The sequence below is a fragment of the Streptomyces sp. NPDC048484 genome (genome assembly GCF_040651415.1).
In the GTDB taxonomy this organism is placed as follows: Bacteria; Actinomycetota; Actinomycetes; order Streptomycetales; family Streptomycetaceae; genus Streptomyces.
The window spans coordinates 55,208-112,148 of sequence record NZ_JBEZJY010000028.1 but is presented as its reverse complement, the minus strand read 5'-3'; the positions used below and the strand labels follow the sequence as shown (position 1 = coordinate 112,148).

Here is a 56,941-nt window from a genome sequence, read left to right as displayed (position 1 = left end):
GAGTCGGACTCGAACTCCCAGGCGGCTTGAAATCCGGCCAATACGTCACCCATGCGGGCCATCGTATGCGGCATGCGCTTCCTAGTCCCCTCCCTCGGCGGACCGCACTTTCTTCGTTCTCTACGCGCGTCCGGCTTCAGCCGTGCCGGACAAACCCTTCCGGCACACGTCATCCTTGTGCGCGCAGCGAACCGCGCGGTACGCGCCAATCCCGATCTCGGCGAAGTTCCGCAGGCTGTCGGTGCCCGGCTCGAAATATCCGGTGTGTCCCTTCGCCCCGCGCGCCGACAGTACCCGCGCGCCGAACTCCGAGGACATCGGATCGGCGCCGTGTCCGAGTCCGCCGACCTCCAGATGCGGTATGTCCTCGATCCAGTCGTCCGCGTCCCGCACGGCCCAGACCCGGGCCGAGGTGCGCAGCTGCGCCGCCCGCTCGACCCGCATGCCCGGACTGCCCGCGACCGCTATGTCGGAGACCCGGGCCGGCAGTGCTCGCGCGGCGACGCCGCAGACCACGGATCCGTAGCTGTGGCAGTACAGCGCGACGCCCGACCGGCCGGGCAGGGCCCGTACGAGCGCGCTGAGCCGGACCGCGCCCTCCTCGGCGCGAATTCCGGTGGCGGCGTCCATGCCGAGGCCGCTCGGTGTCGTGTAGTCGGCCCACGCGATGACGGCCGTACGGGTCCTGGGGTTCGCCTCGTGTTCGGCGCGGTACAGGGCCTTGGCCATGCCGACGGGCGCCGTGTATCTGCGCTCGGTGCGCTGGAAGGTCAGCAGGTCGGTGTCGACACCGGGCACCACGACCGAGACCCGCTCGGCCCTGCCGAGGTTTCCGAAGACCTCCGCGACCCGGCCCGAACCCATCGGGTCGAAGGCGAGGATGCGGCGCTCTTTCGTCATCAGCGACTCGTACCGGTGCATCCGGCGGCTCGCGTCGTGCTGACCGACCGCGGAGAGCCGGTTGTCGCGCATGCGTTTGAGTTCGACCCTGCGCGCCTGGTCGATGGCGATGCGGTTGGCGCGGTACCGGAGACTGACCGGCGCCCCGTTCATGTTGCCGACCGCCAGCGGATAGCGGGCGGCGAGCCGGGCGCGCTGGTGCGCGTCGAGCGAGGCGAAGAACCGGCCGAGCCGGGTCGGCGACGTTTCGTCCGGGTCCGGCAGCCGGTGCCCGCCGATGTGACCGCGTTCCCAGGCGGACAGGGAGGCCGCAAGCGGCGTGGACGCCCCTCTGTGGCTGCGCACCGCGGTCCAGCCGGTGGTCCCGAGCATCACGAACACCACGGCCAGCGCGAGCAGCATGCGCCAGACATTGAGTTGGGGGGTGGAGTCGAAGGAAGTCACTGAAAGGACACACTAGGAGAACGAGAGGGTCTCGCGTTAACCGAGTGAGGCGGATCACGTTTCCCTTGGGGTAATTGAGGCATAGCGGATTAGCTTCCTGTCGGGCCATCACACTGTGTACGCACATGGGTCGATCCGTGCACATTCGAGCGCAGCTCTGTGTGAGGCGGAAGTTACTCTGCGTCCGCGTCCGTGTCCGTGTCCGTGCTCGTGTTCGTGCCCGTGTCTGCGTCCGGCCCTGTGCCTGTGTTCGCGTCCGGCCCCGTGCCCGTGGTCGCGTCCGCGCCACCGCGCTCGTCGCGCGTGTGCCAGTTCTCCGCCAGTGCGGGCTTCATCTGGTCGAGGTACGAGGCGGTCAGTTCGCGCATCGCGGCCACGCTGAAGTCCTCGCCCGCGCCCCACGAGCGTGCCGTCAACCGCATCACGCCGCCGAACAGAGCGACCGCCACCCGCGGGCGCGGATCGGCGTCCATGTCGACGCCCTCACGCTCCGCGATCACCCGGGCGAGTTCCTCCTCCAGTCCCTCCTGGCGGCACAGATGGACGGCGAGCAGCGCGGGTGTCGACTCGATCAACCGGAAGGTGCGCATGTGCAGTTCGATCGGGACGACGGTCTCGATGGCCTCCTCGATGGTGTCCCAGTTCGCGATGACGGCCTGGCGCAGCGCGTCCAGCGGGGGTTCGTGGGGCGGCCGTCGGCGCACCGCGTCGAGGAAGTGCGACTCCGCCAGTTCCTGGACGGCGAAGGCGGCTTCCTCCTTGCCGGCGAAGTACCGGAAGAAGGTGCGCTGGGAGACGTCGACGGCCTCGACGATCTCGTCGACGGTCGTTTCCTCGTAGCCGTTGGCCGTGAACAGCTCCAGTGCGGCCCGCACCAGTGCGTCCCGGGTGCGCTGCTTCTTGCGCTCGCGCAGCCCCGGACGTGGCGCCGTGTCCATGCGTCCTCTCCTCATTCATCTCATTCGCCGAATTGTGAATCGGTTTGTCAATTGTCAGCGGCTGTCATTAATCTCGAACGCATGACTAGCCAGACCACCGTCGACAAGACGGGCCCGGCCGACGAGGCCCCGGCCGCCGCCTCCGGTCCGACCCAGGCCAAGGGACTGCGCGGCCACCCGTGGTACACCCTGATCACCGTGGCCGTCGGCGTCATGATGGTGGCCCTGGACGGCACCATCGTGGCCATCGCGAACCCGGCCATCCAGAAGGACCTGGGTGCCACCTTCGCCGACGTCCAGTGGATCACGAACGGCTACTTCCTCGCCCTCGCCGTCACGCTGATCACGGCGGGCAAGCTCGGTGACCGGTTCGGCCATCGCCAGACCTTCCTCATAGGTGTGGTCGGCTTCGCGGCGGCCTCGGGGGCCATCGGACTCTCCGACAGCATCGCCTCCGTCGTCGTCTTCCGGGTGCTCCAGGGACTGTTCGGCGCGCTGCTGATGCCGGCCGCGCTCGGTCTGCTGCGGGCCACCTTCCCGGCCGAGAAGCTGAACATGGCGATCGGTATCTGGGGCATGGTCATCGGCGCCTCCACCGCGGGCGGCCCGATCCTCGGCGGAGTGCTCGTCGAGCATGTCAGCTGGCAGTCCGTCTTCTTCATCAACGTGCCGGTCGGCATTCTCGCGGTCCTCCTCGGTGCGGTGATCCTGACCGACCACCGTGCCAAGAACGCGCCGCGCTCCTTCGACCTGCTCGGCATCGGTCTGCTGTCCGGCGCCATGTTCTGTTTGGTCTGGGCGCTCATCAAGGCTCCGGAGTGGGGCTGGGGTGCCGCGCTGACCTGGACGTTCCTCGGTGTCGCCGTACTCGGCTTCGCCCTGTTCGCGTTCTGGGAGAACCGGGTGCGCGAGCCGCTCATCCCGCTCGCCCTCTTCCGTTCCGTGCCGCTGTCGGCCGGTGTGGTCCTCATGGTGCTCATGGCGATCGCCTTCATGGGCGGCCTGTTCTTCGTCACCTTCTACCTGCAGAACGTGCACGGGATGAGCCCGATCGACGCGGGCCTGCACCTGCTGCCGCTCACCGGCATGATGATCATCGGCTCGCCGCTGGCCGGCGCGATGATCAGCAAGACGGGGCCGCGCGTCCCGCTCGCGGGCGGTATGGCGCTCACGGCCATCGCCATGTTCGGCGTGTCGACGCTGGAGACGGACACGGGCAGCGGGCTCATGTCGATCTGGTTCGCGCTGCTGGGCCTCGGTCTCGCGCCCGTCATGGTCGGCGCCACCGAGGTCATCGTGGGCAACGCGCCGATGGAGCTCTCCGGTGTCGCGGGAGGTCTCCAGCAGGCCGCCATGCAGATCGGCGGCAGCCTCGGCACGGCGGTCCTGGGCGCCGTGATGGCCTCCAAGGTCGACAACGACCTCGCGGGCAACTGGGCCGACGCGGGGCTCCCGAAGCTCGCCCCGGACCAGCTCGACCAGGCCGCGGAGGCGGTCCAGGTCGGTGCTCCGCCGGTGGCGCCGGGCACTCCGCCCGAGGTCGCCGCGAAGATCACGGAGGTCGCCCACGACACGTTCATCTCCGGCATGAGCCTGGCGAGCCTCGTCGCGGCCGGCGTCGCCGTCGTGGCCGTCTTCGTCGCCTTCCTCACCAAGCGGGGCGCCAACGCGGAGGCGGGCGCGGGGGTCGGCCACATCTAGTGCCGCGGCACCAGCGTCTGTCCGGGGAGGCCCGACCTGTCACCTCCCTTACACACCTCCCTTACACCCCGCCGAGTTCATTCGGCGGGGCTTTCGCCTATCCGGGTGATGCTTTCCCGTACGACTTTCGTATCGCCCGTGCCGCAGGCCAGAGTGGTCTCAACTGATCTGTACGGAACGGGCAGTTCGGTTGAGGAAGCGGCGCGCTGCCGGAGGGGGGCAGCGCGCCGCGCAACCGGCGGAAAGAAGTACGCGTCTGAATTGACATGACCGGGGTACCCGACTTCCGAGCCCGAACCGACCGGCATTCGGTCGGCTCAGAGGTGCAGGGAGTTGATGATGGCGGGCTTCGGTCACACCACGCGCAAACACCCTCGCTCACGTGGCCGTACGTGGTCACGGAGCGGGCCGGACAGCGCGACGCTCGGAATCATCGGAGTCATCTGCGCGGTCGCCGGATTCTTCGTGCTGGGGATCGTCCTCGGCCCGGTGGCGATCGTCTGCGGATGGCTGGCCATGGGCCGCCGCTGGAACGGCGCCCGACCGGTGCCGGCACTGATCGCCCTGGTACTGGGAGTGATTGACACCATTCTGGCCATCGTATGGATAGTCGGAATGGCAGCCCCCGGCGGCATGATGTTCTGACCGGGCCGAACAAGACAGACAAGACAACGGTTCCCCGCGCCCCTCAGGGGCGCGGGGAACCGCGCTGTTCAGTCCGCGGGCAGCCGCGCTACGCGTCTCCACCCGCGGCCCCGGGATCCGCTGCCGCCACATCCAGCAGCTGATACCGGTCGATCGCCTGCTTCAGCACGGACCGGTCGACCTTGCCCTCCCGGGCCAGCTCGGTGAGCACCCCCACCACGATCGACTGCGCGTCGATGTGGAAGAACCGCCGTGCCGCGCCACGCGTGTCGGCGAAGCCGAACCCGTCCGCCCCCAGCGACTGGTAAGTCCCCGGCACCCACCGCGAGATCTGGTCCGGAACCGACCGCATCCAGTCGGAGACAGCCACGAACGGCCCCTCGGCCCCGGAGAGTTTGCGCGTCACATAGGGGACCCGCTGCTCCTCCTCGGGGTGCAGCAGATTGTGCCGCTCCACCTCGACGGCCTCGCGCCGCAGCTCGTTCCAGGAGGTCGCCGACCAGACGTCGGCCCGTACGTTCCAGTCCTCGGCGAGGATCCGCTGTGCCTCGACGGCCCACGGCACCGCGACACCGGACGCCATGATCTGCGCCGGGATGGTGCCCGAAGTCCCCGCCGCGAAGCGGTGGATGCCCGCGAGGATGCCCTCGACGTCGACGTCCGCCGGCTCGGCCGGGTGCTGGATCGGCTCGTTGTAGAGGGTGAGGTAGTAGAAGACGTCCTCGCCGTGCGGGTGCTCGTCGGACGAGCCGTACATCCGCCGGAGCCCGTCCTTCACGATGTGCGCGATCTCGAACCCGTACGCCGGGTCGTACGCGACACACGCCGGGTTCGTCGAGGCGAGCAACTGCGAGTGCCCGTCGGCGTGCTGCAGACCCTCACCGGTCAGAGTCGTGCGCCCCGCGGTCGCTCCCAGTACGAAACCGCGCGCCAACTGGTCGGCCATCTGCCAGAACTGGTCGCCGGTGCGCTGGAAACCGAACATCGAGTAGAAGACGTACACCGGGATGAGCGGCTCACCATGCGTGGCGTACGCCGAGCCGGCCGCGATCAGGGAGGCCGTACAGCCCGCCTCGGAGATGCCGTCGTGCAGCATCTGCCCCGTCGGCGACTCCTTGTACGCGAGGAGCAGCTCCCGGTCCACGGCCTCGTACTGCTGCCCGAGCGGGTTGTAGATCTTCGCGCTCGGGAAGAACGAGTCCATACCGAAGGTGCGGTACTCGTCGGGCGCGATCAGCACGAACCGCTTGCCGATCTCCTTGTCCCGCATGAGGTCCTTGAGCAACCGTACGAACGCCATGGTCGTGGCGATCGACTGCTGACCGGAGCCCTTCTTCACACTCGCGTACGTCTTGTCCTCGGGCAGCACGAGCGGCTTCGACCGCACGACACGCGACGGGACGTATCCGCCGCAGCCCTCGCGGCGGTCGTGCATGTACTGGATCTCTTCCGAGTTCCGGCCCGGGTGGTAGTACGGCGGCACGCCGGACTCCAGCTCCTTGTCGGAGATCGGCAGGTGCAGCCGGTCGCGGAAGCCCTTGAGGTCGGCGACCGTCAACTTCTTCATCTGGTGCGTGGCGTTGCGGCCCTCGAAGTTCGGGCCCAGCGTCCAGCCCTTGACCGTCTGGGCGAGGATCACGGTCGGCTGGCCGGTGTGCGCCTTGGCCGCCGCGTACGCCGCGTAGACCTTCTTGTGGTCGTGACCGCCGCGGCCCAGGTGCAGGATCTGGTCGTCGGTCATGTTCTCGACCATGCCGCGCAGCCGGTGGTCACCACCGAAGAAGTGCTCGCGGATGTACGAGCCGGTCTCGGTGGCGTACGTCTGGAACTGGCCGTCGGGCGTGGTGTTCAGCTTATTGACGAGCACGCCGTCGCGGTCCTGCGCGAGCAGCGGGTCCCAACTGCGGTCCCAGACCAGTTTGATGACGTTCCAGCCGGCGCCGCGGAACTGCGACTCCAGCTCCTGGATGATCTTTCCGTTGCCGCGCACCGGACCGTCGAGCCGCTGGAGGTTGCAGTTGACGACGAAGGTCAGGTTGTCCAGACCCTCGCGCGCGGCGATGGACAGCTGGCCGAGCGACTCCGGTTCGTCCATCTCGCCGTCGCCGAGAAACGCCCAGACGTGGGATTTGGAGGTGTCCGTGATGTCGCGCGCCTGCATGTAGCGATTCATCCGCGCCTGGAAGATCGCGCCGAGCGGACCCAGGCCCATGGAGACGGTCGGGAACTCCCAGAAGTCGGGCATCGACCGCGGGTGCGGGTACGAGGACAGCGCGTTCGGAGCCTTCGACTTCTCCTGCCGGAAGGCGTCCAGCTGCCGCTCGTCGAGGCGGTCCAGGAGGAAGGCGCGGGCGTAGATACCGGGGGAGGCGTGCCCCTGGAAGAAGATCTGGTCGCCGCCGTCACCCCCGTCCTTGCCGCGGAAGAAGTGGTTGAAGCCCACGTCGTAGAGCGAGGCGGAGGACGCGAAGGTGGCGATGTGGCCGCCGACGCCGATCCCGGGGCGCTGGGCCCTGGACACCATCACGGCCGCGTTCCAGCGGGTCGCGTTGAGGATCTTGCGCTCGATCTCCTCGTTGCCGGGGAAGAACGGCTCGTCCTTGGTGGCGATGGTGTTGACGTAGTCGGTGCTGCGCATCTCGGGCACGGCCACGCGCTTCTCGCGGGCCCGCTCGATCAGCCGCAGCATGAGGTAGCGGGCCCGCTCGCGGCCGCGCTGGTCGACCGCGGCGTCGAGGGAGTCCAGCCACTCCTGGGTTTCTTCGGGATCGAAGTCAGGAACCTGACTCGGAAGGCCGCCAATGATGATCGGGTTGCGATCGGGTCCGGAAGCCACGCTGTTCCTTCGCTCTCGGGGGGCCGCTTGTTCTCAGTTCTTCTCGGTTTTTTCTTTGGTTTTTCTCTGGTTTCCTGGGCGTCTGCACCGTTCCCCATCGTGTACCTCGGGAGCGGAAACGTCATCTCTACCGAGAGGTAACCGAAAGGTTCGTCCCGTTCTCCCCAGGGCGGTCCGGCGCATCGCAACGATACGCCCGACCCGTAACCCGTACCGCAAAGCCATTCGAGTCTCGTACCCTCGTAGGGTTCCGAAATTCACAAACCGGGCAGATTCCTGTGGTGTGCGTCACCTATGGCTGTGATTCCCTGACTGGAGTTGCGGCGACACCGCCTGGATCGTCACCGTTTCGGCGGTCCCGACGGCCGGGTACTTGCGCGATCCGTCCCGCCCGTGTGGACTACGGCCAATGCTGCGCGCACGCGCGTGGCCAGAAACTTCCCCGAGGGCTCGGCTCCGACCGAGCAGGGGAGGACCCCATTACCGAACATGATCAGGAGGCAACCCGTGAGCGCGACCGCGGACCACGCGGAGGAGCGGACGAGCCTGGCCGCCAGGCTGGGATTCCAGCCCGAGCAGGTGGTCCAGGAGATCGGCTTCGACGACGACGTCGACCAGGAGCTCCGCTCGGCCATTGAAGAAGCAATCGGCAGCGAGCTCATGGACGAGGAGTACGACGACGTCGCAGACGCCGTTGTGCTCTGGTTCCGAGACGACGACGGCGACCTGACGGATGCGCTGGTGGACGCCACCACGTACGTCGAAGAGGGCGGCGCCGTCCTGCTGCTGACGCCCAAGACCGGCCGAGACGGTTATGTGGAGCCCAGCGACATCGCCGAAGCTGTGACGACCGCGGGTCTGTCCCAGACCAAGGGCATCAGCGTGGGGAAGGACTGGAGCGGCACAAAGCTGGCGACGCCGAAGACGGCGGCCAAGAAGCGCTGAGGCGCAGCCGAGGCCAGGAGGCCCCCGCCGACAACTGCCGGACGCACCAACAGCGTCCGACGCCCGTCGGCGGGGGCCTCGTCCGTGGGCGGGGCCGGTCCGCGGACGGAGGCTCCTCCGGGGTGACGTTCGTCCGCCGGTGGGGCTCCTCCGTGGTCGGGCGGGGGCGCTGCGTAGGGTGGACGTCACCCGAACAGCCCGACCGACGGAAGGGATGCAGGACCATGGCGATCGAGGCGATCGAGGTCGGCGACAAGGCCCCGGACTTCGAGCTCAAGGACAACCACGGCGCCACCGTGAAGCTCTCCGACTTCCGCGGCGCGAAGAACGTGGTGCTGCTCTTCTACCCCTTCGCCTTCACCGGCGTGTGCACCGGCGAACTGTGCGAGCTGCGCGACAACCTGCCGCGGTTCGCCGACCGCGACACGCAGCTCCTGGCCGTCTCGAACGACTCGATCCACACCCTGCGCGTCTTCGCCGAGCAGGAAGGTCTTGAGTACCCGCTCCTTTCGGACTTCTGGCCGCACGGCGAGGTCTCGCGCGCGTACGGCGTATTCGCCGAGGACAAGGGCTGTGCGGTGCGCGGCACCTTCGTCATCGACAAGGAGGGTGTCGTCCGCTGGACCGTCGTCAACGCCCTGCCCGACGCGCGTGACCTGGACGCGTACGTACGGGCGCTCGACGCCCTGTGATCCCGGTGGGACCCCGACGCGGCCCCGGCGCCCTGGCGGCCCGACGCACGCCGGATACCGACACTTCGGGATTCTTCGCGCCCCAGGGACTGCGGTGGCGGGGAACCTCTCACTAGGATCGACACGTTGATCCGATACCAACGCATCCGATACCGACGCACTACGGGGCTTCCCGCCCCCGGACACCAATGGGAGGACTCGTGGGAGTCAGCCTCAGCAAGGGCGGCAACGTATCGCTGTCGAAGGAGGCCCCGGGCCTGACCGCGGTCATCATCGGTCTGGGGTGGGACATCCGCACCACCACCGGTACCGACTTCGACCTCGACGCGAGCGCGATCCTGACGAACGCGGAGGGCAAGGTCAGCAGTGACGCCAACTTCGTGTTCTTCAACAACCTGAAGAGCCCCGACGGTTCCGTCGAGCACACCGGGGACAACACCACCGGTGAGGGCGAGGGCGACGACGAGCAGATCAAGGTCAACCTCGCCGGGGTCCCGGCCGACATCGAGAAGATCGTCTTCCCGGTCTCGATCTACGATGCCGAGAACCGCCAGCAGTCGTTCGGCCAGGTGCGCAACGCGTTCATCCGCGTCGTGAACCAGGCCGGCGAGGCGGAGATCGCCCGGTACGACCTCTCCGAGGACGCCTCGACGGAGACCGCGATGGTCTTCGGTGAGCTGTACCGTCACGGCGCGGAGTGGAAGTTCCGCGCCATCGGCCAGGGGTACGCCTCGGGCCTGCGCGGCATCGCGCAGGACTTCGGCGTCAACGTCTGAGCCGTTCTTCGGGGTCACATCCGAACATCCGAACATCCGAACACCCGAACACCCGACCCCGAACAGCTCCATCACTTCCCGTCCGGCGCCGCACACACCCAGTGCGGCGCCGGACGTGCTAGCGGTCGGCCAAACGGGCAGCTAGTGGGCAGCACAATCCAACGGCTTCACCGGAGAGGACCAGGAACATGGGCGTCACGCTCGCCAAGGGGGGCAATGTCTCCCTCTCCAAGGCCGCACCGAACCTCACGCAGGTGATGATCGGGCTCGGCTGGGACGCGCGCTCCACCACCGGAGCCCCCTTCGACCTGGATGCCAGCGCGCTGCTGTGCAACTCGGGTCGGGTGCTCGGCGACGAGTGGTTCGTCTTCTACAACCAGCTCAAGAGCCCGGACGGCTCGGTCGAGCACACCGGGGACAACCTCACGGGTGAGGGCGACGGCGACGACGAGTCCATCCTCATCGACCTCCCCAAGGTGCCTGTCAACGTGGAGAAGATCGTCTTCCCGGTCTCGATCCACGACGCCGACAACCGCGGCCAGACCTTCGGTCAGGTGAGCAACGCCTTCATCCGGGTCGTCAACCAGGCCGACGGCCAGGAACTCGCCCGCTACGACCTCTCCGAGGACGCCTCCACGGAAACCGCGATGATTTTCGGCGAGGTCTACCGCTACGGCGGCGAGTGGAAGTTCCGCGCGGTGGGCCAGGGTTACGCGTCCGGACTGCGGGGCATCGCGCTGGACTTCGGAGTCAACGTTTCGTAAAGCCGGCTACGCGGAACACGACTGCTGTGATCAGAGGGCGGGACCCGGCCCTCTCCTCCTGGGAGTAGGCCCTCTAGACTTCGAGGTCAATGTTTCGTAAAGCCGGGTACGGCGGGGGGAAACCCCCTCCGGACTTCGTCCGGGGGTAGCCCCCCAACACACGATTGGGTAGCCAGTGGTTCTGAAAACCTTCGGCTGGTCGTTCGCGGTCACCGCGCTCGGCCTGGTCGCAGCGGTACTGATCGGCGGATGGACCGCCTTCGGGATCGTGCTGATCCTGTCGATCCTCGAAATCTCGCTGTCCTTCGACAACGCGGTGGTCAACGCCGGGATCCTGAAGAAGATGAGTGCCTTCTGGCAGAAGATCTTCCTCACGATCGGCATCCTGATCGCCGTCTTCGGCATGCGGCTCGTCTTCCCTGTCGTGATCGTCGCGATCAGTGCTTCGCTCGGCCCCATCGAGGCCGTCGACCTGGCGCTGAACGACGCGGATCGCTACCAGGAACTCGTCACCGACGCCCACCCGTCGATCGCCGCCTTCGGTGGCATGTTCCTGTTGATGATCTTCCTCGACTTCATTTTCGAGGACCGTGACATCAAATGGCTCGGCTGGCTGGAGCGCCCGCTGGCCAAGCTCGGCAAGGTCGACATGCTGTCGGCCTGCATCGCGCTGATCATCCTGCTGATCACCGCGCTGACCCTCGCCCCGAAGGCCCATCTGCACGCGGGGTCCGCCGACAAGGCGGAAACGGTGCTGCTCTCGGGCGTCGCCGGCCTCATCACGTACCTCGTCGTCGGCGGACTCTCCGGATTCTTCGAGAACCGCCTGGAGGAAGCCGAGGAGCGCGAGCACGAGGCCGAGGAGGAGGCCAAGGCCAAGGGCAAGGAGATCTCCGCCGGAGCCATGGTCGGCAAGGCCGCGTTCTTCATGTTCCTCTACCTCGAGGTCCTGGACGCGTCCTTCTCCTTCGACGGTGTCATCGGCGCCTTCGCCGTCACCAACGACATCGTCCTGATGGCCCTCGGCCTCGGCATCGGCGCCATGTACGTCCGGTCGCTCACCGTCTACCTGGTCCGCCAGGGCACGCTGGACGACTACGTCTACCTGGAGCACGGCGCCCACTACGCCATCGGCGCCCTGGCCGCGATCCTGCTCATCACCATCCGTTTCGAGGTCAACGAGATCGTCACCGGCCTCGTCGGGGTCGTCCTGATCGCCTGGTCCTTCTGGTCCTCGGTGCGCCGCAACAAGGCGCTGGAGGCCGCCGGGGGAAAGGCTGACTCCTCGGACGACAAGACAGAGGTCTCGTCCGGGGTGTGACACCGGTCCGGTTGAGGAACGCTCTGTGAGGGGCGGCTGCCAAGGAGTCCTCGGCAGCCGCCCCTGCGGCGTAGGAGGCCCCGGTCTCCGGGACCGACAGGCAGGAATGGGCACGCGTGGGCAGGCGTGGTCAACGTGGGCGAGCGTGGGGGCGGGAATGAGTTTCTGGGAAGACCTGTGGCGTGGCCGGTCGGCGCAGTTCGACTCGGGCAGCGCGGCGACCAACGCCATCGAACTGACCAAACGGAACCACACGATCTCACTGACCAAGCAGGGCGCGGCCACCGGCAATCTCCGCATCAACCTGTCCTGGCGGATGCGGACCTCCGACATAGGCGGCCGCCAGCGGGACGGCCTGCTGCGCCACCCCTTCAAGGCGTTCAAACCGGAAGTGGTGCAGGCGCACACCCAGAGCATGGTCAACGTCGACCTCGACCTGGGCTGCATGTACGAGCTGACCGACGGCACCAAGGGCGTGGTCCAGCCACTGGGCGGCTTCCTGGGCGAACTCAACGGCGCGCCGTACGTGAAGCTCAGCGGCGACGACCGCTTCGGCTCCGGCACCGGCGAGACGATCTTCGTCAACCTCGACCACCGCGAGCAGATAAAGCGGCTCCTGGTCTTCGTCTACATCTACGACCAGACCCCCGCCTTCGACCGTACGCACGCCATCGTGACCCTGTACCCGAGCAACGGGCCCCGGATCGAGATCGGCCTCGACGAACGCCACTCACAGGCCAGGTCCTGCGCGGTGGTCATGATCGAGAACGTCAAGAACGAACTGGTGGTGCGCCGCGAGGTGAAGTTCGTGTACGGCTTCCAGGCCGAGCTCGACCGGCTCTACGGGTGGGGGCTGCAGTGGGGGCGGGGTTACAAGACCAAGGCCGACCGCTAGCGGGCCCTGGCCCGCGCGGCTCGGGACCCGGGGCGCGCTGCTCTGGACCCGGCCGGGCGGCGGGGGGAACGGCGCCGCCGGGCCCCCGCCAGGGGCGCGGGGAACGGCGCGCCAAGCCACCGCGAACCCGCGGCCGCCGACGAACCGGCACCCCCGCACTCAAGAGCGCCCCGGCGAAGCCGGCCAAGCGGAGGCAGTGCCTCGGCTGCAAGCCGTCCGCAGCTCGGCGCGCCGCCCCCCCCCGGCGCCCCTGAAGCGGCCTAACGGCCGATGAACTGCGGACCCTGCGGCGGGAGGCGGAAGTCCGGATCGAGCTGGGGCCCCACCGGCTGGGGGTAGCCGTAGCCGGACTGGGCGGCCGCCGCCGCGGCGGGCTGGGCCGGGGCCGTCTGCGGATAGCCGTAGGCGGGCTGACTGGTGGGCTGCGGATACCCGTACGCGGGCTGGGTGGCGGGCGGCTGCTGCCGCGTGGGCTCCGGGCCGGGAGCGGCCGGGGGATAGCCGTACGCCGGCTGATTCGGCTGCGGGGGCACCTGAGCGGGCCGCTCGGGCGGCAGCGGCTGCGCACCGGCCTGCCCGGCGGACGCCGAGCCCTCTCCGATCTCGGACTCGTCCACCGAGATGCCGAAGTCGGACGCCAGACCCTGCAGGCCGTCCGAATAGCCCTCGCCGACCGCCCGGAACTTCCAGCTCTCGCCGCGCCGGTACAGTTCACCGCAGATCAGCGCGGTCTCCTCACCGGTCTCCGGCTTGATGTCGAAGTACGCCAGCGGCTCGGCGTCCCCGATCGTGGCGTCGAACACCAGGATCCGCAGCGCCTGCACCCGGTCGAAGGTGACGCCGTCGGCGGAGGCGACAAGGAGAATCCGCCCCACGCTGTCGTCGACGCCGGCCAGATCCGCCTGGATCGTGTCGGTGAGTCCCTCGGCAAGACCGTCGTTCACCCGCTTCTTGCCGAGTCGCCAGATCTTGCCCGAAGGGTGCCGGGGCTGGTTGTAGAAGACGAAGTCCTCGTCGGATCCCACCCGGCCCTCGGGGCCCAGGAGCAGCGCGGAGACGTCCACGTCCGGGAGACCCCGCCCCGGGGTCCAGCGCAGTACGGCGCGCACCGCCGTGGCCTCCAGCGGGACGTTCGACCCCTTCAGCATGGCGTGCGTCATGCGGTCATCCTGCCTTCTCGGTCCTGGTCACGACAACGCGGGGGTGTGCTCCCGATCTGCTTGTTGTGCGAACGGGCGGGCACAATGGTGTTTGTCCGCGTTACCTGAACTTCATGCCCGATGGGAACCCTTGACACGGATCTCTACGTACTATTACCGGCCACATATTGTCAGGCCGCACAGCCGCCCCCGGGGGTAATTCATGCGTCATTTCGGGCATATAGCCCCTCAGCTGCGGGAGCGCCTCTTCTTCCAGGAGCCGTGCGACTTCACCGCGGACTCCTCGCCCCGGGTGCTCGCCGCCGCGCTCGGGGCCACCCTCTACAGCCCCGCGACCAGGCAGAAGCTGGCCGACGACATCGTGAAGCAGGCCGGTCGCGGGGTGGTGTCGATGGTCCTGTGCCTGGAGGACTCGATCGACGACGCGGAGGTCACCGGCGCCGAGGAGAACCTCGTCCGGCAGTTCGGGGAGCTGGCCGAACGCTGCCCCGAGGCCGGACTGCCCCTGCTCTTCATCCGGGTCAGAGCGCCTGAGCAGATCCCCGACCTCGTCCGCCGGCTCGGCACGTCCGTGCGGCTCCTGTCGGGTTTCGTGCTGCCCAAGTTCACCGAGGAGCGGGGGGTGCCGTTCCTGGAGGCGCTCACCGAGGCCGAGGGGGCGAGCGCCCGACGGCTCTTCGCCATGCCCGTCCTGGAGTCGCCCGACCTGCTGTACCGCGAGTCGAGGGCGGAGACCCTCGCGGGGATCTTCCGGGCCGTCGACAAGTACCGCGACCGCGTGCTCGCCCTGCGGCTCGGCGTCACCGACTTCTGCTCGGCGTACGGGCTGCGCAGGGCGCCCGACATGACGGCGTACGACGTGCAGATAGTGGCCTCCGTGATAGCGGACGTGGTGAACGTGCTCGGGCGGGCCGACGGCACCGGATTCACGGTGACCGGGCCCGTGTGGGAGTACTTCCGCGTCCAGGAGCGCATGTTCAAGCCGCAGCTGCGCCGCAGTCCCTTCCACCCGGAGGCCGACGCCCTGCGCGCCAGCCTGATCGAGCACGACATGGACGGCCTGCTGCGGGAGATCGCCCTCGACCGGGCCAACGGGCTGCAGGGCAAGACCTGCATCCACCCCTCGCACGTACTGCCCGTGCACGCCCTGTCCGTCGTCAGCCACGAGGAGTTCAGCGACGCCCAGGACATCCTGCGGCCCGAGCGGGGCGGCGGAGGCGTACTGCGGTCCGCGTACACGAACAAGATGAACGAGGTGAAGCCGCACCGTGCCTGGGCGGAGCGGACCCTCCAGCGCGCCGAGGTTTTCGGCGTCACCAACGAGGACATCGGCTTCGTGGAGCTGCTCGCCGCCGGAATCCCCGGCTGACACACATCCCTGGCCGACACATACCCCTGGCCGACACGCAAGGAATCCATGAACAAGGCTGTGAACGACGGGTCCGGCGTCTGGTCCGCGACGGGCTTCCGCCCCGGAACCAGAGCCGGAACCAGGGCTGGGACCAGGGCCGGGACCGGGGCTGGGGCCAGAGCCGGAACCGGAAAGGGAGCCTCCGGTGAAACCTTGCCGGGGGCGGGCGAGGGGCCGGTCGGCGAGGTCTGGTCCGGGAGCTGGGTCGCGGGGCGGCTCGGCGTCGAACTCGTCGGGGACGAGGGACTCGGGGAACTGCTGGGGCTCGCGCTCCGCCGCAATCCCAAGCGGGCGCACCTGCTCGTGTCGAACGTACTGGGCAAGCATGTACCGCAGTCACCCGCCGTCGTGTACGGGTACGGGTTCGCGCTCGGGTTGCGCGTGCGTGACCTGCTCGGAGAGGACGAGGCCCGTCGCGCCGTCGTCCTCGGGTACGCCGAGACGGCCACCGGGCTCGGCCACTCGGTGGCGGACGGCGTGGGCCTCGCTCCCTGCCTCCACTCCACCCGGCGCCCGGTCGAGGGCGTCGCACGGGCGGGCGGCTTCGAGGAGTCCCACTCGCACGCCTCCTCGCATCTGCTGCTCCCTGAGAACCCCGGCCTGCTGGCCACCGACGGCCCGCTCGTCCTCGTCGACGACGAGTTCTCCACCGGCAACACGATCCTCAACACCATCCGTGACCTGCACGAACGTTATCCGCGCGGCCGGTACGTCATCGTCGCCCTGGTCGACATGCGCTCGGCTGCGGACCTCGGCCGCCTGACGGACTTCGCCCGCGAGATCGACGCGACCGTGGACCTCGTGGCGGCCGCCTCCGGCACGGTACGGCTCCCCGACGGCGTACTGGAGAAGGGGCAGGCGTTGGTCGCCGAGCACGAGAAGGGCGCCGGGCACGGGGGAGCCGCCGGGGTCGAGAGCGGCGCTGAGCGCGACGGAGTCGCCGCGCGTGAGGGACGTGAGGGAGTCGCCGCGCGCGAGAGTGCGGCCGTGGCTCCCGCGCCACGCCGGGCGCCCGGCACCGTCGCACGCGTGGACCTCGGCTGGCCGCAGGGCCTCGCCGACGGCGGACGACACGGCTTCACTCCCGAGCACCGCGTCCGCCTGGAGGCGGCCCTGCCCGCCATGGCGGCCCGAATAGCCGAGGCGCTCCCGTCCGGCGCCACCCGCGGTCGCGTCCTCGTGCTCGGCTTCGAGGAGCTGATGTACACGCCGCTCCGGCTCGGTGTCGCCCTGGAGAAGCTGACCGACGCCGAGGTGCGCTCCTCCACGACCACCCGCTCTCCCGTGCTGGCCGTCGACGACCCCGGCTACGCCATCCGTACCCGGCTCGTCTTCCCCGCCCACGACGACCCGGCCGACGGCCCCGGCGAGCGGTACGCCTACAACGTCGCGGGCGCCGGCTTCGACGCCATCGTCGCCGTGGTCGACTCCGTCGCCGACACCCCCGAACTGCACGCACCGGGTGGCCTGTTGGCGCAGCTGGCCGCACACACGCCGAGCGTGCTGCTCACCGTCGTCCCCTCGTACGTCCCCGCTTCGCCCGTACCCGATCCACACATACCCGATCCACACATACCCGATCCGCACATACCCGATCCGTACATGCACGGCGTACCCGAATCCGCCGCTGAAAGGCCCTTGATGCTGCCCGAGCCCCTCCGTGGCCCCGACTTCTCCTCGTACGCGCCGGACGAGGTCGGCTGGCTGCTGCAGGACCTCTCGGACACTCGGCTTGAGGCGCCGACGGAGGAGCGCGAGGAGGCCATCCAGAGCGGCGGCGCCCACTACGCCGAGTCGCTCCCGGTGGAGTACCAGCCGAGCCCTCAGTACCAGGAGCTGTTCCGCGATGCCCTCGCCACCTCGGCCGCCCGCATCGCCCTGGCCGTCGGCGCGGTCACCGAGACCGTGCTGGCGGAACGCTCACCGCGTCCCGTGCTCGTCTCCCTGGCCCGCGCAGGCACCCCCGTAGGCGTCCTGATGCGCCGCTGGGCCCAGCACCGCCACGGCCTCGACCTGCCCCACTACGCCGTCTCCATCGTGCGGGGCCGCGGCATCGACGCCAACGCGCTGCGCTGGCTGGCCGCCCACCACGACCCGGCGGACGTCGTCTTCGTGGACGGCTGGACAGGCAAGGGCGCCATCACCCGCGAACTCGCCCAGGCCATCGAGGAGTTCAAGGCTTCCGACGGCATCGGAGGCTTCGACCCGGAGATAGCCGTCCTCGCCGACCCCGGCTCCTGCGTGCGCACGTACGGCACCCGCGAGGACTTCCTGATCCCCTCCGCCTGCCTCAACTCCACCGTCTCCGGGCTCATCTCCCGTACGGTGCTCCGCGCCGACCTGGTCGGGGAGCACGACTACCACGGGGCGAAGTTCTACCGCGAACTCGCCGACGTGGACGTCTCCGTCGACTTCCTGGACGCCGTCTCCGCCCGCTTCGACGAGGTCGGCGACGCGGTGGACGACCGGGTCAAGGAACTGCTCTCCGCCGACCGCACCCCGACCTGGGAGGGCTGGGCGGCAGTTGAGCGGATCAGCGAGGAGTACGGCATCCACGACGTGAACCTCGTGAAGCCGGGCGTCGGCGAGGCGACCCGGGTGCTGTTGCGCCGCGTCCCGTGGAAGATCCTCGCCCGTGCAGGCGCGGGCGCCGACCTCGACCACGTACGCCTGCTCGCCGAGCAGCGCGGTGTACCCGTCGAGGAGGTGGCCGAACTCCCGTACACCTGTGTCGGGTTGATCCACCCCAAGTACACGCGTGGCGCGACCGGCGCCGACGGCAGGGCGGTGACGGTCTGATGCCGAACCCCACTCCGAACTCCGAGTCGGCGGGTGCCCCCGCACCCCGGGTGCTCGTCGCCAGCGACCTCGACCGGACGCTCATCTACTCCGCCAACGCGCTCGCGCTGACCGGGCCCGACGCCGAGGCACCCCGGCTGCTGTGCGTCGAGGTGTACGAGAGCAGACCGCTGTCGTACGTGACCGAGACCGCGGCCGGACTGCTCGCCGAACTGGGCGAGGTGGCGGACTTCGTGCCGACCACGACCCGTACCCGCGAGCAGTACCACCGCATCCGACTCCCGGGCCCCGCCTCGAAGTACGCGATCTGCGCCAACGGCGGCCACCTCCTCGTCGACGGCGTCTCCGACCCGGCGTGGCACGCCCGGGTGACCGAGCGCCTGGCACGTGAGTGCGCCCCGCTGGACGAGGTGCGCGCGCACATGGCGGCCAACGCCGACCCGGCCTGGGTGCGCAAGCAACGCGTCGCCGAGGACCTCTTCGTGTACTTCGTCGTGGAGCGCGACCTGCTCCCCGAGGAGTGGGTGAAGGAGCTGGCCGTGTGGGCGGATGGCCGCGGCTGGACCGTCTCCGTCCAGGGCCGCAAGATCTACGCCGTGCCGAAGCCGCTGACGAAGAGCGCCGCCATGCGTGAGGTCGCCCGCCGTACCGGGGCGACCCGTGCCCTGGCGGCCGGCGACTCCCTCCTCGACGCCGACCTGCTGCTGGCCGCGGACCGCGGCTGGCGCCCGGGCCACGGTGAACTGGCCGAGGCGGGGTGGACGGCGCCGGGGGTCACCTCGCTCCCGGAGCGGGGCGTGACCGCGGGCGAGCGGATCCTCAGGGAGTTCCTGAGCGAGGTTCGGTAGAGAAACGGGAACGGGAACCGGGAACGGGAAACGGGGGCGCTCAACTGCGGGGCGCGTGCCGGTTGCCCCGATCGTCACGGTAGCCCCGGTCGTCACGGTTGCCACGATCGCTGTCGGCTCCGGCGGGCCCGTATGCCGTGGTCGTGGTGGTCGCGGTGGGCGCCGTGGGCGACTCCTGGAGGCCCGGCCTGTCGGCCGACCCCGGATTCCCTCCACGCCGTCGGCCGCCCCGCCCGGGCCTGAACAGTCGTACGACCGCGAAGACCAGCAGCGCGAGCGCGGCGGCGACCAGTACCACCTTGGAGTAGGCCGTCACATAGCCGGTGACGTCGGCCCAGTTCTCGCCGAGCAGATAGCCGGCGAGGACGAAGACGGTGTTCCAGATCGCGCTGCCCAGCGTGGTCAGGCCGAGGAAGACGGGCAGGGGCATGCGCTCGACGCCCGCGGGCACCGAGATCAGGCTGCGGAAGATGGGGATCATCCGCCCGAAGAACACGGCTTTGGTGCCGTGCCGGGAGAACCACGCCTCCGTCTTCTCGACGTCCGAGACCTTGACCAGCGGCAACCGCGCCGCGATGGCCACCGTGCGGTCGCGGCCGAGCAGCGCCCCCACGCCGTACAGCGCGAGCGCCCCGACCACCGAACCGGCCGTCGTCCACAGCAGCGCGGCGAACAGGTTCATCTGACCGGTGCTCGCCGCGAACCCCGCGAGCGGCAGGATCACCTCGCTCGGCAGGGGTGGGAAGAGGTTCTCCAGGGCGATGGCGATGCCCGCGCCCGGGGCGCCGAGCGTGTCCATGAGGCCGTTGATCCACTGCGGTGCGCTGCTTTCGGTCACACACCGACGCTAGAGAACCGAAGCTGAAGCCAGACTGAAGCCGGTCCTGCTCGCGGCCCCGGGCAGCCGATCCCGGCCCTGGGCGTCAGCTGCAACAGCCTCCGCCGCAGCAGCCACCGCCACCGCCTCCACCACCGGCACGGGGCGCGGGTGCGGGCGCCGAGGCGGAACCGCCGACCGCGACCGTCGACAGCAGTTTCACCGTGTCGTCGTGGCCGGCCGGGCAGGCCGTGGGGGCGGCCGACTCGGCCATGGGGCGGCTCTTCTCGAACGTGTCACCGCAGGTCCGGCAGCGGTATTCATAGCGAGGCATGCGCACAGGTTAGCGGGCGGTACGGTCCTCTCCCAGGGGAACCGGACGGGAGCTCCCACCCTGGGCCAGGGCTTTCGCGCGCAGCTCGGCCCCCGCCTTCAGCCGCTGCTCGCGGGCGGCCTGCTCGGGATGGCGGGACCGCCAGTACGGGTTGTCGTGGGGCAGGGCCGAGCCGACGCGACCGTACATCCCGAAGAACATCAGCAGCACGCCGACCACAAAGCTGAACAGCACGTTCGGGATGCGGAAGGCGAGGAAGTTGAGGTCCGTGTCGAGCAGGGCGAGGTTCACGAAGCCGCTGAGGATGAAGAGGACTCCGAGGACCATGTTGATCGTCGAGGCGACGTTGCCGCCGATCATCATGCCGACGAAGAGCAGCAGCCCGACGCAGATGGAGAGCACGCTGAGCGCGCCGTTGGTGTTCAGCCCTGTGACGGTGTCGCCGCCGGTGTCGAAGAACCCGACCTTGTCGATCAGGCCCAGGATGCCGAAGGCGAGCAGCACGAGCCCCATCAGCCCCGCGCCGATCCGGTAGAAACTGCTGAGACGGTGGTCGACCGGCAGATGCTCGTCCAGCCTGATCCGCCGCCTGGGCGCGGTACGCAGTACATGCGCGGCCATGTCCGCCTCCTCGGTGCGGGTGCGGGTGCGGGTGCGGGTGCGGGTGCGAGCGGAGGGCGTCCGTCCCCTCCCAGCATCCGCCCGGGGCACCGGTCCCGCCAACCCTGGAAATCCCGCGCCACCTGGCCAGGCATCCGGATTCGCACCGGCTGACCTGGGCCTTGATCGTGCCCTGGAGCTGGTGGGCGCGGACGGTTTCGAACAGGGCGTCTCGACTGCGGCGAGCGGTCGTTGACCGTGGTTGACCGCACGATGTGGCACGGCAGTGGCACACGCCGGGTCCATCCCATCCCGGCATGATGCGGTCAGGGTCGGCGGTACACCTAAGCGGTGCACCATGGGGGCGCCCTGAAATCCGTTGCGGCTCCCCTATGCCCGCGATTGTCAGGCGTGCTGCGGGACCTCGTCCTTCAGCATGGTCCGTAGCATGGTGCGGAACTCCGGCTTGTCGACCTCGCCGTGCACGGATACGGCGTGCTCGGTGGCCGCCCGGACCACTTCTTCTTCCTCGCCCGCGATGGTCAGGGTGCACTTGACTTCGCTGGGGTAGTCCCTGCAGTCAATGACCTTACGCATGGTGTGCCTCCCGGGTTGGCGGTGCGGCTGCCGGCGTCACCGTCCGGGCGGACCCCGGGCGGGAGGGCGAGAGCAGGTGCGTACCGGGTCTCCTTCCATGATCCTCCTTGCCGGCCCGAGACGGAACCCCCGCCGAGCAGCAGGGTCCTCTATGAGACGCGCTCCGGGGCACCCTGGTCAGGGCTCACATGGCCTCCTGCGCCCCAAACCCGGCCAGCGCTCCGTCCGGGGTCTGGCAGCAAGCCGCGCGGTCGGTGGAGCGACGTTGGCCGGGAGCTGCTGAGGGTGCGGCCCAACCCGTTCAGTAGCGGGTGCGTCCGCGGGACAGACCGTGACCGTGCATGTCGCGGAGTCGACGATCACTGTTGAGCTGGACGGCCAGGTCCGGGTCGTCCAGCGCCCGACCGACGTCCCAGTCCGTGATCACCAGATCGCCGACTACGTGGACGGGCAGATCAAGAAGGCGAAGTGGACTCCAGGTGGACTTTCTGGCTCGTAATTGGCACGGCGGCGACAAGTCGTCGGGAAAGATCAAGGCCCAGGCATCCGGATGCACACCGGTTGACCTGGGCCTTGTTCATGTCCTGGAGCTGGTGGGCGCGGACGGTTTCGAACCGCCGACATCCGCCTTGTAAGGGCGGCGCTCTACCACTGAGCTACGCGCCCGGGACGAGTCGACAGCCTACATTGCCCGGGGTGGTGCCCCGCAAACCCCTTCCTGGTGACCGAGTCGGTTGCGCGGTCGCTGGGATGCGGGGGTTTACCCCACCCCGTATCCGGGAGTGGTCCGGATCCCCCGTCGGGGCCCGGATCCGTACGGTCGAAGTGTCCGGGGCACGGTGTGGGGCCGCGGGCGTTCGAATCTGGGGGAGTCCGGTCATGAGTGGTCGTCAGCGTTCTTCGGGCAGTGCGGGCAGTGCGAGTGGTGTGTGTGGTGCGGGCAGTGGTGTGCGGCATTCGGGGCGTGTGCGGGGTCGGCGGCGGGGGGCTCTGGTCGCCGTCGGAGTGGGTGTTGTCGCCGTGGGGCTCCTTGCCTCCGGGTGCGGGGACAGCGCGGATGACGACAAGGATCCGGAGCAGCGTTCGTTCGCGCTCAGCGGGCGGACGCTGACCGTCGACTCCGACGGCTCGGCGCTCGAACTGGTCGTGGGGGACGTGGACGAGGTCCAGGTCACCCGGTGGTTCAAGGCCAGCGTCGCGCTCGGCAAGGACCCCGAGGTCACCTGGAGCATGCAGAAGGACGACACCCTCAAGCTCCGGGTGCACTGCGCCGGTGTGGTCACCAGCTGCTCCGCCAAGCACCGGATCGTGGTGCCGCGTGGCGTGGCCCTCACGGTGAAGGAGGAGGACGGCGGCGTGCGGGCCACCGGTTTCAAGGAGGCGCTCGACATCCGGGCGAGCGATGGATCCGTCCGCGTCGAGGACGTCTCCGGGCCCCTCACCCTGCGTACCGAGGACGGCTCGGTCCACGCGAGCGGCATCGGCTCCCGGCGCGTCGACGTGAACACCCAGGACGGCTCGGCCCAGCTCGAATTCGCCTCCGTTCCGGACCGGGTCTCGGCGCGCGGGCAGGACGGTTCGCTCACCATCGGGTTGCCGGACGCCACGTATCGAGTCACGACCGGGGCCGAGGACGGCTCTGTGGATGTGTCGGTGCCCCGTGACGAAGGCAGCTCACATGTGGTGTCCGCCCATACCCAGGACGGGAAAGTCACGGTGCGTACCGCGAACTAACCGGCCCGTGTGTTCGTCCTTACCTGGTGGGAGAATGAAACGGGGCCACCGGGGCAGGACGGATCGCAGCACGGGAGAGGGAAGTGACGGCGACACCTTCGCAGCCGTACACACCGTTTGTGCCATGCGCACAGCAAGTACCTCGCCACCGTGCCGGGTTCGGGCCCACCGGGGCTCGCGGTGCCGGTCGCGATCTGCTGGCGCTTGCCCTCCTGCCGCTTCCCCTGCTCGCACTCACGCTGCCCGCGGCGTTCGCGGGCGGTGGCACACGGCGCTGGTTCGGAGGGCGCTCCGAGAGCCAGCGGGCCGAGGCACAGGTCGCGAAGGACGCCGCGGCGGCCGCGTTCTACGAGCTCGACACCGCGCAGCGCGATCTGCGCATCTCGATCGAGACCATCACCGCCGTCGACGACACCCCGGCGGCCCGGCGCGCGGTCGCCGACTTCGAGGCGCTCGGCCGCCGCATCGACGAGGTCAGCCTCACGTACATCAGCGCGGTGGACGCCCATGACCTCGACCGCGACGACCTTGAGGCCTCCGTCGCCGCCCACGCGCGCACGGAGCTGACCAAGGCGAAGGACGAGCTGACCAGGGTCAAGCAGGAGCTGGACCGGTTCGAACAGGGCCTCGGCCCGCTCCTAGGCAAGGCCGAGACGCAGCTCGCCCGGCTCGCCCCCGCCGTCGAGCGTGCCCGCCAGTCCCTGCTCGCCGCGTCGAACGCGCTGGACGCCGTACGGGGGTCGGGGCTCAAGGCCGACGACCTGGCCGCCCGCCTCGCCGCGCTCGCCCCCGAGCTGACCAAGCTCAACCAGGGCGCCGGACAGCATGGTGTGCCGGAGACCCTGGAGCGGGCCGACCGGGTCGCCCGGGACGCCGGAGCTGTGCGTGTCGAGGCCGAGCGGCTGCCGGAGCGGGCCACCGAGATCGACCGCCGGCTGGTCTCGCTGCGTACGCGCGCACAGGCGCTCACCACTCGGTCCGGGCAGGTGGATCCGGTGCTCAGCGAGTTGCGGCGGCGGTTCGCGGCCGCGTGCTGGCAGGACCTCCAGCATGTGCCGGACCAGTCCGCGGAGACCGTCCGGCAGGCCGAGCGGAAGCTGACGGAGGCGCGGACCGCCCGCGAGGAGCAGCGCTGGGCGGATGCGACAGCACTGCTGTCCACGGTGCGTGCGCTGCTGAACACGACCGACGAGGCGGTGTCCGCGGCCGGCGACCGGCTGCGACGGCTGAACGAGGTGTCGAAGGACCCCCAGCGGGAGATCGACCGTACGCGGTTCGCGATCCGGGACGCGCAGCGCCTCGCCATGGCCGGCCGCAACACCCCCGACCCCCGGCACGCGCGCCCGCTCGATGATTCCGTGGCTCGTCTGGAGCGGTCGATCGGGATGCTGGAGGGACGGCACCCGGACTACTGGCATTTCCTGACCGAGCTGGAGGCCGTGCGGGGGACGGTGCACGGCGTGGTCTCACAGATCAGGGAAGAGCGCGGGGCCGGGGCGTGACCGGGTGGCCCCGGGCGGCCTGCGGGAGCGGGGCGTGACCGGCGGTCCGTAAGGGCGGCGGGGCCTGACACGCGGTCCGTGGGACCGGGCTCCGTCACGTCAGGGGCGCGGCCGGTTTCGCGGTCTTGCGGTCTCTCGCGGTCTCTCGCGGTCTACGAAGGCCCTTGCGCCTCTACCTCCGCCTCCGCCCGGTCCTGTCGGCTCTCCTCCGTTTCCCGTACGTGCAGTTCCTGTACGTGCTTGAGGGTCATCCGGGCGTCCACCTTGTCCCCGGGCGTGACCTCCGACCAGAAGCGGTGGCAGGTCACGAAGACCGCCAGCTCGCGCTCGCGCTCCCGGAGCTTCTCCACCTCGGCCTGTTCGTCAGGTGTCCAACCGGGGGAGGCGGGGCGTTCCACCTTGCGCCAGCCGTGGTCGTCACTGAAGCCGTCCAGGGGCTCGACGGACCAGGGAAGCCGCTTCAGCAGGGCCAGAAGCTCGGTCCGGACCTGATGCAACTCCTCCTGACCGGACAGGAGGTCGCTCGGGAAGTCATAGGTCGCAGCCACACGGCAATGGTACGCCTGTTCGATTTTGCGAGGCGAGTTCCTTGGGGAGTTGAGTGAGAATCAGGAGAACGGTGCTGCCTTGCGGCGGGCGCTGGCCGGGTCGTCGGCGGCGGCTCCCGTGCGGTGAGGTGGCCGCCTGTCAGTCAGTGGAAGGTGCGGCTCTCGTGGTCTGTCGGCAGCGCCGCCATCAGCAGCGCCTCGACCAGCCCGCGTGGACAGCGTGGATCGCCGGTCTACGCGAGCACCGTTTCCGCTCGCGATGTCAGTGCCGCGCGCGAGACTGGACGTATGTGCCGCAGCATCAAGACACTCCGACCGCCCGTCCTTCCCGAAGAGGCCACGGAGGACGACATCCGTGCCGCCGCCCTTCAGTACGTCCGCAAGGTCTCGGGTTTCCGCGCCCCGGCCGCCCACAACCGCGAGGTCTTCGACCGCGCGGTCGAAGCGGTCACGGAGGCAACGGCCGAGTTGCTCGCCGGGCTGGAGGTCCGCGGTCGGCCCGCCCCGACCCACCGGGCGGGCTGACCGCCCTGACCGCCCTCACTCACCGGGCCCGGCCTCACCGGCTTGCCTGGTCTGCCTGGTCTGCCTGGCCTCAGAGGCTCGGGCCCGACTCCGGTACGGGCACGGATACCGGCATCGGCACCGGTATCCGTGCCCGTACCGGTCGTCGCATCAGGAAGGCCGCCCCCGCGCCCGCCCCGAACAGCGCCACCAGTGAGATGCCCGAGGCGAGCCAGGTCGCACCCAGCCACTGGCCGCCGAAGTAGCCGAGGCCCACGCTGTACGCGGCCCACGCGAGGCCCGCGAGAATCGACCAGGGCAGGAACTCGCGGACGCGCCGGTGCGCGGCGCCCGCGCCGAGGGAGACGATCGAGCGGCCGGCCGGTGCGAAGCGGGCGAGGACGACCAGGGCGCCGCCGCCGCGTGCGAGGGTGGCGCCGAGACGTTCCTGCGCGCCGCTCAGGCGGCGGGAGCGGGCGATAGCGCGGTCCAGCCGCTCGCCGCCGCGCCAGGCCAGCCGGTACGCCACCAGGTCGCCGAGGACCGACGCGGTCGCGGCCGACAGGGTCAGCGAGAGGATGTCCGGCACGTGCTCGGTCGCCGCTCCGGTGCCCGCCGCGGCCGCCGTCGCCGCCGTGATGACCAGGACTCCGCTCGGCAGTACCGGCAGAAAGACGTCGAACAGAACCGACACCGCCACCACGGCGTAGATCCATTGGCTGTAGATCCAAGGGGTGCCGGACAGCGACCCCACACTCTCAAGCACCGAAACTCCCCTGTGTCTCCCCCGTAGGCCCCGAGCGTGCCGTGTGCCGCGATGTCGCGGGGGAGCGGCAGGAGCGGCCTGTGACAGCCATACAGCGTACGCCTCGGGTCCGACATGCGATCCACAGGGGGCTCAGGTGTTCGCCACACCATGTTCACTCGGCTGCCACTTCCGGGGGACGGGCGGGACGGACCGGGAGTCCTGGCCCGGACACCCTCTGTCGGCCTGTAGGACGATCAGACGACTCCGGACGGCCTGCGCATCGTCGCGCTCGGACCCAGCCGGACGCGTTTACCGATGAGCGGCCAGCACTGCCGCGAGGCCTTCTTGCAGATCCTTGACGAAATACTCGGGAACCTCCAGCGACGGGAAATGTCCCCCGGTTTCGGGCGACCTCCATCGGACGATCTGCCGGAACCGCTCCTGTGCCCATGCGCGCGGGCACTTCTCGACGTCACGGGGATACACACTGATTGCTGACGGGACGTCGACCCGAAGTTCGGGGTCGACCGAATTGACACCGCCGTGGCTTTCGTAGTAGATGCGGGCTGACGATGCGCCCGTCCGCGTCAGCCAGTACAGGGTGACGTCGTCAAGAACGCTGTCCATGGAAATCGTCTCGAACGGGCTGTCCTCTGTATCTGTCCACTCGGCGAACTTGTCAAGGATCCAGGCGAGAAGCCCGACTGGTGAGTCGACGAGCGAGTAGCCGATGGTCTGCGGTCGGCTCGCCTGCTGCTTCGCGTACGCCGCGTGGTGGCTCCAGAAATCGTGGGTTTCCTCGGTCCATTTGCGCTCGGCCGCCGTCAGCCCGTCCGTTGTCAGCCCGGGCGGTGCCTGCGGGGTCGTTGTGTGGATGCCGAGCACGTGCGCCGGGAACCTGCCGCCGAGGACCGTGGTGATCACACCTCCCCAGTCACCGCCGTGGGCCACGAACTTGCTGTAGCCGAGTCTTCCCATCAGTTCCACCCAGGCGGCCGCGATCTTTTCGATTCCCCACCCGGTGGTGGCCGGCTTGTCACTGAAACCAAAACCTGGCAGCGACGGGGCTACGACGTGGAACGCCGGTGCGTCTGCGTTTTTCGGATCTGCCAGTTCGTCTATCACATGGGTGAACTCGGCAATGCTGCCTGGCCAGCCGTGCGTCAAGATCAGAGGGGTGGCATCCGCGCGGGTGGATCGGCGGTGCAGGAAGTGGATTCCCAGATCGTCAATGGTCGTACGGAACTGGCCGATCTGATTGAGGCGCGTTTCGAACGACCGCCAGTCGTACCCGGTGCGCCAGTAGTTCACGACGTCCACGAGGTCGGCAAGAGGAACGCCCTGTTCCCATCGGCGAGGGCCGGGCGCGGCGCGGTGAACCGTCTCGGCTTCCGGCAGCCGTGCCGCGGCCAGACGCGCGCGCAGGTCGTCGAGGTCGGCGTCGGTCGCGTGGGCTTCGAATGCGTGCACGTCGCTGGTTCGACGGTTCATGAGACGCCCCCGCCGAGGCGAGCTGACGTGGTGACAACGCCACCATCAGTGACGGCCGCAGCGTCGGTGACGCACCAGGGCGTGGACATGAGACCTCCTGGTCATCGGTGGAACCGGCTTGGGAGGGACCTGCTGGAACCGGCTAAGGCGGTTCTAGCATGTCTCGATGTCGGCTTGCAACCAGCTAAGGTGGTTCCATGAGTGCTCGGTTCCCTGACTTCCGTCTCGGCAAAGTGCTGGCGACCAGCTTCACGGGGACCCTGACGGAGCGTCATGGCGACGCTGTGGAGCGCATCCCCACGCCGAACCGACTCGTCGACTGGCTGGCGGTGAGTGGCCTCGCCGTGGAGTCCTGCACCACCGCCCAGCTCGAACGGGCCTGGGAGCTGAGGGAGTCGATTCACGCCGCTGCGACAGCGGCCGAGCGCCGGGACCCTCTCCCTGTGTCTGCCGTCCAGATCATCAATGACTGCAGCATTCAGGGTCGGGCCGCGGCTGTCTTGACACCCGAGGGCAATCGGCAGTGGCGACTTGGCTCGACTTCCTCCGTGGAGGATGCCCTGAGCGTTGTCGCCGCCGACGCGATCGGCGTCATCGCAGGCGAACGAGACGGAAAACTGGCCCGGTGCGCATCGCCGACTTGCCAAGCCGTCTTCTTCGACGCCAGCCAAAGCCGCACCCGCAAATGGTGCGACATGAACACGTGCGGGAATCGTCAGAAGAAGGCGCGCTTCAATGCCGGCAATCGCAAAAACCCCGGATCGGCGAAGTAGTCGTTACCTTCGGCACATCCAGGTGGGTCCCTCGGGTGGTCTCCGTCGGTAGCGGAGCGACGGCGCCCGCCCCCTCTCTCGGGGACGGGCGCCGGTGGCGTACGCGCTGTGTACGTGCTGTGCACGGGCTGCGCTACGGGTGCATATGCGCAGTGTGCGTGCTGCGTGCGTCAGGCCGTGACGGGCTCCGAGGAACGATTCCCCTCGGCTGTCGTGGACGAACGGCCGGGAAGGAGCCGATCGAGGCCGAACGCGCCCGAGCCGGTGAAGACGAGCAGGAGCATCGACCAGGAGTACATGGCCGCGCCCTCACCGCTGTTCTGGATCGGCCACAGGGCCTCGGGCTGGTGGACCTTGAAGTACGCGTAGGCCATCGCGCCCGAGGCGATGAACGCCGCGATGCGGGTGCCGAGGCCGAGCAGGACCAGAGTGCCGCCGACGAGCTCGATGACAGCCGCGTACCAGTTGGGCCAGGCGCCGGTCTCGACGGTGGCGCCCTTGCCGTCCATGCCGCCGAGAACCCCGAAGAGCGATACGGCGCCGTGGCAGGCGAAGAGCAGGCCGATGACGATGCGGAACAGGCCGATGGCGTACGGCTGGGCGCTGTTGAGGCGTCCGGTCATGTGAGAGAACTCCTTCGGTTTGGATGCGGTCCCAGGGGAGCGAGGGACCGGTGGGGGACGTAACCGAGTGAGTGCTCTACGTTAAGTGCGATTATTCAATGCTTGCAAGTTCAACTTTTGGCCATGGTCTTTCCGTCGAAACGGGCTCCGGATCCGGCTCCGTCCCTTGCCCCACCTGGGCGGTTACCGTCCGCAGTACGGCTCGCGCCACCGCGTCGGCGTCCGACAATGTGACTGAGTCCACACCTGGCCGGACTCCGGCGGCGGTCACCCAGTGCACGCCTTCCGTGGGCACGCCGATCGCGAACCGCCGCGTGTGCGGGCGTCCTTGACGGTCAATCAGGTGATAGGGGCGCTGTGTTACGTCCAGCCCTCCGGTTTCGTAACCGTTCACGGTGTGCGGGCGGCACTGGCCTGTCCTCAGCAGCAGGGCGAGCAGTGCGTCGGCGGTTCGACGCAGGTCCGGCTCCGGCAGCCGGGCCTCGACGAGGGTGGTCGCCGTGACGGTCGAGCCGGGTACGTCGGGGGAGCGGGCCACCCACGCCCCGTCCTCGGCCCGCACCTCCAGCCGGGGGCCGACCACCTCCAGCACATCCGCCTCGATCAGCGCGGCCATCTCCTCGATACGGCGGCGCGGCGGGCCGATGGACAGGAACGCGTTGAGCGGGGTGTACCAGCGGTCCAGGTGCTCCCGGCGCGACGGGCCCGCGAGTCCGCCGTGGTCGACGATCTGCCGCAATTCGTTGCGCAGGTCGCGCAACACGTCGAGAGCCGCTTTGAGCGGTCCGTCGACGTTGCCGAGCGCGGCTTGCTCGGCGTCCTCGCGGAGGTGGTCCAGCAGCCAGCCCCGGAAGTCCTCGGAGCCGGTGAAGACACGCCCTCCGTACGGGCGTGAGACGCGGTCCCAGGACCAGCGGTCGGCTTCCGCGACCCCGAACTCGTCCAGAACCGATGCCTCTTGAGGATCCCGGTGGGGTACGGCGAGGAAGCGCTCACGGAATCCGCGTACATCGGTGATGCCGCGTACGTCGGCGGTTCCGCGTACGCCGGTGGCGTTGCGGGCCAACAGCCTCCCGTAGTAGACGGTTTCGACCTCCTTCGCCACCAACGGCCATATCTCCGTGAGGAAGTCCGGCGCGTCGCCCGAGTCCGCGCGCTTGCGGAAGCCGGCGATGGCCTCCGGAGTCAGCACGAGGGGCACGTGACGGCCGTACGGGCCCTTCGCGTTGTCGCCGCGGGCCTGGTACGGGATGCCGCGGCGGGAGCCGGCCACCAGGCGCGGCTCGCGCCCCGAGGGGAGGTAGCGCAAGCCGGCCGGGGTGCGCAGGAAGCGGCCGCCGCGGGCGGTCGTCAACAGGGCCATGTGGTCGAAGAAGTTGAGGCCCAGGCCGCGCAGGAGGACGGTCTCGCCGGGGGGTACGGAGGTGAGGTCGAGGTCCGCCGGGTTGGCGGGCGGGACATGACGCAGACCGTGGCGCTCGGCGTACGTGGACAGACGCTCCTGGGTCTGGTCCGCCACCGTCGGCAGATGGCCCTGGGCGAGGACCACGGCCATCAGACCCGTCAGGGAGCGGCCGTTGTCGAGTACGAGGGTCTGGTGGCCCTCCAGCGGGCCGTCGAGGCGTGTCGCGCGCGCCCTGTGCGTCTCGATCCGCAGCGCGGGCGGCGCCCCGCGGACCACCTCGCCGAAGACCCACTCCAGGTAGTGGCCGTACTGGGCGCGGGTCGGGTACTCGTCCGGGCCCAGCCGTCCGCCCGCCCAGGTGTGCAGGCAGGGGCCGGGGCGTATCGGGCCCGAGCAGTCCACGCTGTCGTCGGTGAAGAGGGTGACCTGGGAGGCCACCGTGTTCATCAGCAGCTCGGCCGGCTGGGCGGTGCGCCAGACACGGCCGGGCCCCGGCGGTGACGGATCGACCATGTGGACCGTCAGGCGCGTGCCGGGGGCGAGGAGTTCGGGCGCGGAGGCGCAGAGGCGTTCCAGCACGCTGGTGCCGCGCGGTCCGGCGCCGACCACGGCCACGGCGAGGCGAGCTCTTGGTTCCGTGGACCCGGTGGTCTTCGTCGGTTCCGTCGGCTCCGCGGTCGCTGCAGACAAGGGTGTGACTCCCGGACAGGTGGGGCATGCGCGGCTCACCGCCCGGTGGAAGCGGACGGTCCGCATCATCATGCCGTCGCGCACCACGGGAACCGACCCCTGGAGCGGATCAACGGTGCCGGTTGTGGGATGCCTCACGGGACGCAACGTATGCAACGGCCGTATGCGGCATAGGCGCATACGGCACGGATGTATGCCCCATACGCTCTATGCCGCTTGCGTGTATGCGGCTAGGACCGGACCTGGCTGAGTTCGGATTCGGCGATCGTCCGCAGCCGCGCCCCGCCGTCGCGTTCCTCGCGCGCGTGGTCGAGCCGGAGCCGGGCCGAACGGCCGCTCAGGGTCAGCGTCATCAGCTGGTTGCCGAACCAAGGGCCGCCGGTCTTCCGCCAGTCGACGGGCGGGGGAGTGAGTCTGCCGTGCCGGGCGAAGCGTCGGCCGATGGCCCGGCCCACACCGCTCCAGCCGAAACGGAAGCCGATCTTTATGTAGGCGGGGATGGAGTTGTGGACGGGGGAGCAGGTCAGCTGGACCACCCGGGCGTCGGGTCCCGGCAGGCCCTCTCGCCAGACCGGCTCGGCGATGTACGCGTGATGCACGTCCCCGGACAGCACGCACACCGTCGCCGGTGCCTGGGGTCCCGAGCCGGCCTCGGCGATCAGCTCCGCCAGCGTGTCGAAGGACGACGGGAACGCCGCCCAGTGCTCCAGGTCGGCTGCCCGCCGCAGTTTCTCCCCCCGCCGTGTCCAGCGCTCGCCCCGCTCGCCACGGCACATCGCGGCGTTCCAGGCCTCCGCGTCGTGTACGAGGTTGGGGAGCAGCCAGGGCAGCGAGGTCCCGATGAGGAGGTGGTCGTACGCACCGGGGCTGTCCGGTGCCTGACCGTCCGGTGCCTGGCCGTCGGGTGCCTGATCGACCGCCGGTGCCCGACCGTCCGCCGGTGCCTGATTGCCAGGTACCCGGCCGTCTCTTATCTGCTCGCGCAGCCAGTCCCACTCCGCCGGGTCGAGCATCGAGCGGTTCTGCTCGTCGAGGACGCGGGCGGCGCGGCTGTCGACCATCAGGAGGCGGGTGCGGCCGAAGTCGCGACGGTAGCTCCAGCGGACCGAGGCCGGATCGACGTCGGCCCGGGCGGCGAAGGCACGCAGGGCGTCGGTGCCGTCGGGGGTGGCGCGGACGGCCGCGTACAGGGGGTCCTCGGCGAGGTGGTCAGGGGAGAGGTTGCCCAGGTGCTGGTGGACCCAGTACGACATCAGGCCGCTGAGTACGCGCTCGCGCCACCACGGGGTGGCCCGCATGTCGGCGACCCAGGCCTCGCTGGTGTTCCAGTCGTCGATGACGTCGTGATCGTCGAAGATCATGCAGCTGGGCACGGTGGAGAGCAGCCACCGGACCTGGGGGTCGAGCCACGACTCGTAGTACAGGTGTGTGTACTCCTCGTAGTCCGCGACCTCGGCGCCGGGCGCCTCGTGCAGGCCGCGGCGGGTCTCCAGCCAGTGGCGGGTCGACTTGGACACCTCGTCCGCATACACCTGGTCGCCCAGCAGCAGCAGTACGTCGGGGCGCTCGCCCTGCGGGTCCGCGGCGATCCGGGTCGCGAGGGTGTCCAGGGCGTCCGGGCCGACCGGGTCCTTCTCACCCTCGGGCGGTGAGGCCCAGCGGCAGGAACCGAAGGCGACCCGGACGCCCTCGTGATCGTCCACCGGGGTGTGGATGGCCGAGGGCGGGAAGGGGGAGTCGGGGAGGGGCCAGACCCGTGCCTCGTCGAACAGCACCTCGTACGTGGTGGTCGTGCCCGGTGTCAGCCCGGTCACCGGGATGAGGGCGTAGTGATGGCCCGAGACCTGGAAGGTGGGGGCCTCACCGCCCGTACCGTCCGCGCAGCGCACCTCCGCGGTGCACGGACGGCTCGCCTCGACCCAGACGGTCGCGGACGAGCTGTCGACATACCTCAGCAGTGGACCCAGGCGCAGGCTCGCCACGTGTGATCACCCTCCTCCGTCGCCCCGTACGGTACGGAACGACGGAGGCCGGTGGGGAGGTTCCTGGCGAGAGGTCCGGCGAGAGCCGGTGAGTGCCCCGGTCAGCAGCCGCTGAGGACCGAGCTGAGCTTGCTCTTCTCCGCGGAGTCGACGGAGAGGTCGTAGTAGTACTTCACCTGGACCCAGGCGCGGACGTAGGTGCAGGCGTAGGCCGTGCGGGACGGCATCCACTCGGCAGGGTCCTGGTCGCTCTTCGACTGGTTCACGTTGTCCGTGACGGCGATGAGCTGGGGGCGGGTCAGGTCGTTGGCGAAGCCCTGGCGCTGCGAGGTGGTCCAGCCGTCGGCGCCGGAGTCCCAGGCCTCGGCCAGCGGCACGAGGTGGTCGATGTCGAGGTCGGAGGCCGCGGTCCAGGTCGCGCCGTCGTAGACGGAGTACCAGGAGCCGCTGGTGGCCGCACAGGCGGAGCTGGTGACGACGTTCGTACCGTCCCGCTTCAGAACGGTCTCGCGGGTGTTGCACGTGCCGCTGATGGTGATCCAGTGCGGGAAGAGATCACGGTTGTACCCGGTGCGGTCCTCGGTCGCCACGGTGAGCGAGGCGAGGTAGGTGCGGGCGGTGGCGGCGCTGACCGGGGTGGGCAGTGCGGCGGAGGCGGCCGGGCCGTTGAAAAGCCCGACCATGGCTATCAGTCCGGTGAGCGCCGCGGCTAGACTCAGCCGTCGACGCGCGTAGATCCTGGACATGTGAACTCCCTTGGGGTGGGGGGAAGTTGACCTGCGGGCAATGAATGGTCGCGGTGGCCGGTTTCCGGGAGATGTGCGTCAGGTGAGAAGTTAATGACGCGGGCATGACACGACAAGGTTTTTGGCGGGACTTTCGGATCGGCCCGCCCGCTTTGTCGTGCCCTCGTGCGGAATGAGGCCGTGCCCTCGTGGGGGTGAGGTCGCACCCTCGTGCGGGTGGGGTCGTGCCCCTCGTGCGGAATGTGTGTGTGGGGATGGGTAGCGGGATCACCGCTTCGTTTTGTACCGTGAGGGAACAAAGTGGTCCCGCTCGCATTCCCTGACCGGCTGGCGGGGCCGCCTTGTCTCCCGGGGGTCGCGCAAGGCCCCTCTTCCACGCTTTGGAGCAAGCCGATGACGGCCTCGACCGTGCTGACCGCCCGCGCCCTGCTGCTGGACATGGACGGCACCCTCGTCAACTCGGACGCCGTCGTCGAGCGTGTCTGGCGCCGCTGGGCCGACCGGCACGGGCTCGACGGGGACGAGGTCATGAAGGTCGTCCACGGTCGGCAGGGGTACGCGTCGATGGCCGTGCTGCTGCCGAGCCGACCCATGGAACAGAACTACGCGGACAACGCCCGCATGCTCGCCGAGGAGACCGCCGACATGGACGGCGTCGTGGCGATCGAGGGGGCGGCGGAGTTTCTGGCGTCCCTGCGTGGGCTCGGGGTGCCGCACGCGCTCGTCACGTCCGCGGATGTGGCGCTGTCCGCCGCCCGTATGCGGGCCGCGGGGCTTTCACTGCCCGAACTGCGGATCACCGCCGAGTCCGTCGGGGCCAGCAAGCCGGATCCCGAAGGGTTTCTGAAGGGGGCGGCCGAGCTGGGGGTCGCACCCGAGGACTGTGTGGTGTTCGAGGACTCGGGGGCGGGGATCGCGGCGGGGCGCTCCGCCGGGATGCGGGTCGTCGGGGTCGGTCCCCGGGCTGGGTTCCATCGGCCGGATGCGGTCGTGCGGGATCTTCGGGCGGTTCGGGTCGAGGTTTCGGGGGCGGGAGTTCAGCTGCACGTGGGGTGACGTCGGATGATGTCGGATCACATGGGGTGACCTGGGACTGCGTGGGTGACGTGCGGGCCGACAGGAGTTTTACGGTTCTGAGGTATCTGATTCCAGGCGCTGGCGGGTTTTTTCGCCGTATGTGCCCTGTTCCTCCTGGATGCCTCGGGTGATCTGGTAGTTGCGTACGCCGCTCTCGGTCCGGTTGTCGTAGTCGCCGTCCGCGTCGCCCACGTAGAGGCCCAACTGCTTCAGGCGGAGCTGGAGTTCGGTGACCTCGGGGCCCTCGTCGCCGCGGCGCAGGATCACCGGATCGGTCCTCTCCGTCGGGGTGGAGGGTGGCTGGGCGGCGCTGGCCGAGTCCTTGGACGACGGCACACGCGGCGTGGCGCTCGTCCGGGACGGGGAGGGCGCGGCGGTCGACTTCGAGGCCGACGGCGAAGCGCTCGCGCTGCTCGACGCGGACGAAGAGCCCGACGGCGACGGGGACGGCGGCGACTTGGAGTCCGACGGGGACGGCTCCTCCACGGACGCGTCCGGCACGCTCGCGCGTATGTCGTCCGGGGCGGCGTCGTTCCGCGACGGCGACTCGTAGGAGAACAGTCCGCTCGCGAACCCGGCGGCCGCGACCACGACCGCGGTGGCGCCGGCGCCCACGAGCATGAATCGGCGGCGCCGGCCCGAGTTCTCGTCGGGGTCGTCGGGGTCGTCGGGGTCGTCGAGGTCGTGGGGGCCGACAGGGTCGTCGGGGAAGTCGGCGAGGCCGGAGGCGGGGGACTCGTCCTCGAAGAGCTGGACGCCTGCCGGGTGCGGCGGGGCTGTCGCACGGCGCAGCCGCGTGGTGGCGTCGGTGTCGGCGAACGGGCCGGTGAGCGGGCCGGTGAGCGGGTCGGAGGGGGAGCGTTGTATGGGTAACGCGATGGTCCCCCAGGCGTCGGGAGGCGCCGCAGGGGCCCCGGACCGGCTCTCGTGCCCCTCGTGCCCTCCGTGCCCCCGGTTTCCGTCCTGCCCTGCCTGTCCGTCCTGCCCTGCCTGTCCCGCCTGCCCCGCGTGTCCCGCGTGTCCTTCGTTCATGACGTCGGTCGGGCCTTCGGGGTCCGGGGTCTGCGCGCTGCCCGGCTCCGGGGATCCCTCCGTGTGTGTACCCAGGTCGACGTAGGGGCGTATGCGCAGTGGGTCGAAGTCCTCCGCGGCGGCCGTCTCGGCGGAACGGGTTTCCAGGAGTTCGTCCGCCGCTCTGCGGGCGCAGCCGCAGGTCGGGTAGCCACCCGACTCCCAGGGTGCCCCGCATTCCGAACATATGTGACCGTTACGGTCGCTCACGTGTGAATCCCTCTCCGTACGAACTCCAGCGATTATGCAGAACACCTTCACGCAGTCTCCCGGTTACGCCCGGAATCCCGGACTCCTGGCTGGATTCAACAGGCCATAACCGGTCACACCGACCAGGATGGAAGAGGAACGGGATGCGTGGCCGGGAGGTTTTCATGGCCGAGGATGTGCGCGGCGCGGCGGCCGAGAGCGTACGGAAGCCATCGATGGAGGGCGGTGTCCTCGTCTCGATCGGGGCGCTGCTCCTGGGGCTGCTGCTCGCCGCACTCGACCAGACGATCGTGTCGACCGCGCTGCCGACCATCGTCAGCGACCTCGGCGGTCTCGACCACCTCTCGTGGGTCGTCACGGCGTATCTGCTGGCCTCCACGGCCGCCACCCCGCTCTGGGGCAAACTCGGTGACCAGTACGGACGCAAGAAGCTGTTCCAGGTCGCCATCGTGATCTTCCTGATCGGCTCGGCGCTGTGCGGCATGGCGCAGAACATGCCTCAGCTGATCGCCTTCCGTGCCCTTCAGGGACTCGGCGGCGGCGGGCTCATCGTGCTGTCGATGGCGATCGTCGGCGACATCGTCCCGCCCCGCGAACGGGGCAGATACCAGGGCCTGTTCGGCGCGGTCTTCGGCGCGACCAGCGTCCTCGGCCCGCTGCTCGGCGGCCTGTTCACCGAGCACCTGAGCTGGCGCTGGGTCTTTTACGTCAACCTTCCCGTCGGCGTCGTCGCGCTCGCCGTCATCGCCACCGTCCTGCACATCCCGGTCCGCTCCCGGCGCCACACGATCGACTACCTCGGTACGTTCCTGATCGCGGCCCTCGCCACCTGCCTGGTCCTGGTCGCCTCGCTCGGCGGCAGCACCTGGGCCTGGGGCTCGCCGCAGATCATCGGCCTCGCGGTCCTGGGCGCCGTACTCGCCGTGGCGTTCGTGGCCGTCGAGCGTCGCGCGGCCGAGCCCGTGCTTCCGCTGAAACTGTTCCGGATCCGCACCTTCACCCTCGCCGCGGTGATCAGCTTCGTCGTCGGCTTCGCGATGTTCGGCGCCATGACGTACCTGCCGACGTTCCTGCAGGTCGTCCAGGGTGTCTCGCCCACCATGTCGGGCGTGCACATGCTGCCGATGGTGGCCGGACTGCTGGTCTCCTCGACCGTCTCCGGGCAGATCGTCAGCCGCACGGGCCGCTGGCGGGTGTTCCCCATCGCGGGCACCGCCGTGACGGCCCTCGGACTGCTGCTCCTCCACCGGCTCGACGCGGACAGCTCCACGGGCGAGATGAGCGCGTACTTCCTCGTCTTCGGCCTCGGACTCGGACTGGTCATGCAGGTTCTCGTCCTGATCGTGCAGAACGCCGTCTCGTACGAGGATCTGGGCGTCGCGACCTCCGGCGCCACCTTCTTCCGGTCCATCGGCGCCTCGTTCGGCGTCGCCATCTTCGGCTCGCTCTTCGCGAGCCGCCTGAGTGCCGAACTGACCACCGCGCTCCGCGGGCAGACCCTCCCGCCGGGCCTGGGCGCCGGCGCGCTGAAATCCGACCCGAAGATCATCGCCGAGCTGCCGGCCGCGCTCCGGCCGCCCGTCGTCGAGGCGTACGCCACCTCCATCACGGACGTCTTCGTGTACGCGGCCCCGGTGGCCCTCGTCGGCTTCGTACTTGCCTGGTTCCTGCGCGAGGACACGCTGCGGGGCTCGGTGACGGCACCCGACGCCACCCAGACCCTCGCCAGCAACCCCGTGGAACGTTCCTCGTACGACGAGGTGTGCCGCGCGCTGTCCGTGCTGGGCACCAGGGAGGGGCGGCGGCAGATCTACGAGAAGATCACCGCCCGGGCCGGGTACGACCTGCTGCCCGCCGCGAGCTGGCTGCTGCTGCGCATCAGGCGCTACGGCTGGGCCGAGCCCGGCGCCCTCGCCGAACACAGCGCGGTGCCCCTGCATGTCGCCATCGCGGCCTCCCGCCAGGTGGAGGAGCGGCAGCTGGCCCTGCGCGAGGGCCTCGACCTCGTCCTCACCGAGCGGGGCCGTGAGGTGGCCGAGAAGCTGGCCGAGGCTCGGGAGGAGTCCCTCGCCGAGCTTCTCGGCGACTGGTGGGGCCCGGACCGGCCGACCGACCTCGTGCAGCTCGTGGCGGAGCTGACCGCCGAGATGTGCGGCTCCGACGAGGAACGTCCCCGCAACGAGACCGTGCCCAAGCCGGCCGGCCGGGCGTGGCTCACGAAGTGAACCCGGTGCGGCCCGGCACCTGTACGCGAGGGCTGCGAGGGCAGTGCGGGCTGTGCGGGTTGCGAGAGTTGGGAGGGCTGGGAGGGACGCGCGGGCTGCTCAGGCGATGAGCGGCTTGGCGAACCAGTGCCCGGCGCACCGGCGGGCTCTGGTTCGCCACGTTCCCAACTCCGATCTGCTCAGGGCCGTTTGGGCGCCGGAGTCCGGGCAACCCGACGAAAGAACCGGCCCACTGGGCCCAGAACCCGGAAGGCAATCCATGTCCACAGGCGTGATCATCGTTCTGATCGTGATCGCGGTGGCCCTAGTCGCCGCCGTGATCGCTCGGCTCGTGATGGCTCGCGGGGCGGGCGGCGGGCGAGGTCTGAAGCGGCGCTTCGGACCCGAGTACGACCGGGCGGTCGCCCGGCACGACGGCGACTCCAAGGCCGCCGAACGCGAACTTGAAGAGCGTGTGCAGCAGCACGGGTCGCTGCGCGAGCAGCCGCTGGACCCCGCGGCGCGGGAGCGGTACGCCGTCCGATGGACCGCGGTCCAGGAGCAGTTCGTCGACTCGCCGCGTGACGCCGTCGTCGAGGCGGACCGGCTGCTCGCCGAGGTGGCGGGCGCACGCGGTTTCCCGGACGGCGGCCGCTACGAGGAGCAGCTCTCCGCGCTCTCCGTGCACCACGCGCACCATGTGAACGGCTACCGCCGTGTCCACCTCGCGGCGCACGCGAACGGCGCCGCCGCGGGCCGGCCCGACACGGAGGGACTGCGTGAGGCGCTGGTCGAGGCCCGCGCCCTCTTCGAAGACCTGACCACCTCCGCCCGCGACGGCAAGGCGCGGCTGCGGAAGGACGACGCGTACGACAGGAATGGCGCGTACGACAGGAATGGCGCGTACGACAGGGACGGCGCGTATGACAAGGACGGCGCGGAAGCACCCGAGACACCCGCGACCGCCCGAACCGACAGCGCCCGCGGCCGTTCGCGCGCGCCGTGGGCACTCAACAGGCGCCATGTGAAGGGGAGTTGAGACGCATGCCGGACAACAGTGCGGCGGGACCGTCCAGGGATCAGCGGAGCGAGCGGGACGACACGACGAGGACGCCGGGAACGCCGGGAACGAGGACGCCGGGAACGAGCGGCGCGAGGGGCACCGGCAGCGACACGGTCCGTGAGGGCGTGGCCGGCCGCGAGGGTGCCGGCACGCGTGCCCCCGAAGGCGGCGCGGCTCGGACCGGCACGGGTTCGGGCACCGGCACCGGCATCGGTACAAGCCCAGGTACGGGTACGGGCACTGGCACGCATGACGATGTGCTGGGCGGCCGGGACACGGCGGCCCAGGAGCGTGCCCGTGAGGGCCGGGACACGGTGGTCGGCGGTGAGAGGATTCCGGCCGGCCCGGGCGCGGCGGAGCACGACCGCTCACCGGCTCGTGAGGGCATCACCGGCCCGACGGGCACGGGCGGCCGGAGCAGCGCGTCCCGCGAGGGCATCCGGGGCGCCGAGGCGAGGGTGAACGCCGGGGCCGACGCGGGCACCGGCGGGCGGCTCATGCCGCACGACGAGGGCGACAAGTGGTCGCTGCGGCTGCAGCACGCGGTCACCGCGTTCGTCGACGGGCCCAAGGGCTCGGTCGAGGAGGCGGACCAGGTGCTGCAGGAGGTCGCGGAGCGGTTCGCCGACGCTGTCACACAGCGACGACGCGCCCTGCGTACGTCCTGGCAGGCCACCGGCGAAGACAAGGCCGACACGGAACAGCTGCGGCTGGCCCTGAAGGACTACCGCGAGCTCGCGGAACGCCTGCTGAGGATATGAACCCATCCGCCGCCTGCGTGAACTCGACCGCGCGGTAGGCGACTTGGCCGGTAGGTGACTTGAGCAGTAGGTGACTTGAGCGGTAAGGCCCTGTCCGGGCGGTGCGCCGGGGCAGGGCCTCACTCATGCCCGGGCTCACGCATGCCCGGCCCGCAGGGGCCTTCCGGACCGGCCGGTCGGTGTCAGCCGGTGTGGCGCTCGTGCCAGTCGCGGACGATCTCCTCCACGTCGTACGGCTTCAGACCCAGCGGCGGTCCGGGCGGCGGCTTGAACATCATCTCGCGGATCTTCGCGTTGATCTCCGTGACGATCCGCCGTACCACCCGCTCCGAGGGCGCCGCGGCGGCCTCCTCCAGCGCGTCCTGCGCCTCCTTGCGCAACTCCAGTGTCGGGGACAGCACGGACAGGCCCTCGCGGGCCATCTTCTGCTTGATCCACCACAGTTCGTCGTACGACGTGTCGGGGCCGCTCGGCAGTGGCTTGCCCGCACCGGCGAGTTCGGTGAACTCGCCGCGGGCCTCCGCTTCGCGGACCTGTCTGTCGACCCAGGACTCGAAGCTGACTCCGGGAGGCTTGCGCTCGGTCATGAGTTCATTGTGCCGGAGGGCGTGCGAGTGCGCCGAACGGTATGCGACTGTGCGGGACGGTGCACGTCCGGGCGCTTTATCATTCGGCGGCGATACGTCGTCGGGCGTCAAACAGGCTCCGGCGCGGCACAATTGAACCGCGGCAACGCGCGGGAACGAAGGAGCGCACGTGCTCGAACTCACCATGGCCTCGGTGTCCGGGACGGACGCCGGCGCGACGGCCGGAATGCAGATGGCCGACGCGCCGAGCGAACCGGGCGCCGTGCTGCGGGTGGGGCGCGACCGGGGCGCGTGCCGCCTCGCGACGCCCGACGACTGGCTGTTCGTCTCGCGGGTCCACCTGGAGTTCCTGTGCGGGCCGGAGGGGACCTGGCAGGTGACCTGGCTGCGGGGCTCGCACGAGGACCCGTCGTCCGAGGTGCGGTTCGCGTTGGTGGGCGGAGCCCAGCAGACGCTGCCGTACGGCGGGACGGCGAAACTGCCCATGGGCGGTGCGGGCGAACTCGTCATATCGGACCGCAGGGGGCCCCGCAGCGTGAACGTGGGTTTCTACCAGGAGGCCTGAGCGGGAGGCCCGGGCGGGAGATCCGGGCAAGGGGTTTGAGCGGGTGGTCCGTGCAGAGGGCTGAGCAGGGCGTTTGGAGAACGTACGCGAGCGGCGCCTACTGCCGTCCCGCGGGAGGGTCCGGGCCGGCCGGATGATGCTGTAGCCGCCCGGCGTGCCGATCTCCAGGATGCGCGTCGTGCCCTGGATCGTGGCGAGGAGATGCACCAGTTTGCCCTGGTTGGCGGAGGCGCTGATCTGTGGCAGGCCTGCGGCGTCGCTGTCGCGCAGCGCGTCGGTGAGGGCGGCCTCCGGCCCGGCGGGGCGAGGGGCCCGGTGAAATAGGCGTCCACGTCGTGCCATGGCTGCGGCTCGGTCACCCGGTAAGCCTTTCGTCTGCCTACTTAGACGCGCTAACTAGTTCCGTAGCCGAATTCAGCCGGTTACCAGCAGGCTGGGTGGCTGTATTCCCGACACGGCCTCGCGTGGCGGCGCGCCGGAGAGCCGTATCGGCCGTACAACACCTCCATCCGGACAAAAGAATGAAGGACGTCAGGTGAAGAGGGGGTTGCCTGCGTCTCACAGCGGGGGTGGTGCGAGCCTCTTGGTGTCGAACGGAAAACAGACGCACGAGACCCATGGGACTCATGGGGCGATAGGGGACGAACGGGGCGGGAGGGCCGACGGCACGTGGCGAACGTGGAGCACGGTGGACGACCAGGTGATGCCTTCGGGGCGACGGCGCCAGGATCGGCGAAGGCGCGGCTGGGCATGGTCCGCGCGGGCCTCTGGCTGATCGCCGCCATCCTGGCTGTACGACAGGTCGCCGTCGTCCTGGGCACACCGAAGGGTGAACGCCTGACGGACCTGGAGACCTGGGTCGGCCCCGAGGGCGTGCTGCATGTGAACGGGTCGTTGTACGACTCGACGCGGTTCACGGGCACACCGTTCGGCGGACTCGTCCTCAAACCCCTCACCAAGGCGGCCGAGCAGGCTCTCGGCTGGGGCTGGACCTTCGGCACGCTGCTGCTGGTGGTCGCCCTCGGCCTGGTCGCCGCGCGCGCCCTGCCGCAACCCGTGAGCCGCCGTACGGCCCTGCTGGCCGCGCCTGTCGCGATCAGCCTGCTCATGCTGTCGCTGCCCGTGCGCAACACGCTGTATCTCGGCCAGACCAGCATCATCCCCGTACTGCTGGTGCTCCTCGGGTGTTTCGCCGTACGCGGGGAACGGTCGAGCGGAGTGCTGATCGGCCTCGCGGCGGCGCTCCAGCCGACCGTCCTGCTGTTCGCACCGCTTCTGTGGTTCACCGGCCGCCGCCGGGCCGCCGGCGCCACCGGGGTCGCCTTCGCCGCGTCCACCGCGCTCGCGTGGGCGGCGATGCCGCACGACTCGTACACGTACTGGGTGCACCACCTGGTCGGGGTCGGGCTCGGCCGGCCCGCCGACGATCTCGCCAACCAGTCGCTGCACGGGGCGCTGCTGCGGATCGGCGTCGAGGGCCCGCTGGAGATCGCGCTCTTCCTGGCGCTCGGCACCGCCGTCGCCGTGCTCGGCCTGCGCCGCGCCGTGCGCTACGCCCGCGACGGGCAGTTGCTGCTCGCCGTCGCGGTCACCGGCTGTGTCGCCGTCGCCGTCGCGCCGACCACCTGGCAGCACCAGCTGCTGTGGGTACTGCTCGCGCTGGCCGGCCGGGTCGGCAAGAAGGCGGGCGACCGGTACGTGTGGCCCGTCGCCGTCATCCTGGTGATGACGCTGCCGGCCAAGATGATGCTGCCGAACATGGAGTCGCTCTACCCGCTGCGCGACAACATCGTGCTGCTCGCCGCCCTCGCCGCGGCGACCGTGGTTCCGTTTCTGTCCCGTACGTCGGAGTACTACCGGTCGCCCGTCCCGACCGAGTACGCCGAGCCGGTGCCCACGCGGTGGAAGCGGGTGCCCCTGCTGCCGTTCCTGCGCCGCGTCCTCACCCGGCCGAACCTGCTCCTCGAACTGCTGCTGATCCGGGTCGGCTACTCCGCGTACCAGCAGGTCAGGCTCGCGGCGACCGGCGGCACCAACAGCGGGGGCCGGGCCACCGCCGAGCAGCACGGCGAGCAGATCCTCTCGATCGAGAAGTTCCTCTTCATCGACGTCGAGCACTGGGTCAACCACGCGGTGGTGAAGGTGGGATGGCTGGAGGACTTCTTCAACTTCTACTACACGTCGTTCCACTTCGTGGTCCCGCTGAGCGTCCTCGGTGTCCTGTACGTCCGCCGGCCCGCCGACTACCGCTGGGCCCGCGCGGCACTCGGCTTCGCCACGCTGTTCGCGCTCGTCGGGTTCTGGCTCTACCCGCTGGCCCCGCCGCGGCTGATGCCAGGCCTCGGCTTCATCGACACCGTGCACGGTGTGCAGGACTTCACCCAGCCGGACTACGGGACGCTGACCGCGCTCACCAACCAGTACGCGGCGATGCCCTCGCTGCACTTCGGCTGGTCGCTGTGGTGCGGGCTCGTCATCGTGGTCCTCGCCCCCAGGTGGTGGATGAAGGCCCTCGGTCTGCTGCACCCGCTGTTCACGGTCTCCGCGATCGTGGCGACCGGCAACCACTGGGTGCTGGACGCGGTGGGCGGCGCGGCCGTCGTCGGCGCCGGCTTCGCACTGACCTACCTGCTCCAGGGCCCCAGGCCCCGGCCGCTCGCGAAACCGGCCGGGCAGGCCGCGGAGTCCGGGGCGGGCGGGAAGACCGGGGAGGCGGAGGAGGCCGAGGGAGCCGGGGAGGTCAGCATCGCGGGGCCGGCCCCGGCGAAGGGCCGTACCCCGAGCTGATCCGGTACTCGCCCGGCTCGGTCACCGTCAGCCGCGTGAACTCGCCCTGTTTCGCGAGGCAGCCGCCCTCGGCGTACAGCCAGGGCGAGAAGACGATCCGCAAGGTTACCGGGCCGGGGCGCGGGACACGCACCACGACCTCGGCGCTGTCGGCCCGCACGACCGTGGCGGGCGCCGACACCATCGGCACCGCCCCGCGCACCCGGTAGATCCGCCAGTTCGCGTCCCTCCACACCGGCTCCAGCCACGGGGTGCCGGCCCTGACCAGGCGTGCCTCGTCCTCCGCGAAGCCGTCCGGTTTCCCCGACGGCAGTACGACGAAGCCGACCGCCCACCGGTCCAGCCAGGCCCGGTACGTCCTGGGCGAGAACGTCCCGTCGTAGAAGAGCCGGCCGCGCTCCATGTCCAGCTGCCGGTTCCAGCCCCGGGCCAGGTTCACGTGCCGGGCCAGTGCGGTGGCCTCGCGGTGGTTGCGGGCCGGGACCACCTCGACCCGGGTACGGTCGGCGCCGAGCCGGTCCAGGGCCTCCACGACGCTGGTGGTGTCATGAGCCCAGGCCGGCACCACCGTCGACACCGCCAGATCATCGACCGTCTTCTTGCCGACCCAGCCCACGGAGAACACCAGCGCCACGGTGAGCGCGACCCGTCTCCTTCTGTGGCTGCGCCACCGGGCGGGGTCGGTCTCCGCCGTGTGCCCCGGGCCGGGTACCGCGAGCAGGGCGGCCAGCAGGGCGGCGGGGGCGAACAGCTCCGCGAGCCGCTCCACGTTCGTGCCGACCGGTGAGGGGATCAGGTAGGTGAGGACCGTCCCGGCCGCGTACACGATGGCGCTCCAGCGCAGCACCAGCCACTCGCGCGGGGCCAGCGTCAGCACGACGACACCGATCAGCGCAGGCGGCCAGATCCGGGCGGCGGGCATCAACTGCTCGCCGGTGAACGGGAAGAGCACAGTGGTCGCGCCCACCACCACGACCGGGGGCACGATCAGCGCGAGGGCCCGCGCCCGGTCCCGTGCGAGGGCGTGGCCGGCCCCCACGACGACCAGGAACAGGCCCGCCACCGGGCTCGCCGTGGCAGCGAGCGTCGCGTACGCCACCGCCGGCGCTGTCCGCCGCTCCCGGGTCAGCAGCACGCAGGCCGCGAGCCCCAGGGCGACACCGAGCGCGAACGTCGTACGCCCCGACGCGACGTTGCACCACAGCGCGAGCGACGCGAGCAGCGCCGGGCCGAGGGGGCGGCGGATCCCCGTACGGACGATGAGCGCCGCGGCCAGCCAGGCGGCCAGCAGTCCGGCCGTCACGGTGACCGTCCGCACGCCGAAGGCGGCCATCAGGTAGGGCGAGATCAGGCTGTAGTTGGCGGTGTGCATCCCGCCGTACCAGAAGAGGCTGTACGCGGAACCGCCGTGTTGGGACACGAAGCCGGCCCAGGCCTCCTGTGCGGCCAGATCGCCGCCGCCGGTGGCGAGGAACAGCCACCAGACCACGTACAGCGGAACGGTCGGCACGGTGGCGAGGAGTGGCACACGGTGCCGCCGCAGAACCGGTCGGAGGCCCTGCTTCCGGGCGGCCCCGACGCCCTTCCGCCGGACGGGGGACAGTTCGGCTGGGACCACGGCTCGGCGTTTCCGTTCGAAATCTTCGAAGGTGTGAGTTGTTTGTGCCACCCGTGAAGACGCGCAACGGAACAGAAACGTTCACGGGTCGCCGGTGGAAGAAAACCCGGAGACGCGTGGGAGAGAACCCCAAGGTGCGTGGAAGAGAACCCCGAGAGGCGTGGGAGAGAACCCGGAGAAGCAGGGGCGCGGCGCAGGTGGGCGCCCCTGCCTCCCCGGCTGCGGGTCAACCGGCGCTGACCTGCAGTTCCTTGACACCGTTGATCCAGGCCGAGCGCAGTCGGCGCGGATCCGAGACGAGACGCATATCGGGCATCGCGTCGGCGATCGCGTTGAAGATGAGGTCGATCTCCAGGGTGGCCAGCGACTTACCGAGGCAGAAGTGCGGGCCGCCGCCCCCGAAACCGAGGTGCGGGTTCGGGTCGCGGTCGATGTCGAAGACCTCCGGTGAGTCGAAGACCGCGGGGTCGTTGTTGGCGGACGAGTAGAAGAGGCCGACGCGGTCGCCCTTCCTGATCTGTTTGCCGCCCAGTTCGGTGTCCTGGGTCGCCGTGCGCTGGAAGGAGACGATGGGGGTCGCCCAGCGGACGATCTCCTCCGCGGCGGTCGCCGGGCGCTCCCGCTTGTAGAGGTCCCACTGGTCGGGGTGGGTGAGGAAGGCGTGCATGCCGTGCGTGATGGCGTTACGGGTTGTCTCGTTGCCCGCGACGGCCAGCATCAGCACGAAGAAGCCGAACTCGTCGGAGGCGAGGTTGCCCTCGTCCTCGGCGGCCACCAGCGTGGAGACGATGTCTTTGGCGGGGCACTGCTTGCGGTCGGCCGACATGTTCATCGCGTAGGCGAGGATCTCGGTGGCGGCCTCCTGGCCGATCTCCGCGGTGATCGCGTACTCCGGGTCGTCGTAGGCGATCATCTTGTTGGACCAGTTGAAGATCTTGGAGCGGTCGTCCTGCGGGATGCCGATGAGTTCCGCTATCGCCTGCAGGGGCAGCTCGCTGGCGACCTCGGTGACGAAGTCGAAGGAGCCGCCGGGTCCGGCGTTCGCGAGGGCGGTCTCGACGATCCGGCCCGCCCGGGCGTGCAGGTTCTTCTCCAGGGCGCGGATGGCGCGCGGGGTGAAGCCGCGCTGGACGATCTGGCGGACCCGGGTGTGCTCGGGCGGGTCCATGTTGAGCAGGATCAGCTGCTGGGCGTCGATCGCGTCCCGCTCCATGTGCGGGCCGAACCGGATGATCGCGGTGTTGAGGGTGGAGGAGAACAACTCGGGGTGCGTGGACACGTACTTGACGTCGGCGTGCTGAGTGATGGCCCAGTAGCCCTCGTCCCCGAAGCCGGCGAGGTTGAGCGGCTGGGGAATCCAGCGAACCGGTTCAGCCTGACGCAGCTCGGCGAACTCCGGGAGGGGCACGCGGTGGTGCAGCAGATCGGGGTCGGTGAAATCGAACCCGTCGGGCAGCGCTGGGCAGGGCATCGGCAACTCCAGGTCGTGCGACGGTCGGGTTCTGACGGCCCATCAGGAACCGGGAATTGTCGTGAAGGTAGTAACGGGTTCTACAAGAGGCAAGGGGCATGACACCCCGAATTCCGTGCGGGATACGTGTAGATCACGACTTCAGGGGCTGCACGACTCTTGCGGTGACGGACGCCGGGTCAGCAGACTGCACACAGAACTAGAACGCGTACTAGTTGAGCGTGGCGGGTGGGCCGGGACGCCCGCGCCGCGCGGGTGACCCGAGGAGAGGAACTCCCCATGGCCGCGGAACCCGTGATCGTCGAAGCCGTGCGCACCCCCATCGGCAAGCGCGGCGGCGCGCTCGCCAATCTGCACCCTTCCTACCTGTTGGGCGAGACCTACCGTGAACTTCTCGGCCGTACCGGCATCCACGCCGACTGTGTCGAGCAGATAGTCGGCGGCACGGTGACGCACGCCGGTGAACAGTCCATGAACCCGGCGCGCACTGCCTGGCTGACCATGGGTCTGCCGTACGAGACGGCGGCGACGACGGTCGACTGCCAGTGCGGCTCCTCACAGCAGGCCTCGCACATGGTCGCCAACATGGTCGCGGCCGGCGTGATCGACGTCGGGATCTCGTGCGGCGTCGAGGCCATGTCGCGTGTGCCGCTGGGCTCCGGGTCCAAACACGGGCCGGGCAAGCCGTTCCCCGACGAGTGGAACGTGGACCTGCCGAACCAGTTCGAGGCGGCGGAGCGGATCGCGCGTCATCGTGCGCTGACCCGGGAGAACGTCGACTCGCTCGGGCTCGTCTCGCAGGAGCGCGCGGCCAACGCCTGGTCCGAGGAACGCTTCAAGCGGGAGACCTTCGCCGTGCAGGTTCCGACCACGGAGGAGGAGCAGGGCGCCGGGCAGGGCATGTGGCGGCTCGTCGACCGCGACGAAGGTCTTCGCGACACGTCCATGGAGGCACTGGCGAAGCTGAAGCCGGTCATGCCGACAGCCGTCCACACGGCGGGCAACTCGTCCCAGATCTCCGACGGCGCCTGCGCCATCATGTGGGCGTCCAAGCGGATGGCGCGGGCGCTGAAGCTCCGCCCGCGCGCACGGATCGTGGCCCAGGCACTGGTCGGCTGCGACCCGCACTTCCACCTCGACGGCCCGATCGACGCGACGAAGGCCGTCCTGGGCAAGGCCGGGATGACCCTGAAGGACATCGACCTCGTAGAGATCAACGAGGCCTTCGCGTCAGTGGTTTTGAGCTGGGCGCAGGTCTTCGAGCAGGACCTGGAGAAGGTGAACGTGAACGGCGGCGCGATCGCCCTGGGCCACCCGGTGGGCGCCACCGGGGCCCGGCTCATCACCACCGCACTGCACGAACTGGAGCGCAGGGACAAGGAGTTCGCCCTCATCACGATGTGCGCGGGCGGGGCGCTGTCGACCGGGACGATCATTCAGCGGTTGTAGTCCGTCCCGGCACCTGCGCGTCTCCCATTGGTCAGCTTGGTCAGCTTGGTCAACTCGACGTTCGGTTCAGATCTCTCCGCCGGCGCCCCGGTGTACTCAGGTCCACCGCAAGTCCGGGGGATACTCGGATGTCGGGACGAAGCGGGCTTCCGTAGCGTCCTGGACATGAGCGATGATGAACGCGGAAACCAGGAAACAACACCCGATCGGCGTGCGTGGCGAGGACTCGCAGGAGCCGCCGTCCTGCTGCTCGCCGCCACTCCGGCGGCCACCGCCCTGAATGGCCCCGTAGGCCACGGCACGGAACGCGGCGAGTTACTCGCCATGACCTCGGCCGCCTCCCACGACGCCACCGGTGTGCGGAAGTTCCTCGCCGGGCGCGACATCGCCACCGGCACCGTGCGGTACGGGGTGCGGGCGTACCGGCTGACGTACCGGACCGTCGACCCGTTCGGGAAACCCACCACCGCCACCGGCCTGCTGAGTCTCCCCAAGGGCGGCGGCCACCGGCTCGACCTCGTCTCCGACACGCACGGCACGATGGTCCACCGCGGGTACGCGCCTTCCGCGGGCGAGGACTTCGGGCGCATCCCGTCCTACCTGAACGCCTCCGCGGGCCGTGCCGTCGCCGCGCCGGACTACCTCGGGCTCGGCGACGGGCCCGGACGCCACCCGTACATGGACACCCGCTCCTCCGTCACCGCCGCGGTGGACATGCTGCGTGCCTCGCGCACGGCGGCAGGACAGCTCGGGAGGCCGCTCACCGGGGACGTGTACGCGACCGGGTTCTCCCAGGGCGGGGCGGTCGCCATGGCTCTGGGGCACGCGATCGAGGAGGGAGCCGACCGGCGCTTCCGGCTGAAGGCGCTGGCTCCGGTCGCCGGGCCGTACGACCTGACGGGTGAGGAGATCCCCGGACTGTACGACGGCCGGGTCAACGACATCAGCGGTGTCCTCTACATCTCGTACTTCCTGGTCGCCCAGAACCGGCTCCACCCGCTCTGGAAGGACCCGGCCGAGGTCTTCCGCGCGCCGTACGCGGCCCGCGTCGAAGGGCTCTTCGACGGTGAGCACGAGGAGGAGGACGTCATCGCGGGGCTGGCGCCCACGGTGGAGAAACTGCTGATGCCCGGGTTTCTGAAGGAGCTGCGAAAGCCAACGGGCGCGTTCCTGCGAACACTGAGGGGCAACAGTGAGGGGTGTGCGTGGAAGCCGGACGTGCCGGTGCGGCTGTACGCGGGAAGGGTCGACAGCGACGTACCCATCGGGAACGCCCGCAGCTGCGCCCGCGACCTCGCGAAGCGCGGGGTGCGGGCGCAGCTCGTGGACCAGGGAGCGGACGCGGACCACTTCACGACGTTGGCGCGGTCGGCGCCGCAGGTGGTGCGGTACTTCGACCGCGTGAGCCCGTAGGGGGCACCCCCGGGGATCTGCTCGGCGGGCCGGGCGGGCCGGGTGGGGCCCAGGGGTGCGCAGGGCGAAGGCGGCGGCCCGGGGATCGGGGGGCCGCCGCCTTCGCGTACAGGGGGCTGGTGTCGTGCAGGGGGGTCGTGAGCGGTGTCTCGCGGGCGCTGTTCGGCCGACTCAGTACCAGCCGTTGGCCTGCCAGAAGTTCCAGGCTTCAGCGGGGCTGCCGTAGCGGTCGTTCATGTAGTCGAGGCCCCACTTGATCTGGGTCTCCGCGTTCGTCTTCCAGTCGGAACCGGCGGAAGCCATCTTCGAGCCCGGCAGGGCCTGCACCAGGCCGTAGGCGCCGGAGGAGGCGTTCGTGGCGTCGACGTCCCAGCCGCTCTCGTGCTCGACGATCTTGGAGAACGCCTTGTACTGCGCGTCGTCGTGGATCATCTTCTGCGCAGTCGCCTTGGCCGAGGTGGAGGAGGCTGCCGTGGAGGCAGCGGGGGCGGCGGGAGCAGCGGCCTGGGCGGGACCCGCCGCGAACACCATGCCGGCGGTGGCGGCGGCCACGGCGGCACCGGTGAATGCCTTCTTCGGGGTGGTGATGCGGCGGATGCGGGTGGAGAAGCGCACGGAGAACCTTTTCTTCGGGGACGGGGCGGTCGCTCGTACGCCCTGACGTCGGCCTTGGCGTGCGGTGGCGCCTGGACCCGGATGGGCATGTTCTGCGCCTTGCGACTCCTCCACGGAAACAGGCCGAGAAGGCGTCCGCAATGCCCCCTTTTGCTAGTTGTGGTCGTATGTGCAGCAGAAGGTCCCTGTGTGATGTGGCTCTCAATCCGCAGGTCAGAGGCGGTAAGGGCGTAGACATGACAAGCGGGACGAGCTACGGCCGCGCTTAGTAGAGGACCAAGGTCCTGTGGGCCGCCTCACGATGCGTGTAACAGGAAGTAGTTGCCGCTTCTACAGGGTGCGGCGGCCGGGGCCCTCGAACGTGACCGGCGTCTCGAAAGCCGCTCTCCGTGTGGCCCGGCGGAGCGCCTTGAGGACCGTCACGCCCAGGGTGAGGGTCAGCACGACGGTCACCGTGGCCCGGCCCAGGTCCCAGCCGAGGGACGTGGCCAGGCAGTACGCCACGAAGCGGGCCAGATTGGTGTGCACGGCGTCGTCCGGGTCGAAGGCGACGTTCGACGACAGCGCATCCATGAAGGGCCAGCCGGCCAGGTTCATGAGCGTGCCGTACGCGAAGGCCGCGAGGAAGCCGTACGCGGCGAGCATCGCCAACTCGCCCCTGCCCCGCAGCCGGTCGGCGCCCGGAAGCAGCCCCGCGCCCATCGTGAACCAGCCCATGGAGAGCATCTGGAACGGCATCCAGGGCCCGACCCCGCCGGTGAGCAGCGCGGAAGCGAACATCGTGACCGCCCCCAGCACGAAGCCGAACCCCGGACCCAGCACCCGCCCGCTCAGCACCATCAGGAAGAACATCGGCTCGATGCCCGCCGTACCGGCACCGATCGGCCGCAGCGCGGCGCCGGTCGCGGCGAGCACTCCGAGCATGGCCACGGCCTTGGGGCCGAGCCCCGACTCGGAGATCGTCGCCGCGACGACCCCGACCAACAGCACGAGCAGCCCGGCGAACAGCCAGGGCGCGTCCTTCGAGTGGGCTCCGACCTGGGAGGTCGGCCCACTGAAGAAGGGCCAGGTGAGCGCGGCGAGGCCGATGACACCGACCAGGACGAGGGTGGCGACGGAACGGGGGCCCAGCCGGATGGGGCGGGCCTGGGGCTGGGAATGGAGCTGGGAGTGGAGCTGGGGCTGAGGTTGGAGCTGGGGCTCTGGCCGGAGTGGGTTGCTCATGAAATCGCTCCCTCCGTCGGCTCCGACGCGCTCAGCGCCTCGCGCACCTGGGACACCGTCAGCCATTTCTGCGGGGAGAGGACCTTGGTGACCTGCGGCGCGAAGGACGGGGAGGCGACGACCACCTCGGCCGTCGGGCCGTCGGCGACGGGTTCGCCGTCGGCGAGGATGACGACCCGGTGCGAGAGTTCGGCGGCCAGCTCGACGTCATGGGTGGCCAGGACGATGGCGTGGCCCTCGGCCGCGAGCGTCCGCAGCAGGGTGACCAGGCGGGACTTGGCCGCGTAGTCGAGACCGCGGGTCGGCTCGTCGAGGAGGATCAGGGGTGGGCGGGCCGTCAGTACGACGGCCAGGGCAAGGGTGAGCCGCTGGCCCTCCGAGAGGTCCCGGGGATGCGTGCCGTCCTCGATGCCCGGGAGCAGCTCGGACACCAGGGCCCGGCAGGTGCCGGGCTCGGCCCCCGCGTCGGAGTCCGCGGCCGCGCACTCACCGGCCACCGTGTCCGCGTACAGCAGGTCCCGGGGCTCCTGGGGTACGAGGCCCACGCGGCGGATGAGTTCACCGGGCGCCGTGCGGTGGGGCTGGAGCCCGCCCACGCGCACGGAACCCGCCGAGGGCGGGACGAGCCCGACGAGGGCGGAGAGCAGCGTCGACTTGCCGGCGCCGTTGCGGCCCATGAGCGCGATGGTCTCCCCGGGAGCGACGGTCAGGTTGACGTCGTGGAGCACCTCGGTGCGGCCACGGCGGACGGAAAGGCCCTCGATCACCGCCGCACGGGGCGTGCCGGGGGTGTTGGGGGCGCCGGGGGTGTCGGGCGTGCGCCGGCGGAAGAGCCGCGGGCGACGGGAGGGCGGCACACCGTCTCCCGTCGGGGATGCGGGTGCGGGTGCGGGTGGAAGTACGGGTGCGGTTCCGCAGGTGGGTCCGGGTCCGGGTCCGGGTTCGGGTGCGGTTCCGGGGGTGGGCCCGGGTCCGGTTCCGGGGGTGGGTACGGCTCCGGTCGCGCCCGTGCCGTCGTACGCGAGGCCCTCCAGGCGTTCCCGCAGTGCTCCCGCTCTCCGCCGGGCGTCCCGGACCGTCAGCGGCAGGGGCGACCACCCGTCGAGCCGGCCCAGGGCCACCACCGGTGGGTACACCGGCGACACGGCCATGACCTCGGAGGGCGTGCCCAGCATCAGCGGGGCGCCCGGCGACGCGAGGAGGGCGACCCGGTCGGCGTACTGCACGACGCGTTCCAGGCGGTGTTCGGCCATGAGGACCGTCGTGCCGAGGTCGTGGACGAGGCGCTGGAGTACCGCGAGGACCTCCTCGGCGGCGGCCGGGTCGAGGGCCGACGTCGGCTCGTCGAGGACCAGGACCTCGGGATGCGGGGTGAGGACCGAGCCGATCGCGACCCGCTGCTGCTGTCCGCCGGAGAGGGTGGCGATGGGGCGGTCGCGCAGGTCGGCGAGTCCGAGCAGGTCCAGGGTCTCCTCGACGCGGCGGCGCATCACGTCCGGCGCGAGGCCCAACGACTCCATTCCGTAGGCGAGTTCGTCCTCGACCGTATCCGTGACGAAGTGCGACAACGGGTCCTGGCCCACGGTGCCGACCACGTCGGCGAGTTCGCGGGGCTTGTGCGTGCGCGTGTCACGGCCCGCGACCGTCACCCGCCCGCGCAGGGTGCCGCCCGTGAAATGCGGGACCAGCCCGCTCACCGCACCCAGGAGGGTTGACTTGCCGACCCCGGAGGGGCCGACGAGCAGTACCAACTCTCCCTCGGGGACCGTGAGTTCGATGTGCCGGACAGTGGGTTCCGCCGCCCCGTCGTACGTCACGGAGACATCCTCGAAGCGGATCATGAGGGCTCCTTGCCGGTGGCGCTGATGTCGGTGAGAGCGGGAGAGGGGGCGACGAAGGCGGGGGCCAGGCCCAGCAGGATCGCCGCCGCCGGCCACAGCGGAAGCGTCGGCGCCGTCAGCGGAACGACACCGGGGTGCAGGGCCGCGTAGCCGTACGCGTCGTACGAGGCGTACAGGATCAGCAGCGCCGCGACTCCCGCACCGGACACGGCGACGAGCCAGGCGCGGACGCCCCACGTGTCCGGCCGGTACCGGGTGCGCAGCGAGCGGCGCCCGCCGAGCCACAGGCCGCCGAGTGCCGCGCCGAGTCCGGCGAGCAGCACGGGCAGGCCGTAGCTGCCGCCCTCCGCGGTGAGCAGGCCGTAGGTGCCGGCGCAGACCCCGACCAGACCGCCGAGGGTGAGCGTGGCGGTGGTGCGGCGGACACCGGGCGGCACCTCGGCGGAGCGCCCGTAGCCCCGCGCGTCCATCGCCGCGGCGAGAGCCACCGAACGCTCCAACGCGCCTTCCAGGACCGGCAGTCCGACCTGGAGCAGGCCACGCAGGCCGTGGTCGGGGCGGCCACGCAGGCGCCGGGCGGCGCGCAGCCGCTGGACGTCCGCGATCAGGTTCGGCGCGAAGGTGAGAGCGACCACCACGGCCACTCCGGCCTCGTACAGGGCACCCGGGAGTGATTTGAGGAGGCGGGCCGGGTTCGCGAGGGCGTTCGCGGCGCCCACGCAGATGAGGAGCGTGGCGAGTTTCAGGCCGTCGTACAGGGCGAAGACCAAGCCCTCCGCGGTGACACGGCCACCGACACGGATGCCCTGGGCCCAGTCGGGGAGAGGGAGTTCCGGGAGAGTGACGAGGGTGTGCGTGCCCGGGATGGGCGAGCCGAGGAGAACGGCGAAGGCCAGCCGGATCCCGAGCACGGCGAGCGCGAGCTTCACGAAGGCGCCGTAGGAACGGGCCCAGGGGGCCTCCGTCCGCCGCGCCGCCACCACATAACCGGCGACGCCGACGAGCAGGGCGAGGAGAAGGGGGTTCGTGGTGCGGGACGCGGCGGTTCCGAGCCCCAGAGCCCAGATCCACCAGGCGCCGGGATGGAGGGCGTTGGTACGGGTCGCCCGCGGGGCGCTAAGCCGCCGAAGGACCCGGCGGCCGGAAACGCTGTCGGGCGCCGCGGCCGGCACAGGGGCGGGTTCGGCCCTGCCGGTGCTGCCCGTGTTGCCGGTGCGCCAGGGGGCGTGCCCGGGCCCGCGGCGCTGGTGGCGGTCGTTGTCGTCGGCGGTCATCACGTACGTCCCGTCAGCCGCGACGCCGACGCGCCTGCCAGATCGCGGCCGCGCCCAGCACGGCCACGGCGGCGATCCCGGCCACCAGGCCCACCGACGGCCCGCCGCCCCCGGACCCGCTCTCCCCGCGGGACGGCGCGGAAGCCTTCGGACGCTCGCCACGATTGCCGCGGTCGCCTGACACGGCCTCGCCGCACCCCGTGCGGGGGTAGTCCGCGATGGCGCACAGCAGGGCGTTCGTGTCGTAGCGCAGCGGCTTGGCGACGGCGGCGAGGGCGTCCGCGGTCGTCGCGTCCTCGTCGACGCGGGCGCAGGCCGTGCGCGCGCTCGGCGGAGTCGACCCGGCCGGCGCGTCCGCGGCCGTACCGAAGTCGAGGACGAGGGCGACCCGTTTCGCTCCCTCCCGTGCGGGTGTCTTCGCGCAGATCGTCGCGAAGTCGCCTTCCCCGCGGGGCTTCGCAGAGTCCTTCGAGTCCTCGCTCACCGAGAAACGGAAGCCCTGAACGTCCCCGTCGGACGGCTGCGCGGTCGACGGGCCCTGCGTCGCGTACACCCACGCACCGGCACCGGCACCGGCATCTGCACCGGAATCACGGTCCCAGAAGGACCAGTAGCGATAGCCGGCCGCCTGGGCCTGCCCCGCGGTGCCGAGTACGGCGAGCAGAAGGCCCAGGACCAGCAGGGCCAGGCGGCGGCGGGTCACGGCTGCTGCTTCTTCTTGCTGCGGCCGCTGAGGAGGAAACCGACGCCGATGCCGCCGACCAGGCCGACCCCGACGATCCACCAGACGCTCACTCCACCGTCGTCCTCGTTCTTGTCCTCACTCTTGTCCTGCTCGCCCTCCTTGCTGCTGGAGGGGTCGGCGGCCTGGGCCGCGGGGCCGGTCGCGCCGAGCTGCTTCACGAGGTCGGCGCCGCCGAAGTCGCGCGGGTCCGCCCCGGTGGCGTGCGCCGCGAGGATCAGCTGCGCGTACGCGGCCGGGCCGCTCTTGGCGGCCCAGGGGCCGGAGTTCTTCTCAAGCCAGGCCAGGGGCTTTCCGGCGTCGGCCGTCCGGCCCGCCGCCGCGAGCGCGACGACCGTGTCGGCGGTGTTGCCGTAGTCGGGCTGGTCCTCGGCGCCCGCCAAGGCGGATTCCAGGTGACCGTTCTTCGCGGCCGCGCCGACGAGGTACGCGGCACCGTTGGCCGCCGCCTGCTCCGGGGTCAGGGAGTCGCCGCCCGTGCACTTCGAGGCGTCGGAGGACTCCTTGCCCTCCCCGCCCTCACCCTCGCCCTCGGGATCCGTCACCAGGCCCTCGCCGAGCGCGCCGAGCACACCCGCGGCCGTGGCGTCGGCGTTCGCGGCGAGTTTGCCCTTCTTGTCCGGCTGGAAGGCGAAGGCGCCCCCGCCGTCCGCGTCACAGGGGACGGCCAGCCCGCGCAGGGCGTCGTACGGTGTCCGGTCGTCCTTCGACCGCAGGCCCCGCGTGTCGGTGCCCGCGGCCTCCAGGGCCCCGATCACGACGGACGTCGAGTTGGTGTCGCCTGCCCCGCCGGGGAGATA

General features: G+C 70.2%; 50 protein-coding genes, 1 tRNA gene and 1 pseudogene (2 of these 52 cut by a window edge). 24 read left to right on the top strand and 28 right to left on the bottom strand.

The genetic code is table 11. The annotated features are described in order from the left end of the window. The 3 genes from AB0D14_RS27285 to AB0D14_RS27275 all read right to left on the bottom strand — a co-directional run. Positions 1-53, bottom strand: the beginning of a protein-coding gene (locus tag AB0D14_RS27285) for a DUF4429 domain-containing protein (protein WP_362783912.1). It extends 841 nt beyond the left edge of the window; only the first 53 of its 894 coding nucleotides appear in the window; its start codon is at positions 51-53; the stop codon falls past the left edge of the window. Positions 54-120: 67 nt separating this feature from the next. Continuing rightward, positions 121-1,344, bottom strand: a complete 1,224-nt coding sequence (locus tag AB0D14_RS27280) for an alpha/beta hydrolase (RefSeq protein ID WP_362783910.1) — start codon at positions 1,342-1,344, stop codon at positions 121-123. 173 nt (positions 1,345-1,517) lie between these two features. Next, entirely contained in the window at positions 1,518-2,282 is a 765-nt protein-coding gene (locus AB0D14_RS27275) for a TetR family transcriptional regulator (protein WP_362783907.1), read from the bottom strand. Between the two features lie 81 nt (positions 2,283-2,363). On the opposite strand from AB0D14_RS27275, the gene AB0D14_RS27270 reads away from it, so the two are divergent. Further along, positions 2,364-3,983: an MFS transporter gene (locus AB0D14_RS27270; RefSeq protein WP_362783904.1), complete on the top strand. Its 1,620-nt coding sequence runs from the start codon at positions 2,364-2,366 to the stop codon at positions 3,981-3,983. Between the two features lie 336 nt (positions 3,984-4,319). Then, positions 4,320-4,628 (top strand): small hydrophobic protein, encoded by a 309-nt coding sequence (locus AB0D14_RS27265; protein WP_362783901.1) that lies wholly within the window; start codon positions 4,320-4,322, stop codon positions 4,626-4,628. An 88-nt stretch (positions 4,629-4,716) separates the two neighbouring features. Here the strand turns inward: AB0D14_RS27265 and aceE are convergent, their stop codons facing one another. Continuing rightward, positions 4,717-7,464 carry a pyruvate dehydrogenase (acetyl-transferring), homodimeric type gene (aceE, locus tag AB0D14_RS27260; RefSeq protein ID WP_362783900.1) on the bottom strand — a complete coding sequence of 916 codons (2,748 nt, stop codon included), beginning with the start codon at positions 7,462-7,464 and terminating at the stop codon, positions 4,717-4,719. A gap of 507 nt (positions 7,465-7,971) precedes the next feature. Between aceE and AB0D14_RS27255 the strand changes: the two genes are divergently transcribed. The 6 genes from AB0D14_RS27255 to AB0D14_RS27230 all read left to right on the top strand — a co-directional run bounded on the left by AB0D14_RS27255 (position 7,972) and on the right by AB0D14_RS27230 (position 12,857). Further along, positions 7,972-8,409, top strand: a complete 438-nt coding sequence (locus AB0D14_RS27255; RefSeq protein ID WP_188114209.1) for a DUF3052 domain-containing protein — start codon at positions 7,972-7,974, stop codon at positions 8,407-8,409. A 224-nt stretch (positions 8,410-8,633) separates the two neighbouring features. Then, positions 8,634-9,101 carry a peroxiredoxin gene (locus AB0D14_RS27250; RefSeq protein WP_362783897.1) on the top strand — a complete coding sequence of 156 codons (468 nt, stop codon included), beginning with the start codon at positions 8,634-8,636 and terminating at the stop codon, positions 9,099-9,101. Between the two features lie 200 nt (positions 9,102-9,301). Beyond that, positions 9,302-9,877: a TerD family protein gene (locus AB0D14_RS27245; RefSeq protein ID WP_055617911.1), complete on the top strand. Its 576-nt coding sequence runs from the start codon at positions 9,302-9,304 to the stop codon at positions 9,875-9,877. A 188-nt stretch (positions 9,878-10,065) separates the two neighbouring features. Then, a complete protein-coding gene (locus AB0D14_RS27240; protein ID WP_362783894.1) occupies positions 10,066-10,641 on the top strand; it encodes a TerD family protein in 576 nt (191 codons plus the stop codon). Between the two features lie 175 nt (positions 10,642-10,816). Beyond that, on the top strand, positions 10,817-11,962 hold the full coding sequence (locus AB0D14_RS27235) for a DUF475 domain-containing protein (protein ID WP_362783892.1): 1,146 nt from the start codon (positions 10,817-10,819) through the stop codon (positions 11,960-11,962). A 157-nt stretch (positions 11,963-12,119) separates the two neighbouring features. After that, positions 12,120-12,857: a Tellurium resistance gene (locus AB0D14_RS27230; protein WP_362783890.1), complete on the top strand. Its 738-nt coding sequence runs from the start codon at positions 12,120-12,122 to the stop codon at positions 12,855-12,857. A 260-nt stretch (positions 12,858-13,117) separates the two neighbouring features. On the opposite strand, the gene AB0D14_RS27225 is transcribed toward AB0D14_RS27230, so the two are convergent. Beyond that, a complete protein-coding gene (locus tag AB0D14_RS27225) occupies positions 13,118-14,017 on the bottom strand; it encodes a TerD family protein (RefSeq protein WP_362783887.1) in 900 nt (299 codons plus the stop codon). A gap of 202 nt (positions 14,018-14,219) precedes the next feature. Here AB0D14_RS27225 and AB0D14_RS27220 point away from each other — a divergent pair, with 202 nt between their 5' ends. From AB0D14_RS27220 to AB0D14_RS27210, 3 genes are all read left to right on the top strand, one after another. Then, positions 14,220-15,386, top strand: a complete 1,167-nt coding sequence (locus AB0D14_RS27220; RefSeq protein WP_362783886.1) for an HpcH/HpaI aldolase/citrate lyase family protein — start codon at positions 14,220-14,222, stop codon at positions 15,384-15,386. A gap of 195 nt (positions 15,387-15,581) precedes the next feature. Next, positions 15,582-18,227 carry a phosphoribosyltransferase gene (locus tag AB0D14_RS27215; protein WP_362783883.1) on the top strand — a complete coding sequence of 882 codons (2,646 nt, stop codon included), beginning with the start codon at positions 15,582-15,584 and terminating at the stop codon, positions 18,225-18,227. Then, a complete protein-coding gene (locus AB0D14_RS27210; RefSeq protein ID WP_362783881.1) occupies positions 18,227-19,075 on the top strand; it encodes an HAD family hydrolase in 849 nt (282 codons plus the stop codon). Before AB0D14_RS27215 ends, AB0D14_RS27210 begins: the two co-directional genes overlap by 1 nt. A gap of 40 nt (positions 19,076-19,115) precedes the next feature. Here AB0D14_RS27210 and AB0D14_RS27205 read toward each other — a convergent pair whose 3' ends face one another. The 4 genes from AB0D14_RS27205 to AB0D14_RS27190 all read right to left on the bottom strand — a co-directional run bounded on the left by AB0D14_RS27205 (position 19,116) and on the right by AB0D14_RS27190 (position 21,423). Further along, entirely contained in the window at positions 19,116-19,874 is a 759-nt protein-coding gene (locus AB0D14_RS27205) for a DedA family protein (RefSeq protein WP_362783965.1), read from the bottom strand. Between the two features lie 124 nt (positions 19,875-19,998). Further along, positions 19,999-20,226: a zinc ribbon domain-containing protein gene (locus AB0D14_RS27200; protein WP_362783878.1), complete on the bottom strand. Its 228-nt coding sequence runs from the start codon at positions 20,224-20,226 to the stop codon at positions 19,999-20,001. 9 nt (positions 20,227-20,235) lie between these two features. Further along, the gene (locus tag AB0D14_RS27195) at positions 20,236-20,847 is read right to left on the bottom strand and encodes a DUF4383 domain-containing protein (RefSeq protein ID WP_362783875.1); all 612 of its coding nucleotides are present in this window, start codon (positions 20,845-20,847) and stop codon (positions 20,236-20,238) included. 384 nt (positions 20,848-21,231) lie between these two features. Then, a complete protein-coding gene (locus AB0D14_RS27190; protein ID WP_362783872.1) occupies positions 21,232-21,423 on the bottom strand; it encodes a DUF1059 domain-containing protein in 192 nt (63 codons plus the stop codon). 331 nt (positions 21,424-21,754) lie between these two features. Here AB0D14_RS27190 and AB0D14_RS27185 point away from each other — a divergent pair, with 331 nt between their 5' ends. Continuing rightward, a complete protein-coding gene (locus AB0D14_RS27185) occupies positions 21,755-21,922 on the top strand; it encodes a hypothetical protein (protein ID WP_362783871.1) in 168 nt (55 codons plus the stop codon). Between the two features lie 92 nt (positions 21,923-22,014). Here the strand turns inward: AB0D14_RS27185 and AB0D14_RS27180 are convergent. Continuing rightward, positions 22,015-22,089 (bottom strand) — tRNA-Val (locus AB0D14_RS27180). A 354-nt stretch (positions 22,090-22,443) separates the two neighbouring features. Here AB0D14_RS27180 and AB0D14_RS27175 point away from each other — a divergent pair. Then, positions 22,444-23,157, top strand: coding sequence for a DUF4097 family beta strand repeat-containing protein (locus AB0D14_RS27175; protein WP_362783869.1), 714 nt, complete (start codon positions 22,444-22,446; stop codon positions 23,155-23,157). Between the two features lie 83 nt (positions 23,158-23,240). After that, a complete protein-coding gene (locus tag AB0D14_RS27170; protein ID WP_362783867.1) occupies positions 23,241-24,659 on the top strand; it encodes a hypothetical protein in 1,419 nt (472 codons plus the stop codon). Positions 24,660-24,811: 152 nt separating this feature from the next. Here the strand turns inward: AB0D14_RS27170 and AB0D14_RS27165 are convergent, their stop codons facing one another. Continuing rightward, positions 24,812-25,207, bottom strand: a complete 396-nt coding sequence (locus tag AB0D14_RS27165) for a hypothetical protein (RefSeq protein WP_362783865.1) — start codon at positions 25,205-25,207, stop codon at positions 24,812-24,814. Positions 25,208-25,495: 288 nt separating this feature from the next. Between AB0D14_RS27165 and AB0D14_RS27160 the strand changes: the two genes are divergently transcribed. Further along, positions 25,496-25,732: a DUF2277 domain-containing protein gene (locus AB0D14_RS27160; protein ID WP_362783862.1), complete on the top strand. Its 237-nt coding sequence runs from the start codon at positions 25,496-25,498 to the stop codon at positions 25,730-25,732. Between the two features lie 70 nt (positions 25,733-25,802). Here AB0D14_RS27160 and AB0D14_RS27155 read toward each other — a convergent pair whose 3' ends face one another. Both AB0D14_RS27155 and AB0D14_RS27150 read right to left on the bottom strand, forming a co-directional pair. Beyond that, entirely contained in the window at positions 25,803-26,477 is a 675-nt protein-coding gene (locus AB0D14_RS27155) for a VTT domain-containing protein (RefSeq protein ID WP_362783859.1), read from the bottom strand. Between the two features lie 291 nt (positions 26,478-26,768). Then, complete coding sequence (locus tag AB0D14_RS27150; RefSeq protein ID WP_362783856.1) at positions 26,769-27,950, bottom strand: epoxide hydrolase family protein; 1,182 nt, start codon at positions 27,948-27,950, stop codon at positions 26,769-26,771. A 197-nt stretch (positions 27,951-28,147) separates the two neighbouring features. On the opposite strand from AB0D14_RS27150, the gene AB0D14_RS27145 reads away from it, so the two are divergent. Further along, a complete protein-coding gene (locus AB0D14_RS27145; protein WP_362783853.1) occupies positions 28,148-28,723 on the top strand; it encodes a CGNR zinc finger domain-containing protein in 576 nt (191 codons plus the stop codon). A gap of 170 nt (positions 28,724-28,893) precedes the next feature. On the opposite strand, the gene AB0D14_RS27140 is transcribed toward AB0D14_RS27145, so the two are convergent. From AB0D14_RS27140 to AB0D14_RS27125, 4 genes are all read right to left on the bottom strand, one after another. Further along, entirely contained in the window at positions 28,894-29,346 is a 453-nt protein-coding gene (locus AB0D14_RS27140; RefSeq protein ID WP_362783851.1) for a DoxX family protein, read from the bottom strand. Positions 29,347-29,437: 91 nt separating this feature from the next. After that, a complete protein-coding gene (locus AB0D14_RS27135) occupies positions 29,438-31,366 on the bottom strand; it encodes an FAD/NAD(P)-binding protein (RefSeq protein ID WP_362783962.1) in 1,929 nt (642 codons plus the stop codon). A gap of 305 nt (positions 31,367-31,671) precedes the next feature. Continuing rightward, positions 31,672-33,423 (bottom strand): alkaline phosphatase D family protein, encoded by a 1,752-nt coding sequence (locus AB0D14_RS27130; protein ID WP_362783849.1) that lies wholly within the window; start codon positions 33,421-33,423, stop codon positions 31,672-31,674. Between the two features lie 101 nt (positions 33,424-33,524). Next, on the bottom strand, positions 33,525-34,169 hold the full coding sequence (locus AB0D14_RS27125; protein ID WP_362783846.1) for an HNH endonuclease family protein: 645 nt from the start codon (positions 34,167-34,169) through the stop codon (positions 33,525-33,527). A gap of 393 nt (positions 34,170-34,562) precedes the next feature. Between AB0D14_RS27125 and AB0D14_RS27120 the strand changes: the two genes are divergently transcribed. After that, on the top strand, positions 34,563-35,225 hold the full coding sequence (locus tag AB0D14_RS27120) for an HAD family hydrolase (protein WP_362783845.1): 663 nt from the start codon (positions 34,563-34,565) through the stop codon (positions 35,223-35,225). Between the two features lie 69 nt (positions 35,226-35,294). Here the strand turns inward: AB0D14_RS27120 and AB0D14_RS27115 are convergent, their stop codons facing one another. After that, positions 35,295-36,278, bottom strand: coding sequence for a peptidoglycan-binding domain-containing protein (locus tag AB0D14_RS27115; protein ID WP_362783842.1), 984 nt, complete (start codon positions 36,276-36,278; stop codon positions 35,295-35,297). 464 nt (positions 36,279-36,742) lie between these two features. Between AB0D14_RS27115 and AB0D14_RS27110 the strand changes: the two genes are divergently transcribed. The 3 genes from AB0D14_RS27110 (at position 36,743) to AB0D14_RS27100 (ending at position 40,555) form a co-directional block, all read left to right on the top strand. Beyond that, positions 36,743-38,752, top strand: a complete 2,010-nt coding sequence (locus AB0D14_RS27110) for an MFS transporter (protein ID WP_362783959.1) — start codon at positions 36,743-36,745, stop codon at positions 38,750-38,752. Positions 38,753-39,011: 259 nt separating this feature from the next. Further along, complete coding sequence (locus tag AB0D14_RS27105) at positions 39,012-39,770, top strand: hypothetical protein (protein ID WP_362783839.1); 759 nt, start codon at positions 39,012-39,014, stop codon at positions 39,768-39,770. A gap of 5 nt (positions 39,771-39,775) precedes the next feature. After that, positions 39,776-40,555, top strand: coding sequence for a hypothetical protein (locus AB0D14_RS27100; RefSeq protein ID WP_362783836.1), 780 nt, complete (start codon positions 39,776-39,778; stop codon positions 40,553-40,555). Positions 40,556-40,737: 182 nt separating this feature from the next. Here AB0D14_RS27100 and AB0D14_RS27095 read toward each other — a convergent pair whose 3' ends face one another. Further along, positions 40,738-41,142 carry a DUF1992 domain-containing protein gene (locus AB0D14_RS27095; RefSeq protein ID WP_362783834.1) on the bottom strand — a complete coding sequence of 135 codons (405 nt, stop codon included), beginning with the start codon at positions 41,140-41,142 and terminating at the stop codon, positions 40,738-40,740. A gap of 169 nt (positions 41,143-41,311) precedes the next feature. Here AB0D14_RS27095 and AB0D14_RS27090 point away from each other — a divergent pair, with 169 nt between their 5' ends. After that, positions 41,312-41,707 carry a hypothetical protein gene (locus AB0D14_RS27090; RefSeq protein ID WP_362783831.1) on the top strand — a complete coding sequence of 132 codons (396 nt, stop codon included), beginning with the start codon at positions 41,312-41,314 and terminating at the stop codon, positions 41,705-41,707. Positions 41,708-41,869: 162 nt separating this feature from the next. Here AB0D14_RS27090 and AB0D14_RS27085 read toward each other — a convergent pair. Next, positions 41,870-42,049: pseudogene (locus tag AB0D14_RS27085) on the bottom strand (hypothetical protein); the annotation flags it as partial. Positions 42,050-42,376: 327 nt separating this feature from the next. On the opposite strand from AB0D14_RS27085, the gene AB0D14_RS27080 reads away from it, so the two are divergent. Continuing rightward, a complete protein-coding gene (locus tag AB0D14_RS27080) occupies positions 42,377-44,494 on the top strand; it encodes a bifunctional glycosyltransferase 87/phosphatase PAP2 family protein (RefSeq protein ID WP_362783828.1) in 2,118 nt (705 codons plus the stop codon). Here the strand turns inward: AB0D14_RS27080 and AB0D14_RS27075 are convergent. Both AB0D14_RS27075 and AB0D14_RS27070 read right to left on the bottom strand, forming a co-directional pair. Beyond that, entirely contained in the window at positions 44,448-46,112 is a 1,665-nt protein-coding gene (locus tag AB0D14_RS27075; protein WP_362783826.1) for a hypothetical protein, read from the bottom strand. The genes AB0D14_RS27080 and AB0D14_RS27075 overlap by 47 nt on opposite strands. Before the next feature lie 226 nt (positions 46,113-46,338). Then, the gene (locus AB0D14_RS27070; protein WP_362783824.1) at positions 46,339-47,583 is read right to left on the bottom strand and encodes a cytochrome P450; all 1,245 of its coding nucleotides are present in this window, start codon (positions 47,581-47,583) and stop codon (positions 46,339-46,341) included. 279 nt (positions 47,584-47,862) lie between these two features. On the opposite strand from AB0D14_RS27070, the gene AB0D14_RS27065 reads away from it, so the two are divergent. Together AB0D14_RS27065 and AB0D14_RS27060 are read left to right on the top strand one after the other, a co-directional pair. Further along, positions 47,863-49,032 (top strand): steroid 3-ketoacyl-CoA thiolase, encoded by a 1,170-nt coding sequence (locus tag AB0D14_RS27065; protein WP_362783821.1) that lies wholly within the window; start codon positions 47,863-47,865, stop codon positions 49,030-49,032. Positions 49,033-49,197: 165 nt separating this feature from the next. Further along, positions 49,198-50,445 carry an alpha/beta hydrolase gene (locus AB0D14_RS27060; RefSeq protein ID WP_362783818.1) on the top strand — a complete coding sequence of 416 codons (1,248 nt, stop codon included), beginning with the start codon at positions 49,198-49,200 and terminating at the stop codon, positions 50,443-50,445. Positions 50,446-50,616: 171 nt separating this feature from the next. Here AB0D14_RS27060 and AB0D14_RS27055 read toward each other — a convergent pair whose 3' ends face one another. The 6 genes from AB0D14_RS27055 to AB0D14_RS27030 all read right to left on the bottom strand — a co-directional run. Next, complete coding sequence (locus tag AB0D14_RS27055; RefSeq protein WP_362783815.1) at positions 50,617-51,060, bottom strand: transglycosylase SLT domain-containing protein; 444 nt, start codon at positions 51,058-51,060, stop codon at positions 50,617-50,619. A 330-nt stretch (positions 51,061-51,390) separates the two neighbouring features. After that, positions 51,391-52,284: an ECF transporter S component gene (locus AB0D14_RS27050; protein WP_362783812.1), complete on the bottom strand. Its 894-nt coding sequence runs from the start codon at positions 52,282-52,284 to the stop codon at positions 51,391-51,393. Beyond that, positions 52,281-54,125 carry an ATP-binding cassette domain-containing protein gene (locus tag AB0D14_RS27045; RefSeq protein WP_362783809.1) on the bottom strand — a complete coding sequence of 615 codons (1,845 nt, stop codon included), beginning with the start codon at positions 54,123-54,125 and terminating at the stop codon, positions 52,281-52,283. Before AB0D14_RS27045 ends, AB0D14_RS27050 begins: the two co-directional genes overlap by 4 nt. Continuing rightward, complete coding sequence (locus tag AB0D14_RS27040) at positions 54,122-55,399, bottom strand: energy-coupling factor transporter transmembrane component T (RefSeq protein ID WP_362783807.1); 1,278 nt, start codon at positions 55,397-55,399, stop codon at positions 54,122-54,124. The genes AB0D14_RS27045 and AB0D14_RS27040 overlap by 4 nt, the downstream gene beginning before the upstream one ends. A 13-nt stretch (positions 55,400-55,412) precedes the next feature. After that, positions 55,413-56,102 carry an SCO2322 family protein gene (locus tag AB0D14_RS27035; protein ID WP_362783804.1) on the bottom strand — a complete coding sequence of 230 codons (690 nt, stop codon included), beginning with the start codon at positions 56,100-56,102 and terminating at the stop codon, positions 55,413-55,415. Beyond that, positions 56,099-56,941: the 3' portion of a prenyltransferase/squalene oxidase repeat-containing protein gene (locus tag AB0D14_RS27030; protein WP_362783801.1), read on the bottom strand. Its footprint extends 435 nt past the window's final position; 843 of the gene's 1,278 nt are visible here — the last part of the coding sequence; the start codon falls outside the window, past its right edge — the gene reads right to left on this strand; the stop codon is at positions 56,099-56,101. Before AB0D14_RS27030 ends, AB0D14_RS27035 begins: the two co-directional genes overlap by 4 nt.

Bases quoted from the DNA above. Each gene is read 5' to 3' on its own strand.
- AB0D14_RS27190 (WP_362783872.1), bottom strand. From the start codon at position 21,423: ATGCGTAAGGTCATTGACTGCAGGGACTACCCCAGCGAAGTCAAGTGC.
- AB0D14_RS27105 (WP_362783839.1), top strand. From the start codon at position 39,012: ATGTCCACAGGCGTGATCATCGTTCTGATCGTGATCGCGGTGGCCCTA.
- AB0D14_RS27070 (WP_362783824.1), bottom strand. From the start codon at position 47,583: ATGCCCTGCCCAGCGCTGCCCGACGGGTTCGATTTCACCGACCCCGAT.
- AB0D14_RS27195 (WP_362783875.1), bottom strand. From the start codon at position 20,847: ATGGCCGCGCATGTACTGCGTACCGCGCCCAGGCGGCGGATCAGGCTG.
- AB0D14_RS27115 (WP_362783842.1), bottom strand. From the start codon at position 36,278: ATGAACGAAGGACACGCGGGACACGCGGGGCAGGCGGGACAGGCAGGG.
- AB0D14_RS27045 (WP_362783809.1), bottom strand. From the start codon at position 54,125: ATGATCCGCTTCGAGGATGTCTCCGTGACGTACGACGGGGCGGCGGAA.
- AB0D14_RS27100 (WP_362783836.1), top strand. From the start codon at position 39,776: ATGCCGGACAACAGTGCGGCGGGACCGTCCAGGGATCAGCGGAGCGAG.
- AB0D14_RS27040 (WP_362783807.1), bottom strand. From the start codon at position 55,399: ATGACCGCCGACGACAACGACCGCCACCAGCGCCGCGGGCCCGGGCAC.
- AB0D14_RS27065 (WP_362783821.1), top strand. From the start codon at position 47,863: ATGGCCGCGGAACCCGTGATCGTCGAAGCCGTGCGCACCCCCATCGGC.
- AB0D14_RS27095 (WP_362783834.1), bottom strand. From the start codon at position 41,142: ATGACCGAGCGCAAGCCTCCCGGAGTCAGCTTCGAGTCCTGGGTCGAC.
- AB0D14_RS27120 (WP_362783845.1), top strand. From the start codon at position 34,563: ATGACGGCCTCGACCGTGCTGACCGCCCGCGCCCTGCTGCTGGACATG.
- AB0D14_RS27110 (WP_362783959.1), top strand. From the start codon at position 36,743: ATGGAGGGCGGTGTCCTCGTCTCGATCGGGGCGCTGCTCCTGGGGCTG.
- AB0D14_RS27145 (WP_362783853.1), top strand. From the start codon at position 28,148: ATGAGTGCTCGGTTCCCTGACTTCCGTCTCGGCAAAGTGCTGGCGACC.
- AB0D14_RS27225 (WP_362783887.1), bottom strand. From the start codon at position 14,017: ATGACGCACGCCATGCTGAAGGGGTCGAACGTCCCGCTGGAGGCCACG.
- AB0D14_RS27230 (WP_362783890.1), top strand. From the start codon at position 12,120: ATGAGTTTCTGGGAAGACCTGTGGCGTGGCCGGTCGGCGCAGTTCGAC.
- AB0D14_RS27250 (WP_362783897.1), top strand. From the start codon at position 8,634: ATGGCGATCGAGGCGATCGAGGTCGGCGACAAGGCCCCGGACTTCGAG.
- AB0D14_RS27265 (WP_362783901.1), top strand. From the start codon at position 4,320: ATGATGGCGGGCTTCGGTCACACCACGCGCAAACACCCTCGCTCACGT.
- AB0D14_RS27270 (WP_362783904.1), top strand. From the start codon at position 2,364: ATGACTAGCCAGACCACCGTCGACAAGACGGGCCCGGCCGACGAGGCC.
- AB0D14_RS27205 (WP_362783965.1), bottom strand. From the start codon at position 19,874: ATGGACACGCTCGGCGCCCCGGGCGCGGGCATCGCCATCGCCCTGGAG.
- AB0D14_RS27050 (WP_362783812.1), bottom strand. From the start codon at position 52,284: ATGAGCAACCCACTCCGGCCAGAGCCCCAGCTCCAACCTCAGCCCCAG.
- AB0D14_RS27210 (WP_362783881.1), top strand. From the start codon at position 18,227: ATGCCGAACCCCACTCCGAACTCCGAGTCGGCGGGTGCCCCCGCACCC.
- AB0D14_RS27220 (WP_362783886.1), top strand. From the start codon at position 14,220: ATGCGTCATTTCGGGCATATAGCCCCTCAGCTGCGGGAGCGCCTCTTC.
- AB0D14_RS27200 (WP_362783878.1), bottom strand. From the start codon at position 20,226: ATGCCTCGCTATGAATACCGCTGCCGGACCTGCGGTGACACGTTCGAG.
- AB0D14_RS27160 (WP_362783862.1), top strand. From the start codon at position 25,496: ATGTGCCGCAGCATCAAGACACTCCGACCGCCCGTCCTTCCCGAAGAG.
- AB0D14_RS27140 (WP_362783851.1), bottom strand. From the start codon at position 29,346: ATGACCGGACGCCTCAACAGCGCCCAGCCGTACGCCATCGGCCTGTTC.
- AB0D14_RS27060 (WP_362783818.1), top strand. From the start codon at position 49,198: ATGAGCGATGATGAACGCGGAAACCAGGAAACAACACCCGATCGGCGT.
- AB0D14_RS27150 (WP_362783856.1), bottom strand. From the start codon at position 27,950: ATGAACCGTCGAACCAGCGACGTGCACGCATTCGAAGCCCACGCGACC.
- AB0D14_RS27240 (WP_362783894.1), top strand. From the start codon at position 10,066: ATGGGCGTCACGCTCGCCAAGGGGGGCAATGTCTCCCTCTCCAAGGCC.
- AB0D14_RS27125 (WP_362783846.1), bottom strand. From the start codon at position 34,169: ATGTCCAGGATCTACGCGCGTCGACGGCTGAGTCTAGCCGCGGCGCTC.
- AB0D14_RS27275 (WP_362783907.1), bottom strand. From the start codon at position 2,282: ATGGACACGGCGCCACGTCCGGGGCTGCGCGAGCGCAAGAAGCAGCGC.